The sequence below is a fragment of the Streptomyces sp. NPDC001890 genome, from assembly GCF_042891445.1.
GTDB lineage: Bacteria > Actinomycetota > Actinomycetes > Streptomycetales > Streptomycetaceae > Streptomyces.
On sequence record NZ_JBIATE010000018.1, the window covers coordinates 22530 to 78198 of the forward strand.

Sequence of the window (55669 nt, forward strand, 5' to 3'; positions counted from 1 at the left end):
GCCCCCCCTGCCTCATACAACCACCAATTGTTCTTGTGGCCCCCCCCCCCCCCCCCCGGGCGGGGGCCCGGCCCCCCCCCCCCCCCCCCCCCCCCCGCCCGGATGGTGCGCCGCCCCCGTCCCCACGGTGCGGCGCCGGCGGGTCGTCGTCATCCGCTCGGACAACGGCCCACGTCTGTCGGGACTAGTGCGCGGGCGCACCCAGTCCGAGTGAGGGAAGGATCGCGTTCTCCACGAAGCGGGTGAGATACGCCTCGTCCGCGTTCTTTCCCTCCAGCAGCGGCCGGGCGCGCATCACGCCCAGGAGCTGTGCGGAGACGAACTCCGCGGCCGGGTTGTCCGGCCGGATCTCGCCGCGCTCCGCGCCGCGCCGGACCATGGCGTCGATCGCCGCGAGTGCGGGCAGGATCAGCGCCTCGCGCAGCGCGCACAGCAGTTCGGGGCTCTGCAGCGCGGCATGGCTAAGTGCGTGCATCAGCGGGGTGTCGCGCCCCGAGCCCGCGCCGATCGACCGCGCAGCCTCGCGCAGATCGCTCGCGAGGCTGCCGGTGTCGATGTGCGGCAGCAGTCCCTGCCGGGTGCCGTGCAGTGCGGCCACGACCAGTTCCGGCTTGGAGCCCCACTGCCGGTAGAGCGTGGACTTGCCGCAGCGGGTCCGCGAGGCCACTCCCTCCATGGTGAGCGCCTCGTAACCGGACTCTCTCAGCAGGTCGAGCACGGCCGCGTAGAACTCCTGCGCCCGCTCCGGCGTGATCTTCGAGCGACGTGGCGTCTGTGCCGGTTCCTGTGCGGCTTCCTGCGGCGACATGTGCCTTTCCTCTCAGCGACTCTGCGACGAGGCCTTCGATACGCCAGTGTACCGATACGCGCGTGTACCGATACGTTCGCGTATCGGTACACTGGCGTATCGATACGGCATGGACTGGACCATGCCGCCGTAACACCGCTTCGTCAGCAAAGGGGCACCGGGTGAAGTACGCCGGTAGCGAGCCAGCAGATCGGGAGCCGGACAGTTCTGCCCGACCGCCCCTCGTCCGCGAACTGCTTCTGGTCGTGGGACTCTTCGTGATCTACAAGCTCGGCCGCCAGGCCGCGAACGGTCACGTCGACGAGGCGTACCGCAACGCCGGACACGTCTGGGACTTCGAGCGCTCCCTGCACCTGCCCGACGAGGGCGCGGTGCAGAGCCTGCTGCTGCACGACGAGACGCTGATCCACCTCGCGAACACCTACTACGCGACCGTTCACTTCCCGGCCACGCTGCTCTTCCTCGTCTGGCTCTACTGGCGTCGCCCCCGCCACTACATATGGTCGCGGCGCATCCTCGCCGCACTCACCGGCGCCGCACTCGTCCTCCACCTGCTCTTCCCGCTCGCCCCGCCTCGGCTGCTGGCCGCCACCGGGCTGGTCGACACCGGCCAGGTGTACGGACCGTCGGTGTACGGGGCGACGCCGGCGACCGACTCGATGGCCAACCAGTTCGCCGCCATGCCCTCGCTGCACTTCGGCTGGGCGGTGATGGTCGCCGTCGGGCTGATCGTCGCGACCCGGTCGCGGTGGCGCTGGCTGTGGCTGCTGCATCCGCTCGTCACCCTGCTGGTGATAGTCGGCACGGCCAACCACTACTGGCTCGACTCGATCGTCGTCTCCGCGCTGCTCGCGGTGGCCTTCGCGGCGCTGCGGCTGCCGCGCACGACTCCGGTACGGGCCCATCTCCCGTGGCCGGCCACGACGGGCGAACCCGCGCCGTCGGCCGTTCCGTACGCCACCGATCCCGCACACTCGGCCGCGTACGCCTCGACCGGGGCCCGGCGATGAACGCCACCGTGATCGCCGTCGCGCTGTCCCTGGTCTCGGCCGCCGCCTACGCCGCGGCCGCGGTGGCGCAGGCCCGGCTCGCCGGGCGGACCGACCGGGACGCCGGTGTGCTTCGGCTGCTCGGCCGGGGCGCCTGGTGGTCGGCGGTCGCGCTGAACGCGGGCGGCGCGCTGCTGCATGTCGCGGCGCTCAAGTACGGGCCGCTCACGCTCGTCCAGCCGCTCGGTGCCCTCACCCTGGTCGCCGCGGTTCCGCTGGGCGCCAGGGCCGCCGGACGCCGGGTCACCAGGACCGAATGGCGCGGCACGATCCTCACCCTGCTCGGCCTCGGCGCCCTGCTGATGACCGCGGGCGGCGCCGCCCCGCACGAGACGCTCAGCCTGCCCGAGGCGCTGGCCGTCGGAGCCGGGACGATGGCCGTCGTCGCCGGACTCAGCCGCCCGGGAGCGCGCCCCGGTCTGCGGCACGCCGCCGCGTCCGGCATCACGTCCGGGGTCGCCTCCGCGCTCACCCAGACCCTGACCGTCTCGGTCACCGACCACACCGGCCCGCTGCTCAGCTGGCGTCTGGTCGTCGTCGCGCTGCTGGTCTCCGCGTTCGCGATGAGCGGGCTGCTGCTCTCCCAGACCGCCTACCGGGGTGGTCTGGGAGCACCGCTGGCGGTAGTCACGCTCGCCAATCCGGTGGCAGCGGCGGCCATCGGCCTGGCCCTGCTCGGTGAACGCCTCCAGGGCGGGACGACCAGCCTGTTCCTGGCCCTGCTCGGGACGGTGGCGGCGGTACGGGGTGTGATCCTGCTCAGCCGCGCCCAGGCCCAGACCCCGGCCGCCGCCGGCCCGGCCGGGGACGGGCCGGAGCCCGGGGCCGGACCGCCGTCACGGGTCGTCATCGCGAGCCGGGGGCCGATGGACCTGCCGACGCTGCGACCGGAACCGGACCGGGCACCGGTGGGCGGTCCGTGACGCGCGGAAGCGCTGCCTGCCGACCGGTGGTGTGCCGCGGGAACGTGACGTCCGACCACTCCACTGTCACGTTCTGAAACGACCCGCCGAAGGGCTGTCCCGTAATCCCTGGTGGATCAGCGTGCGGCGTCGGACGCGGTGCATCGCAAGGCGGAGGGACGCCCGAATACTGGTTGTATTCGGGCGTTCCGACAACGCGGCGAGGTGCCGTGGCCGTCGTCGCACGCCCGCCAGGGATTACGGGACAGCCCTCAGGGAGCCGGCCTCTCTTCCTGGTCCAGTGCCCGTGTCAGCCAGCCGATCCAGAAGTTCTCCAGATCGATGCCGCCGCGCAGCACCAGATGCCGCAGCCGGTCCTCCTCGGAGTTCCGCCCTGGCGGGAAGTCCCGCTCCTCGATCTCCAGATACTCCGCCAGCTGCCGACGGTGCAGCCCCAGGTGGCGACGGAGTTCCGCGTCCAGCCCGGGGGCCCCGACGACCGCCGCCGCCCGCATGCGCAGCAGCAGCGGATCCCGGACCTGCTTGGGGTCCTCGGGGCGGGCCACCCAGGCGCGGAGCGCCTCCCGGCCGGCCGGCAGCACCTCGTACTCCTTCTTCTGCCCGCGCGCGGGCTGCTCCGAGGGCAGCGCCCGGATCTGTCCGGCCTGCTCCAGCTTCCCCAGCTCCCGGTAGATCTGCTGGTGCGTGGCGGACCAGAAGTAGCCGATCGACCGGTCGAACCTGCGGGTCAGCTCCAGCCCCGACGACGGCTTTTCGAGCAGGGCGGTGAGGATCGCGTGCGGGAGTGACATGGGGTGCATCCTATGGACGGCCGGGAGTGGCCCGGCGCGGCAGCGGCCTCGTGGACATCGCGGCCCGTGGATGCCGCGGCCCCGTGGGTGTCGGGGCCCTGCGGCGCGAGCACTGGACCACGAGGCCGCGGTGTCCGCGCGTCAGAGCGAGGCCGCGAGCTCCGTGCCCTGGCGGATCGCCCGCTTGGCGTCCAGCTCGGCGGCCACATCGGCGCCGCCGATCAGATGCGTCGGACGACCTGCGGCGAGCAGCTCCTCGTACAGGTCACGGCGCGGCTCCTGACCCGCGCAGAGCACGATCGTGTCGACCGGCAGGAGATGCTGCTCGCCGCCGACCGTGAGGTGCAGGCCCTCGTCGTCGATCCGGTCGTAGGCGGCGCCCGCGATCGTCGTGACGCCGCGGTGCCGCAGCTCGGTGCGGTGGATCCAGCCGGTCGTCTTCCCCAGCCCCGCGCCGACCTTGCCGGTCCTGCGCTGGATCAGATGGACGGTCCGGGGCGTCTTCGCACGCTCCGGGGCCCGGAGCCCGCCCCGCTCGCGGTATTCGGTGTCGACGCCCCACTGCCGGAAGAACACCTCGGGGTCACTGCTCGCGGCATCGCCCGAGTCGGTCAGGAACTCGGCGACGTCGAAGCCGATGCCGCCCGCCCCGATGATCGCGACCCGGTCGCCCACCGGCGCCCCGTCGCGCAGGACATCGAGGTAGCCGACCACGCTGGGGTGGTCCTGGCCAGGGATCCCGGGGGAACGCGGGGTGACACCGGTGGCGAGGACGACCTCGTCGAAGCCGCCGAGCGTGTCGGCCATGACCCGCGTACCGAGCCGGAGCTCGACCTTCTCCTCCCGGAGCCGGGTACGGAAGTAGCGCAGCGTCTCGTCGAACTCCTCCTTGCCCGGGACCCTGCGCGCCACGTTGAGCTGGCCGCCGATCTCCTCGGCCGCGTCGAACAGCGTGACCTCGTGACCGCGCTCGGACGCCGAGACGGCGCACGCGAGACCGGCCGGCCCGGCGCCCACGACCGCCACCCGCTTCACGGTGCGGGTCGGCGACAGGGTGAGTTCGGTCTCGTGACAGGCGCGCGGATTGACCAGGCAGGAGGTGACCTTGCCGCTGAAGATGTGGTCCAGGCAGGCCTGGTTGCAGCCGATGCAGGTGTTGATCGCGTCGGCGCGGCCCGCGGCCGCCTTGGCGACGAAATCGGGGTCGGCGAGGAACGGCCGGGCCATCGACACCATGTCGGCGCGCCCCGAGGCGAGGACCTCCTCGGCGACCTCGGGAGTGTTGATGCGGTTGCTCGTCACCAGCGGTACGGAGAGGGCTCCGCGGACCTTCTCCGTGACCCAGGTGTAGGCGCCGCGCGGCACCGAGGTGGCGATGGTGGGTATACGGGCCTCGTGCCAGCCGATCCCGGTGTTGATGATCGTCGCGCCCGCCGCCTCGATCTCGCGGCCGAGCCGCACGACCTCCTCCAGCGAGGAACCGCCCGGCACCAGGTCCAGCATCGACAGCCGGTAGATCAGGATGAAGTCGCTGCCGACCCGCTCGCGGACCCGGCGCACGATCTCGACGGGGAACCGGATGCGGTTCTCGTACGAGCCGCCCCAGCGGTCGGTGCGGTGATTGGTGGCGGAGGCGATGAACTCATTGATCAGGTAGCCCTCGGAGCCCATGATCTCGACCCCGTCGTACCCGGCGCGGCGGGCCAGCTCGGCCGCCCGGACGAAGTCCTCGATGGTCTCCTCGACCTCGTCGTCCGCGAGGGCGTGCGGGGTGAAGGCGCTGATCGGGGCCTGGATCGCGCTCGGGGCCACCAGGTCGGGGTGGTGCGCGTACCGGCCGAAATGCAGGATCTGCATGGCGATCCGGCCGCCCGCCGCATGGACGGCCGAGGTGACCAGCGCGTGCTGCTCGGCCTCCGCCTCGGTGGTCATCTTCGCCCCGCCGGGGAAGGAGCAGCCCCGGGCGTTGGGGGAGATGCCACCGGTGACCATCAGACCGACGCCGCCCCGGGCGCGCTCCGCGTAGAAGGCGGCCATCCGCTCGAAGCCGCGCTCGACCTCTTCGAGACCGATGTGCATCGAGCCCATCAGCACCCGGTTGGGGAGGGTGGTGAACCCCAGGTCGAGCGGGCTCAGCAGATTCGGGTACGGGCTCATGCGGTGGCTCCTCACGCAGTGTCGTCTGCGCCAGTTGTAGACCACCGGAACGCCATTGTGCAACAAGTTGCATAATGGCGTGGGTCTCATGGGTGCCAAGGCCGCCCGTCCCCCGGACGGCGTAACACAGGGACACGTCGACGCCCCGTTCCACGGAAAGTGGAACCGCGGCATCCGGCCGGCGTCGACACGGATGCCCTGCACCGCACGCCCCGCCTCCATCCCCGAACCCTGCGGAGACACCCATGGCCTGCCACGACCGGCATGACCTCGGCCTGCTCGTCCTGCGCGTCGGCACCGGCGCGGTACTGGCCGCGCACGGCGCCCAGAAGCTGGCCGGCTGGTTCGGCGGCGGAGGCATCGAAGGAACCACCGCCGCGATGGAGGCGATGGGCTTCCATCCGCCGAAGCACAGCGCGGTCGCCGCCGGGCTCGGCGAGGCGGGCGGCGGAGTGCTGCTGGCCCTCGGCCTCGCCACCCCGGCGGCCGGCGCGGCCGCGGCCGGGGCGATGGCGGGGGCCGTGGCCGTCCACGCTCCCGCCGGGTTCTTCGCGCAGGGCGGTGGCTACGAGTACCCGGCCTTCCTCGGCTTCACCGCCGCGGCGCTCGGCCTGACCGGGCCGGGACGCTACTCCGTCGACCACGCCACCCGGCATGTCTTCAACCAGCCGTGGATGGTCGCCCTGGCCTTCGCGGGCAGTGCCGTCGCGGCGGCGGCCGTGGTCGGCAGGCGTGCCAAGGGGCGGGTCGCGGTCGACCCCGACGCGACCTGACCCCCCGACAAGACAGGGACCGGGCGGCACCCCAGGGAGGGAGCCGTCCGGCCCCCTCCGCGACCACGGCGTTTCAGCTCGACAGTTTCCAGCGGCCGCCCTTCGCCGCCGCGATCAGCTCCGGCACCGTGCCGAACTTCACCCGCGGGCGCCCGCCGTCGCGGCCCCGCGCGATCTCGGCCCGGTCGATGGCGGCCAGCCCCTTGGCGTCGACGACATGGCGACTGCGGCTCCGGGCCAGCCGGAGGAACGCCTTGGACGCGGACGACGGTGCGGGCAGGGCGCCGGACACGGCATCGTCCAGGAGCGTGCCGACGGTCTCGGCGGCGCAGGCACGGTTGGCCCCGATGCCACCCGAGGGCCCGCGCTTGATCCAGCCGACGACGTACGTCCCGGGCATCCCCGTCACCCGGCCGCCCTCGTGCGGGACGGTGCCGGTCGCCTCGTCGAAGGGCAGCCCCGCGACGGGCGCGCCGCGGTAGCCGACCGCCCGCAGCAGTGTGCCGGCCGGAATGTCCAGCTCGCCCGGACCTCCCGTCACCCGCACGGCCCGTACGGTGTCGTCGCCGAGCACCTCGACGGGGGCGGAGTGGAACCGGAAGACGATGCGTCGTCCCGGCTCGGGCGAACGCGACCAGTCCACCGCCTCCCGGGGCACGTCCCGCAGCAGGCCGGCCTTCTCGTCCGGAGCCGCGCCGTCGATCGTCGCGCCGGTTCGCGGATCGTGGTCGTCGACCACCAGTTCCACGCCCGCCAGATGCTTCAGGGCGAGCAGCTCGGAGGCGCTGTACGCCGCGTGTTCCGGGCCCCGTCGGCCGAGCAGCACCACCTCGCGCACCTTCGAGGCGCGCAGCGCGGCGAGCGCGTGATCCGCGATGTCCGTCCCGGCCAGGGTCGACGGATCCGCGACGAGGATACGGGCGACGTCGAGGGCGACATTGCCGTTGCCGGCCACGACGACCCGTTCCGAGGGCAGGCCGACGGCGTCCGGCGCGACCTCGGGGTGGGCGTTGTACCAGGCCACGAACGAGGTCGCCGATATGCTGCCCGGCAGTTCCTCGCCCGGCACGCCGATGCGGCGGTCGGTGGAGGCGCCCACCGCGTAGACGACCGCGTGGTGGTGGGCGGCGAGTTCCTGGGCGGTGATGTCCTTGCCGATCTCGACCCCGAGGTGCATGCGTACCCTCGGGTGGTCGTGGAAGCGTGCGAAGGTGTCGCCCACCTTCTTGGTCGCGGGGTGGTCGGGCGCCACGCCGTACCGGACCAGCCCACCGGCCACGGGCAGCCGGTCGACCAGGGTCACCTCGGCGTTGGTGTGCAGGAGGAGATCCTCGGCGGCGTACATCCCGGCCGGGCCGGTGCCGACGACCGCCACGCGGATCGGCGCGAAGTCGGACGGCAGATCACGCTCGAACGACGGGGCGCTCCAGCGGTGGAAGTTCGGTCCCGCGGGGACCGGATCGGGCTCCTGCCCGGCGAAGTAGGCCGCGTTGATCGCGGCGTACTCCGCCTGCGCGGCCGGCAGGCTGTCCACCGGGAATACGGCGTCGACCGGACAGGCGTCCGCGCAGGCACCGCAGTCGATGCAGGACTTCGGGTCGACGTACAGCATCTCCGTGCTGCCGAAGGCCCGCTCCTGCGGCGTCGGATGGATGCAGTTGACCGGGCACACGGCGACGCATGTCGCATCGCTGCAGCAGGTCTGGGTGATGGCGTAGGTCATCTCGTCAGCTCGGGTCGCTCGGCTCGGATCAGATCAGGTTGGCGCGCTTGTACAGAGCCAGCGCGGGCTTGGTGAGGAGGCGGGCCGAGGCCAGGAACTCCATGAGTCCCGAACAGCTGGACCGCATCAGGGACTTGTGGTGCTCGTTCGCCCCGGCCTCGGCGACGGCGCGCCGGGTGTCGAGCCCGGCGTTCTCGTACACCTGCCGGTTCACCATGCTGGTGACGATGAAGTAGGACGCGACCGCGATCACGAACGCGTTGAGCTGCCGGCGCAGCGGGCCCGCGTCCCGGAGCCGCTTGCGCGTCTCGTCGCGGGCGAACTTCATGTGCCGTGATTCCTCCACGACATGGATGTTGTTGATGGTGCGCACGAACGGCGCGACCCGTTCGTCGCGCATCCAGTCCCGCTGCATGACGTCGAGCACTTCCTCGGCAACCAGGATTGCGGCGTACGCGGCCTCGCCGAACGCGAGCGTCTTGAACGCCCGGCCGAGCTCCACCACCGCACGGCGCGGCCGGTAGGCGGGGGCGCCCAGCTTCGCCGCCCCGCGGGCGAACATGATGGAGTGCCGGCACTCGTCGGCGATCTCGGTGAGTGCCCACTGGAACCGCGGGTCGGTCGCGTCCGTCGTGTAGATGTCGCGCAGCACCATCTGCTGGAGGATCATCTCGAACCAGATGCCGGTGCTGGCCACCGAAGCGGCCTCCTGCCGCGTCAGCTCCTTGCGCTGGGCATCGGTCAGCTCGTTCCAGTACGCCGTGCCGTAGAGCGTGCTCCACTCGGGGCTCGCACCGTGGAAGTCCTTGTCCAGCGGGGTGTCCCAGTCCACCTCGGTGACGGGGTCGTACGACAGCTTCGCCGACGAGTCGAGCAGCCGCCGGGCGACGTCCTGCTCGTCGAGCCGGTCCTGGTCCTCCGGCCGAAGGGTGCTGCTTGCCATGGTGCGGCTCCTCGATTCGACAGATCGACTCGACGCCGGCCGGCCGTGACCCCATCCCGTACCCGCTCGATGGGTGCGTGGCTGCCGAGCGCCTCCATCGCTTGTTAGACGTCGCGTCTAGCAAGCTGTTAGACGGAACGTATAGCAAGAGTGCCGTGCGGGCCTACCCCTCGTACCGAATCCGCTCGATCGATCACGGGCGGGCGGGCCGGCGGGCGGGCCGGGCCGCGGACGACGCGGCGGTTCGGGGGTTCAGCGCACGGTGGGACGCCGATGGGTGGCCCAGTATTCGTCGGCGGTGATACCGAGCAGCACGACGTCGTGGTGACTGCCCGCGAAGAACTCGTGCTGCCGCAGCCGTCCCTCCTCCGTGAAGCCGAGCTTGCGGTAGAGGGCGAGCGAGGCCTCGTTGAACGCATGGACCTCGACCTCGCACTTGTTGTGGCGCTGCTCGGCGAACATGTACGTGAGGAGCAGTTCGCTGGCCTCGGTGGCGTGGCCCCGGCCACGGTGATCACGGGCGATCACGATCCCGGTCCTGAACCGTCCGGCACGCGTGTCCGTCTCACCGACCGTCACGGACCCCGAGAACGTGCGGTCGGCCAGCGTCTCGACCACCAGCCGGAACGCCTCACCGCCAGGAGCCCGGGCAGCACGCTCGGCCGTCCAGGCCCGGAAGCTCTCCTCGGAGCGGGGCGGCTCGACCAGACCGGAGTTGCGGATGTCGACGGTGTCCCGGGCCAGGGAACGAAAGCCCTCCCAGTCCCCGGGCTCGACGCCACGCAGACGCACCTTCTCACCGGTCCACATGTCGCTCATGACTTCCATCCCCTCAGTCGACCGCAGGCACTGATGGCCATGCTCCTGGAACGAGCAAGACCAGGGGGCGGGAGAAACGGCGCACCGGGTCGCACCGGGGGCCCTGCTTCGTTCGAATCCGTTACGGAGAAAGCCTGTTGGCGCCCGTACGGGGAAACCGTTCACGCGTCCGGGACCCAGCTGCCGTGGAAGCCGAGCGGTACCCGTCCCGGCAGGTGGACACGGGCCAGGGGGCGGGCGGTGAAGTCCTGCGCGGAGAGGATCACCAGGTCGCTCGCGCCGCGGTCCGGGTCGTGCACGTAGGAGAGGAGGTAACCGTCGTCCTCGTCCCGTGCCCCGCGACGCGGCACGAACACCGGCTCGCCGGCCGCCGCGCCGTCCGGGAAGCGGTGCACCTGCCGGCTGTCGCGCAGCATGTCGTGCTTCACCAGGCAGTTGGTGAACCTGTCGTCCGGCGGCACCCCGTCGACCGTCTCATAGGCGCGCCACATCTCCGCCGCGCTCGCCGTGTACGCGAAGCGGTGCCGCCGCGACACCAGGGACTCGTTGACGCGCGGGAACTCCTGCGGCAGGTCGTCGACACGGGTGCTGCGGACACGGCCCGCACGCAGATCGATGGTCCAGCGGTCGAGCACGGGCGTGCCGGTCGTGGAGGGGCCGCCGTTGCCGCGGCCCGCGGCGTAGAACGGAGCGGGCATGGTGGTGAGTTCCATGACGATGGTGTCGCCCTGGTCGTAGGCGTTGAGCGTGTGCGAGTAGTACACCGGATCGATCTCGAACCAGCGGGTGGTGCCACCGCTCCGCGGCATCACCCCCAACCGCATCGGGTGCTTCGCGTTCCACACGTAGGGCACGGGTGCGCCCGCCTCGGCGGCTGCCATGTCGAACGTGATCGGCACGTCGACGATCACCACGTACTTCCCGGTCAGGGCGAAGTCGTGCATCATCGGCGCGTCAGCGACCGGGATCCGGTGGGTCCTTGCCACCCGGCCGGTCCGGTCGATCACGATGTGCCGTACGTGGTCCCAGGTCGGGTAGTACGCCACCGCGTGCAGCTCGTCCGCCACCGCGTCGTACTTGGTGTGCGCGGTGAACGCGCCCTCCAGCGTGGAGCGGAAGTCGTACGGGCGCAGTGTGTTCAGCTCGCCGTCCAGTTCGTACGGCAGCGGCCCGCTCTCCTGGAGGGCCAGGATGCGCCCCTTGTACGGGATGACGTGCGTGTTGCAGGCGAAGTCGTCCGGCGGCACCTCACCCGGGTACGGCTCGCCCAGCTTCCGTGTCACCAGGGACGAGCGCACCCACCGGTTGCGGTACCACTCGGCGCGCCCGCCGCGCAGCCGCACCCCGTGGACCATGCCGTCGCCGAGCATCCAGTGGTGGGCCCGCGGGTCCTCGATGCCCAGCGCGTTGGGTCCGGTACGCAGGTAGCGGCCGTCCAGGTCGTGCGGGATCCGGCCGGTCACTTCGAGGCCGAACGCGGTGAGTTCCTCGGTGACCGGCGCGAAGGCGCCCTCCAGGAACGGGGTCGACCCGGGGCCCTGGGAAGCCGAGCCGCGGGTGGCGGCCTGCGCCGGGGCGGCGTAGTGGCCGAGGCCGTAGCCTCCGACGACGCTGCCTGCCGCCGCGAGTGCCGCGCCCCGGAGAATCCTTCGGCGTGTGTGACTGCTCATCCTTCGTCCCCGTCCGTGATCCGTGCCCGGCGGATCCTCGCCGGTGCCGGTGACGAGTCTGCTGCGCGACCGGCGTCCGGTCAGTCGGCCTGGGCCCCGGTCGGGGGTGTCGCCGGCAACACCCCCCCCCGGGGCCCCAGGACCATCCGGGGCCGTCACCTCGGCGACGGCCCCGGATGGTCCTGGTGAACGAAGGCGTCACGGAGTTCGTCGACTGTGGAGGACGTGTGTGTGGTCGATGGCAGGCGATCTCTCGTATGCGCAGAGCGTGTTAGCCTGCCCGGCGGTCGTGATCGAATGCGTACGGGGGAGATGTGGTGGGCGTCGACGGCTACCGGATAAAAGCGGGTATGACCGGCCAGGCCCGGCAACTCGACGATGCCGGCACGGATATGGACGGCGTCAGCTCGGCCGTCAAGTCCCGCAAGACCTACTCGTACGACGATGCCGGCGGCCATGACGCCGCGTCGGCGCTCAACGCGTTCGTCAAGGCATGGGAGGCCGAGGCGAAGACGCTGGCGTCGGCGTTGCACGAGCTCGGGGGCAAGGTGCAGTTGGCCAAGAAGACCTACCACGGCACCGACGGCCAGGTGAGGACGGGCGTGGACAGCGTCCACGTCGGCGGTTCGAGTGCGCTCACCGACACATCGACGCAGGGCGGGCGCAGCTCGGTCCTGTCGGATTACTGAGGGACGGGCCGATGTCGTTCTTCTCCTCCCCCTTCTCCTCCCCTCTCGATTCCCCTTCCTTCCGCCTCGCGTGGCTTGCCGGGCTGTCCAAGAAGATGCTCGGTGCCGGGAGCAAGAATGAGCTCCTCGACCTGATCGACGACGCCCTCTCGGTGCCCGCACCGGGTGGCGACCAAGGCCTCCTGGAGGGCCTGGCCGACCTCTACCGCGGCCAGGTCGGCCGCGTCGCAGACATCTTCGACCAGGTCGACCGGGTGGGCCGCAAGGGTCTTCCGGAAGTGTGGGTCGGCGACACGGGTGTCCTCGCCTCCGACGTGGTGAACGCCGCCGGGCGGGCCGTGACGCAGATGAGTGACGCGTTCCAGGGATGTGCGTCGGTGCTGCTGACGCTGTCCGACGCGATCGGCGCCGCCCAGCGCAACGACGAGCGGGGCCGTGGACAGCTGCTGGAGCAGAAGAAGATGCTCGGCGGCAAGGACGGATTCTTCGACAACCTGCACGAGAACGACGAGGAGGAGTGGGACCGCCAGAACGCCGCCCACTTCGGCTCCTACGCGGTCGACATGATGCACGACGCCGTCTCCGAGGCGCAGGAGGCCACCCGCATCGCGGCCCGTGACCTGAACAAGTGGGCCGCCGAGGCACGGGCCGGGAAGATGGAGACCAGCGAACTCACCGCCGTCGACAAGCTGATGCTCGCCGACACCGGCGTCGCGGGCGCGGACACCGAGCTGAACGAGATCCTCACCGCCAACGACCTGACACGGGCGTCGACGCGAATGGACCAGCTGAGTCTCGACGACGAGACGGCCATGGAGCGGATGCTGGCGAAGTCGCAGACCCCACAGGAGCGGGCCTACCTGATGAAGGCCCTGGCCGCAGGCCACAGCGTCACAGAGATCAGTGCGTTCCAGGACAAGATCCACGACAAGGATCCCGACTGGATGCGCCGGCATCTCACTCCAGTGGTCACCGCCTCGGACAGCATGAACGACGAAGGCCTGGCGTCGGACGGCTCGAACAACAACATGGACTTCGTCACGTTCAACGGCCAGCGGTGGATCCAGGGCGGCGACGGCTCCGAGGGCACCTGCGTGGCCTCGTCCACCGTCACGTCCCGCGCCATGGTCGACCCCCTGTACGCGCTCGACCTCACCGGCGGCCCCGACGGACAGCAGGACGACCCCGAGGCCTTCAAGCAGCGGCTGGTGGCCGAACAGCACCGGCTGCACACCGAAGGTGACGGCGGCGAGAACTGGGGCGGAATGGGCTCCGAGGGGCAGGAACGGATCAATGACACCGCCGTCGGCAGTGCCACCGGCAGTGACTACGAGCGCCAGGACCTGGACAACGCCGCCGACCGCAGGGCGGTCCTGACCGAAGTCGAGAAGTCGGTGGCGCAGGGGCATCCGGTGCCGGTCGACGTCTCGGGCGAGGAGGGCGCGCACGCGATGACCATCATCGCCCAGGAGGGTGACATGCTTCAGGTGTACAACCCCTGGGGCCAGACCACCTGGGTCAGCGAGGACGACTTCATCAACGGCCACATGGGCAAGGCTTCCAACAGTGATCTCCCCAACGCGTACAGCGTCTATCTTCCGCGGTAGCAGGGGCGGTGCCGCGATCGCGGCGGCCGCGCTCCTCGCTCTCGCCACGGGCTGCGACTCGGGCTCCGACGAACCGGCCGGCGGCTCCACGAGCGGCGCGAGCCGCCCGGTGGACGACACCAGCATCACCGCCGAGCCGGGCGAGCGCTTCACGCTCACCGTCGACCAGAACGCCTCCACCCGCGAGTACTGGTACCTGGTCGACCCCGAGCCCGACAGCTCGGTGCTGGTCAGCCGCGGCCAGGACTACGCGTCGGACTCCGGCGACGAGCCGGGGGCCGGTGCCGGCGGCCGGCTCACCTTCACCTTCGAGGCCAAGGGCAAGGGGACCACCCGGTTCACGCTGCTGCACTGCACCTTCAGCACGTGCCGGGGCAACACCTCCACACTGCCTCCCGAGGCGACCGGCCCCACCGCCACACCGACCACGGCGACGGGGTCCCCTTCCCCCTCCCCGGCCCAGGCTCCCGAGCGCATCACCTACACCGTCACCGTCGACTGAGCCCCAGCGGACCAGTCGGACGGGACGAGACACCAGAGGTCCCGCCATGAACCACGAAGCCCCGAACCCGTACCCGCCGGACCGCACGGACGACGAGCTGGCCCGGCTCGACATCACCGTCCTGCTGCGTTACGGCCTCACCGCCGAGCCCGGCAGCCGGCGTACCGCCCTGTTCGGCGACGGGGCCGTGGCCGCGGCCGTCATCCTCGACCGCCTGGGCACCGAGCCGCGTTCGGTCGCCTTCCTCGCCGACACCGTGCGCGCCGGCGGGCTCGCCCGCGCCGCGGAGCTGCCCGAGCCCCTGCCCCGCCGGGAGGCGGCCGAAGTGGTACGGGAGTGGCTGCGAGCCGGCACCGAACTCATGGGCGGGGTGGCCGCCGACGACACCGCGGCCACCTGGCTGCGTGCCGTCGCGACCATCGTCGAACTGAAGCAGCTGACCCGGGCGCGGGACCGGAGCAGGTGATCCGCGTCGCGTCATGAACCGTCGGGCCCGACGGCCCTGATGGTTCCCGCGGGCCCGTACGCGGTGACGGTCACCGGCCGCGCGTCGGGGTCGGTGGCCTGAGCAGCAACCTGCTGCTCAGGCCCCGCGGGGAGTTTCAGGCCGGCGGGCTCACCAACGGCCCAGACACTCGTAGCCGTCGAACGTGCCGTAGGCACCGCTCAGCTTGGTGATGGTCACGGTGTGCTCCCCGTCGCGCAGCCGAGGGGTCTCGTGGACGACGGTGTTGCTCCGACGCGAGGGCGACCAGGTGTCGACGGTCACCGGATTGCCGCCGTCGACGGTGATGGCCAGCTCGCCCTGGTCGGCGTTGGTCTCCCCGTAGACGCGAACCCGGGATCCGGTGAACCGGAAGGAAACGGTGGATCCGTTGTCCTCGGCATAGAGGAGATCGTCGTGGAAGTCCCCGAGCTCACGGCCGGAGGAGAGCGACCAACCGGAACCGGTCGTGCTCGGGTCTGTCTCGTTCACCCGGGTCCACTGCTGCGGATCGGCCGGCCGGCCGACGGAGATCGGATGCGAGGCGACCGCGTCCGGGACGGCCACCTCCACGAAGGTGCTGTTGATGCGTCGCTGCTCCAGCAGGGTACGACCGGCGTAGATCCGGGTGTGGTCGGTCAGTCCGCTCACGGCCAGCAGCCGTGTGCCGTCGGCCGAGCGCGGGGACTCGTAGCGCAGCTGCAGCGGTCCGGACCGGGAGAGGGCCCGGTGGGCCGGTTCCAGCCCGGCCTCGGCGAACTTGGCCTCGGGGACGTCGGCGAGCGTGGGCGAACTCGGGATCTCGGTGTTGTTACCCGTGACGACGGCCAGCGGGTCCGGTGGGCAGGGGTACCGACCGATGCGGCCCGACAGGTAGTTGTTCTCCGTCCACAGGTAGCCGGCCGGTGAGCAGCCGCCTTGCGAGGCCCCGGAGGTCTTGAACGCCACGTTGCCGTCCCAGGTGATGAACTGCGAGCCGGCATCGTCGTAGTAGGTGAAGTTCGTGTCCGGACGGTCGTTGAACGCCACGTTCCCCGACGCACGGAACCCGTTGGCCCGTGTGGCGGCGATGTCCAGGGTGCCATCGGCCTTCTCGATGTACTGCGCCTGGTGGCCCTCGACGTATATCGCCCCGCCGTCACGCAGTTCCTGCATGTAGTTGTAGATCAGGTTGTCGCTGATCACGTTCCGCGCGTTGACGTTCGGGTTGTTCCCCGGGTTGTCCGCATCGGTGGCGTGTCCTTGCACGATGCCCGCGGTGATACCCGTGTACGGCGTGTCGAAGACCTCGTTGTGATCCATCCGTAGGTCCTGCCCGAACAGGATCGTGACGCCTGGGGCGGCCTTGTAGTCCCGTCCGACCGCGTGGATCACGTTGTTGGCGACACGGGTGCCCTTGACCACCTCGTCGGTGCCGATCGTGTCCCCGGCCACCGCCGCCGCGTCCGGCGTGCAGTGCTGTTTGATGCCCGGATGCGTGCCGGCGTCCCACGGCTGGGGATCGTAGGTGCAGCCCAGGTAGATGCCGGTCGAGGAGGTGTCGGTGATGTCATTGCCCTCGATCACGGTGCCGGTGGCGCCATAGCGCACGCTCAGCCCGGCGCCACCGAGTGCGCGGAAGGAGTTGCCGGTGAACCGGACGTTGCGACTCGCGGTCACGTCCACATTGCCCAGTGGCTGGCTCAGCGCGCCGTAGGGGCAACTGCCCGCCGGTGTGGTCACCGTGCACTTGCCCTGGTTGGGCGCGCCGGTGATGTGCAGATTGGACTGCACCTCGGCGAAACCGGTCCGCGAGGGACTGAGCCAGGTCGCGTAGGAGAACTGCAATCCCTCGAAGACCAGGTCGTGTACGGGCTCGTCGAGGGTGCCGCCGACGGTCACCAGCCGCTCAAGGCGGGGAAGCGTGACATCGAGGGTCTTCATGTCGACCCCGGCCCTGGGAGCGTAGTAGAGCCTTCCCGCGCCGGAGTCGAGGTACCACTCACCGGCCGACAGAAGCGAGTAGTCGTTCTCGACACGGGTCGGCACGGTCGAGGTACTCATGTTGGGCAGGCCGCCGCTCTCGACCGGGGCACGAGGCGGTCTCCTGGTCATCCCGTTCCAGCAGGTGTCGAGCATGGTGACCGTGGTGCTGCCTTCTTCGGGGGCGACCGAGTCGACCAGACACCGTGACTGAGTCCACGGTCCGGTCTTGCCGGTATAGACGAACTCGACCTTGCCGGCGTCCTCGGGCGAGAGCGCGTCGAGCCACTTGCGCGACGCGTCGTCGGTGACCGCGTACCCGGTGGACGTGCCCTTCCATGAGGACGGGAAGCCGAGTTCGCCGGCCTCGGCCTGCGCGACCGGGGCCCAGGCGCCGTCCACGTAGAGCTGGCGCGACCGACTCCCGGTCGGGACGTCGGCGACCCAGATTCCGCGCTCGTCGTCGTGTTCGGTCCACCCGGTCACCCGGGTGCCGCCCGAGATGACGACTCCGCCGGGGTCCGCCGCCCGCCACACCACCGGGTGCTCGGCCGTGCCGGAGTCCTCAGCGGTGTAGCGCAGCGTCTCGGACAGCTCGTAGCGGCCGTCCAGCAGCTCCACCGTGACCGGTGCTCCCGTGCTCACGAGGTGCCGAGCCTTCGCCTGGGCGCCGTCGAGATCGCAGGGCGCAGTGGCGGTGCAGTCCACACCCTTTCCATCGGGTGCCGCGATGACGTGGATGGTTGCTGCCTGAGCGGGCGCAACAGCGGCTAAGACCGTCGTCATGGAGACCGCAGCGGCGGTGAGGCCAATCGCAGCATTGCGCAGAAGGATTGAAATAAACATCGGGTTATTCATCACGTCCTCGTTCATGGATGTCAGGGCACTCAGTGGTGCACTCTCTGGAATCCTGCCGAGGGACCCAGTAATACATCCGATGAATCAGGTCGTCTAGACCTCAGGCGCGTCTCCTTTTCTGTGGTCCTCAGCAGAGGTGATCGTCACCGGCGCCTGCCGCACCGCAGCCGGCCCCGCTACCCCGCAAGCAACTTGCTCCCCGCGGCCGGGAAGGATGAGCCCACCATCCAGCTGTGGCCCGGGGCTTTCTCCCTCCGGGCCCGGGACTCGGAGGACCGACCCTTGATTCACCTCCGGACGGCGACCCTGATCCTGGCGGTCTCGGCACTGATGCTCTCGGCATGCGCCTCGGGTCCGCCCGCGCGACCGAAAACCGACCGGCAGGTGGTCCGCGACCGGCTGGCCGCAGCCGACGACGCCCCCTGCTCGGCCGCACTCGGAGCCGTCACGCGGTCCGGGCCCGAACGACTGCAGGTCGTGGTGGGACGGATCAACCTCAACGCGCCTTTGACGGGGCGTACGACGGACAAGACCGAGCAGTACACCGAAGACGTCGTGATCACCCGGCAGAAGGTGTACCGGCGTGCAAGCGGAACCCACGGGGTGTGGCAGGAATTCCCTGCGTCGACCGCCAAGGGCGGCATACCCGTGGACCGGCTTCCGCAGTACGTGCGCCTCATGCTCGGTCGCAGCGCCTCCGTGGACCGGGGGAGCGAACCCCTGCGTGTGTCGGCCCGCCTCACCCCGGAAGACATCGAATCGGTCGACCGGACCGCCGGGCGCAATCTGGGCCCCGCCACCGCGATCGACGCCGAGGCATGGATCGACGAGGAGGGCCGCATCGTGCGCGTACGCCAGGAGATCCACTTCGCGTCCCACCCAGACATTCAAGCCACGCTCACACTCAGCGACTTCGAGAGCGCCATCTCGGTGAGCACACCCGTCGCGCGGTGAACGTCATCCAGGTCGCGGCGGGTTTCACGGCAACACCGTGGGCGTCGATGGGGCCACGAAGCCGAGCACCTGCTCGGCCGTCCGGCGGGCTGCCCGGGGCCGGCCCGGAACCGCCGGGCGGCTCATCCCTGGTTGCCGAATTCCTGGTAGATGGACGCCAGGAAGGTGGAAAGGTGGGTCAATTCGGTCTGGTCGTGCAAGAGCATCTCGTAGGCGAAACCGAGCGCCTCGGCGCGTTCCTCGTCGGTGCTGCAGGTCTTGCCGCGGTCGAAGATGTACCGGCTGCGCAGTTCGAAACCGTCGGCCGTGGTACGGACGAGGTGGAGCATGACGCCGTTGTTGATGCTGAGCTTGCCGCACGCGTGGGCGCTGATCCCGGACTGGGCGAAGCGGCTGGTGTCGAAGCCCGGTTCGGAGAGGTGGCGGAACTGGATGGTGAGTTCCGAGCGCATGGGGCCGATGTACTCGATGATGTCGTGGGTGTTGCCGATGTAGCGATCGACGTCGGCGAGACCGGGCCGGGTGAGGATGTCCTGGTCACGGGGGACGGCCTGCTGGTGGTTGTAGGGGTACCAGAGCGAGTAGCGCTCGGGCTCGACGGAATGCCACCAGAACCACCAGGTGAACATCTCCGGGGTGCAGCCGGGAAAGCGGATGAGGCTGGTGACGTACGGGTGGCCGTCGTCGGTGACGCAGAAGCCGGTCTCGACCTTGTGGTAGCCGGCGTCGAGCAGGGTGTTGAGGTCCTCGGGCGAGCTGGTGATGGCGGCGTCGGAGGGCATGGCGCTCTGGATGGTGGGCATCACGTCGTCGTGGAGCCACAGGTCGCCGTTGAAGTACTTGGCGTACGGCTTGTTCCTGATCCGTTCACTGTTGTGCCGGAACAGAGCCTGGGTGGCGACCGGGTAGTAGGTCACGGGAAGCATGACAACGCCCTTTATTTCTTTCAGTCGCTGACGTGACGAGCGGACTCGCCACCGTCCTGCGCGGGGGCACCGGCCGATGTGGCGGGGCGGCGGCGCAGCCGGGTGTGCAGCAGACTTCCTCCGGATTCGCCGATGACGATGCCGAACAGTCCGACCAGCGCAATCCGCGGCGGGGCCGGGGTGGGTACGCCCATGAGCCAGTACAGGAATCCGGCGAGGACGCCGGCACCGAGGGAGAGCGCATAGCGGACGATGGTGCGGCTCATGCGACTGCTTCGAGCACGCCGTAGCCGATCAGCATTCCCGCCAGTCCGGTCAGAGCGATCAGTGGAGGAGCGGGTGAGCGCACGCGCAGCAGCGCGTACATCGCGCCGACGACAAGACCGGCTCCGGCGATAGCGGCATGGGTGGGCACCGTCTACCAGCGCTTTGCCAACAAGGAGGACCTGCTCGTCTCGACCCAGCAACGCTGGCTCGACGCGGTCGCCCGTACCCAGCGGGAGCAGTTCCTGCCGGCCGCGGCTCAGCAGCCGGACTTCGTCCGGGCCGTCTCCTCGTACGCGGAACAACTGGTTGCCCTGTTCCGGGAACATGCCTGCCTCGTCCGCGAGTTCGTCGTCCACGCGGCCGCCATCCTCGCGCTGCGGGAAGCCGCTCAGCAGCGCCTCGACCAGCTGGCGCAGGAACGGTGCGACGTCTTCATGGCGCTTCCCGACCGGCCCCCGCGCGTCACACGGCCACATCCTGCTCGCCCTGCGCGCCGTGCAGTCCCTCCTGGAGTGGCGCGTCTCCACCTCGCCCGACATGGCGGAGGCGGTCGCCATGCCGTGGGACACGCTGGCCGACGACATTCCGAAACTGGTCACCGCCTACCTCGGCCACGACGCCTGATCACGGGCCGAGGCCCCGGCTGGTGGCCGACGGATGCATGCCACTCGGAGCTCCTGCCGGGGCCGTGTCCGGGACAGTGTCCGGGACAAGGCGCTGACCAGGACGAATGAGTAATGGCTGTCCGAGACGGTTACGAACTGTTGCTCCAGTTCGGTCGAAGTCGGCAAGCTCGATGCCGCAAGGAATCAGGCTGAACCAAGGCGAAGTCGCCCTGCTTCCGGCTGAGCACACCGGTGAGCCGCATCCGTATCCGCATGCCCATGCCCATGCTCATGCGCGTGGGCCGGACGGTGAGCGTGGTGAACAGCTTCTGGAGCAGTGCGGATGTCGTTCTGCGCCCGTATGGCAAGAGCGGCAAGGCAAGCCACGAACTCTGTGTTCCTACCGAGGGAGAGAACCATGCGTATTCGTCGTGCTGTCGCGACCACTGCCGTCGGCACCGTCCTCGCGCTGGGTGTCTCGGCCTGGCCGGCCATGGCCGCGCCGTCCGACACGATCACCGCCGCCACGGTCGGGTCCAACCGTGTGGTGCAGGAGGGGGCCGGCCTCGCGGCCGGGGTCGCGCACTATTGGGCCACCTACAACACACTCACCGATTGCACCGTGGCCGGCATCAGGGTCCTGCAGTCCAACCCCTCCCGCTACTATCGCGCTGAGTGCACACCTTCGGGCACCCAGTTCAAGCTGTGGATCTGGTTCTGACAGCTCGCAGCGCCGCGAGGCGAGAGGCTGTCTCATCGAGGGCACCGGCCTGTGAGGGCAGCCGCTGAACGTCGTTCGGCCGCCGACTGCCGGCCGCCGAGCATCGGCCCGTGCAACTGGACTGAGAATCACACCAGTTTGTCACGATTCTGTGTCAGACGAGTGACGCTATCCGAGTCGTGCGAGTGGCACGGATAGCGTCCCGCTCCATGAGCACCGTGCATCTGCCTCCCGCCGAGTACTACGCCACCCTCCCCAAGATCATTGGTGGGGCAGGAGCGGCCATCCGTGACAAGGCCGGACGGTTCCTCCTGGTGAAACCGTCCTACCGCGACCACTGGGAAGTCCCCGGCGGCGGACTGGACCGGGGAGAGGACCCGAGGCGCACGTTCCAGCGCGAAATCAAGGAGGAGTTGGGCCTTGACCTCACCCCGGGCCGGCTGCTGGTCGTCGACTGGGTGCCCGAGCAGCCCGACGGCCGCCCCCCGCTCGTCAACTTCGTCTTCGACGGCGGACTGACCAGCAAGGAACAGGCCCAGCGGCAGGCGCGCCTCGACAACGACGAACTGACCGAATGGACGCTGGCGGCACCCGAGGAATGGAACACCCTCCTCCCACCGCACCTGGCTCGCCGCCTCCACGCCTGCGTTCGCGCCCTGACCCACGACACCACCCTCTACCTGCACCACGGTTTCGACCCCGCCCGACACCAGATCTGACGCCCCACCACCCCTTCCGGCAGCGACGCTCGGCATCCGCCGGAAGGGGCTCTGCTGCAGCGACGCAGGCAGGGAGCCTGTGTTCAGGAGCACCTCGATGCTGCGCACGAGGTTCAAGTCAAAGATCTAACGCTTGGTCATCTGCGCAGGTCGGAGGCGTAATATGGCCGTCCGGGCCGGTAAATGGTCAGCATCGGGCGCGGAGGCGTTCCGGCTTGCTGACGGAGTGACCGCCGTTGTGGGACCTGGGCGTATGGGCCTGGCTCCCGCTCGGAGGCCTACTTCCTGGCCCGACAGCTTGCGACGCCGCCAACTCCCTGCGGGGCACGGGTTGGAACATAGGCATGGCCGGCGGATCGCTGCTCGGCGGCGCGGCCCTCACCCCTGCCGGAACCGGTGCACTGCTCCGGACGGCGCCGCCCTGCTTGCCGCGGCCGTCCTGACATGCCTCTTGAGCTGGGTTTGTTGCAAGCCGACGTCGTCTTCTGGAACCGAAGTCGCTGAGACATAACCCGGACATGCGCAGGATCATTTCAGGATCGACTCGGGCCTAGTGTCGTTGGTGTCAGCAGGACACACCGCAATCGACAGCCGCTGGAGATCACGATGCGTTCGCATCTCGCCGCCCGTTCCGCCCGCCTCGTCCTGGCCGCCGCGGCCGTGGCGGCCCTCGCCGCCACCGCCACTGCCTGTGGACCCGAAGACGTCGCGGACGCCGGCAGTTCCGCGGCCCCCTCCGCCGTCGCCTCCGCCGGCAGCGACAGCCCCTCCACCGGTGGCTCCAACGCCGACGGCTCCACCGACAAGAAGGCCGACTCCGGCGCCAAGACCGGCTCCGACTCCGGCTCCGGTGACGGCGAGAAAAGCGGATACGGGCAGTCCTGCGGAACCAACGACCTGGAATTCACCGTGACTTCGGAGTCGCAGGCCGGCGGCTACTACCTCGTGACCGCCAAGGCCAAGTCCGGCATCACCTGCTACCTGGACACCAACACCCCCACCGTGTCCTTCGGCTCCGGTGCCGACGGTGTCGCCTCGCCCGTCGGACAGGGCGGCGAGGACCCCATCAAGCTCACCGGTTCCGCAGTCGCATACACCGGTATCAGCCCCAAGACCACCAACACCGATGACGGCAAGCAATTCGAGAACGTCATCATCGCCACCACCGAGGACGATCCTGACCCCGCCGAACTCAAGCTTCCCGAGCCTGCCGACGTCGACAAGCCCATCGTCACCAACTGGGCCACCAACCGGGCCGAGACCATCCCCGTCATCGTCTGAGTGGGCGGCAGTCGTTTTCAGACCTGCGCGTTACCTTGAGGGCAGGACCTACGTAGAAGGCAGGACCGAACGCGTCAGGCCGCAGCAGTTCCACGAGGCCGCCTGTGTGGAGGACTGGCGCGTCGTGGGCGAGGGCGCGTGTGCGCACTTCCGCACCGGGTCGTTCGAGGCCGGCGCCCGGTTCGTGCGGGTAATCAGTGAGATGCCGGGAGTTGGGGACCAATCCCCGGACGTCGACCTGAGGCAGAAGGGCGTGACCGTACGGCTGATCACGGTCACGGACGACTACTACGGCCTGATCGAACGGCACAACCGAGGTCGAACACCGGGTGGGACGGTCACCGCGTGAGCGCCTGGACCGTTCATGGGAGGCGGGGAGCATCTACCGCGTACAGGTTCAGGTTCTCGCCGGACCCGGCCTGGTCGACGTCGCCGCAGGTTGCGTACAGGGTCCCGTCGAACCAGGCAGCCGAGGACAGGTTCTGGGGAAAGGTGCCGATGCTGCTCCGCCTTCCGGTGTCCGGCTCGATCCTGACCATGTGGGTGGGGTCACTCGTCAGGCGGAAGAGCCAGGGCTGCTTGGTGCTCTCCTCCAGGCCCCCCAGGAAGACGAGGTCGTCCGCCTCCCACAGGACCTCTCCGGTGCGCAGGTTGGCTGCGACCACGGCCTCGGCAGGGGTGTCTTTCCCCATCAGGACGGTCGTCCCGACTGTGGCGAGGTCCGTGGTGGTGCCGGGCAGACTCCACAGTTGTCGGCTGTCCGTGAGCGACCAAGCGGTCATCGCTGACGCCGAGTTCGAGCCGAGAGCGATTCCGTGCTCGGCGAGGATCCGTCCGTTCGCCTTCAGGGGCGGGAGGGAGCTTCCGTCGGCGGCATTGACGACGCGGAGATTCTTGCCGTCATTGAAGTAGATCTTGCCGTCGGCCGCGCCGGCGAAGTCCACGGGGATGTTGGTGCCAGGGTCCCCGGACCGGTCCGTCCAGCGAGGTGTACCAGTGGCCGGGTCGATGGCTGTCCACCATTCCTTCCAGTCCTGGGCGAAAAGCAGTCCGCCATGATGCTCCAGGCCGCGGACCGTAGGAAGATCGCTGTTCATCCGGCGGGACCAGATCTCCGTTCCTGTCCGGGGATCCAGCCTGTACACCCAGGCTCCGAAGGCGGTGAACAGGGCGCCGTCCGCGAAGACCGCGTACCCGCCGGACGTCACCTCGTCGACGTCCGGCTCTCGGCGATGGGTCCACCGGACCTTGCCGGTCCGCGCGTCGAGACACTGCACCGTGTCGAAGGAGCGGTTGACGAGAAGGGAGTCCGCTGAGAAGGAGAGGGATCTATGGACGAACTGCATCTTCTCGGGCAGTTGCCACAACTCCTTCCCGGTGTGTGCGTCCTTGGCCCGGAACACAGGTTCTTCCGGCGTCTTCGTCAGCAGCACGGATCCGACCTGCCTGAACACGTGGAATTCTCCAGGCACCTTCCACTTCGTCTTGACGGCGCCCTGCCTCGTCCCACCTTCACGGTGGTCCAGCATCCTGGGAACGACCACCGCGGTCGTCCCGCCCGTCACGACCACCCCTATGCCGATCAGGACGGTACGGCGACTGACCGGCCGCCCGGTGGAATGCTCGGACGGAGTGCGAGGGCGGGCGCGGCCGGCGGTCGCCGCATTCCCCAGCAGTTCGGCGACCGCGCCGAGGCGGGCCGCGGTCTCGGCCGCTGACGTGGGGCGGCGATCGGGGGCCTTGGCCAGAAGGTCCGCGGCCAGGGCGTCGAGTTCCGCGGGCAGCCCAGGGCACGTACGGGAAGGCGGTTCAGGGACCTCGGTCGTGTGCGCGACGATCTGGGAGAGGGCGTCCCGGCCGGAGAACGGGGGTTGTCCAGTGAGGAGGTGATGTAACAGGCAGCCCAAGGAGTAGAGGTCGGACGCGGGCCCGACCTGGGTGCCCCGCGCCTGTTCCGGCGACATCCACGGCACGCTTCCCAGGACGCCCCCGGCCTGGCTCAACTGGTCGAGACCCAGGGCCGGGTGGAACCAGGCGATGCCGAAGTCGAGAACCTTGACCGTTCCGTCGGGCGTCAGGATGACGTTCGCGGGCTTGATGTCGCGGTGGACGATCCCGCGCTCGTGCGCGGCCTCCAGCGCCGCACACACCTGACGGACCCAGTCGACGGCCCGGGCCGGTGCCGGCGGGCCGTCGGCCGCGAGGACGCGGTCCAGAGTGCGGCCGGGTGCCAGCTCCATCACGATGAACAGCGTCTCACCGTCCCGCCCGAAGTCGTGGACCGTGACGACGTGCGGGCTGGTGGACAGACCGGCCGCGGCCCGTGCCTCACGTTCCAGCCGGGCTGCTGCCTCCGGCGTCACATCGGGCCCCGAAACCGTCTTGACGGCGACCTCACGGTGCAGCACGAGATCCTGGGCACGCCACACCACGCCCATCCCGCCTGCTCCCAGACGGTCCCCCAGCAGATAGCGCCCGGACAGCACAGGCCCTGGCACAGGTGCCCCCTCCCACATCCATCACGGTCGATCGACTGTACGAGGCGGGCGGCGGTGGCGCACGGTCTTCCGTGATCCCGGCGCATCGCTGCGAAGCGGGGGTGCGCCGAACCGGCCTTCAGCCGGGCTCGTGCGATGGCAGGCCCATGGCAGATGTAGAAGGTCTGGGCTGGTTCATACTGCACACATATTGCAAGTACAAACTAAGTGCAAAAGGAGTGGCGCAGTGGGTGGACCGATCGTCCTGGGAATCGAGTCGTCGTGCGACGAGACCGGCGCTGGGATCGTGCGTGACGGGAAGCTGCTCGCGCACGTCGTGGCGTCGAGCATGGACGAGCACGCGCTCTTCGGCGGTGTCGTGCCCGAGATCGCGGCCCGGGCGCACCTCCAGGCGTTCAACCCGGTCATCCGGGAGGCGCTCGACCAGGCGGGGCTGCGGCTGGGACAGATCGACGCCGTCGCCGTTACCACCGGCCCGGGCCTCTCCGGGGCGCTCCAGACCGGCCTGGCCGGAGCGAAGTCCCTCGCCTACGCGGCCGGGGTGCCGCTGTATGGGGTGCACCACCTTGCCGGACACGTCGCCGCCGACACCCTGGAGCACGGTCCGCTGCCCACTCCGTGCGTCGTCCTGATCGTCTCCGGCGGTCACACGTCCCTGCTGCTGGTCCGGGACCTGGTGCGCGAGCCGATCCTGCACCTGGGTGACACCCTCGACGACGCGGCGGGGGAGTGCTTCGACAAGGTCGCCCGCCTCATGGGCCTGTCTTACCCCGGCGGGCCGGCCATCGACCGGGCCGCCCGGGAGGGGAACCCGCGCGCCGTGGACTTCCCCCGGCCCCTCACGCGGCCGGGCGACGACCCGTACGCCTTCTCCTTCTCCGGCCTCAAGACGGCCGCCGCCCGCTGGGTCGAGAAGCATCGGGCGCAGGGGATCGAGCTGCCCGTCGCGGACGGGGCCGCCGCCCTCCAGGAAGCCGTTGCCGACGTGCTGACCCGCAAGGCGCTCGCGGCCTGCGCGGCGTACGGCGTGAAGACGCTGATCGTGGTCGGCGGCGTCGCCGCGAACTCACGGGTCCGCGGGCTGGCCGAGCAGCGGTGCGCCGCCGCCGGGGTCGAGCTGCGCGTGCCGCCGATGACGCTGTGCACGGACAACGGCGCCATGATCGCGGCCGTCGGCGACCTCCTCGTACGGTCCGGCGCCGAACCCGCCCCGCTGGACGTGGCGATCGACCCGTCCGCGCCGCTGGAGTACGCATCCCTGACCCCGTTGCCGGCGCCCCCGGCGAGAGCCGCCTGATGACCGCCCTCGTTCAGCCGGCCCCCGGGCGGCGCGATCCACGTGCACGGCGTCCAGGTCGTCACCGCCACCGCCGAGGGCGGCGCGGACGACGCACGTGCCCTGGCCGCCGCCGTCCGCGACCCCCGTCCGCGACCGCCTTCCCGCCGCCGCTCCTGGCGCCGTCGGCATCGGCACGGCAGCAGGCGTGGTCGTCGTCGCGTTGAACAAGGCCGCCCACAAGGCCGCCCACGAGCCGGACCTGAACGCTTTCTCGCTGGTCAAGCAGCTCCTCGGCGGACGCGGCGGAGGCTCTCCGGAGCTGGCGCAGGGCGGTGGACCGGCTGCCGAACGCCTCGTCGACACCCTGGCGGAGCCGCCCCGCGCGATCGCCGGCCGCTGATCCGTACCGTGGGGAGGGCGTGGCTGCATGCCTCGCCCTTCCCACGGTGCGTCAGATCATTCCGCCGGCAGACGCGGCGTGCGCGGCGGTGTCGTGCGCCGGTCGCCGGTCTTCTCGAAGGCCGCCGCGAGGGACAGAAGGGCGTTGTCGTCGTAGGCGCGGCCCGCGAAGGTCAGCCCGACGGGCATGCCGGTGTCAGCCATGGTGCCCATGGGCACGGTCACGGTCGGGATGCCGAGGTGGCGGGGGACCAGGTTGCCGTTGGCGACCCAGACGCCGTTGCGCCAGCCGAGATCGGCGGAGACCACGTCGACGTCCATGTCCGCGGGGCCCACGTCGGCCACCGCGGGGAAGACCACCGCGTCCAGGCCCAGCCCGTCCATCCACAGCTCCAGGTCGACGCGGCGCGTCTCCTCCAGCCCACGCAGCCCCTGCTCCAGGAGCGGCATGTCGGCGAGGGAGGCGTACGGGCGCTCGCGCACGAAGCGGGGGTAGTCGCCGATCGTGTCGTCGAAACCCTCGTACCGGTCGGGCAGTTCGCCCTCCTGCTTGGGCCAGATGCGGTCGCCGTCGACGTCGGCCAGGGTGGAGAGCGCCGGGTCGCCGTTGGCGCGCAGGAAGTCGTCCCAGGCCCAGGCGGACAGGTCCTCGATCTCGAAGGCGAGGTACTCGCGGCCGACCAGTCCGCGGGTGAGCAGCGAGGACGCTCCGGGGCGGTCGGACTCGTAGTTCGACACCACGGGGAAGTCGACCTCGACCACCTCGGCGCCGGCGGCTTGCAGGTCGCGGCGGGCGGCCTCCCAAAGGGTGATCACCGAGGGGCGCGTGTCGATGCGCTGCCCGGTCTGGCCGCCGATGCCTCCGTCCGGGTTGGTTCCGGCGTCGGGGTCGGCGTTGATGTACATCCGGGGCACGCCGACGCGCTTGCCGGCGAGTACGCCGGAGGCGGCCTCGGCGTCGGCGGGTGCGAGAGCCGGGTAGGAGGCGGGGCGCACCTGCGAAGGCGGGGGCAGCTCCAGCCACGGCTGTGCCCGCCACAGGTCCCCGCGCGGGTTCGGGTCGTCGGCGACGATGACGTCGAGCAGTTCGAGCAGGTCGGCCATGGTGCGGGTGTGAGGGACCACGACGTCCATGGTCGGGACGAGCGGCCAGTTGCCACGCACCGAGATCACGCCGCGGCTGGGGGTGTAGGCGCACAGCGCGTTGTTCGAGGCGGGGGCGCGGCCCGAGGACCAGGTCTCCTCGCCGAGACCGAACGCGCCGAAGGAGGCGGCCGTCGCCGTGCCGGAGCCGTTGGAGGAGCCGGAGCCGTAGGCGCTGGTGAGCCAGTCGGCGCTGTACGGGCTCTCCGCGCGGCCGTACACGCCGCGCTGCATGCCGCCGTTCGCCATCGGTGGCATGTTGGTCAGGCCGATGAGGACCGCTCCGCCCGCGCGCAGCCGCTCGATGGCGAAGGCGTCGCACTGGGCGACGAGGTGCTCGAAGGCGGGGGAGCCGGACGCGGCGGTGAGCCCCTCGGCGAGGTAGCTGTCCTTGGCGGTGTACGGGATGCCGTCCAGCGGGCCCAGCGTCTCGCCCCGGGCGCGGCGGGCGTCGGAGGCCTCCGCCTCCGCCAGGGCGCGCGGGTTCATCACGACCATCGCGTTCAGGGCGGTGGCCGTTCCGGGCCGGTCGTACGCCTCGATCCGCGCGAGGTAGGCGTCGAGCAGCCCGACAGCGGTCGTCTCGCCCTTCGCCAGCGCTGCACGCAGGTCGGCGATACAGGTCTCCACGACATCGAATCCGCGCGTCATGGGGGTGTCTCCTCGGTGGTGAGCAGGGCAGGTCGGCCGCCGGCCATCGGGGCGACCGCGCACGGCGGGCCGTCACACTCCCCAAGTACCTGACTAGATTTTCAGTCTAGACTAAGAGTCTAGAGAAGTGGAACCTAGACTAGGGACCTGGACTGCCGGAACCGAAAGCGAGCTCATGCCGACGTCAGAGAGCGGGCCCGTCGAGACCGGCGCGGCCTCATGGCCTGCGGCCCGGGTCCCGATCGACAGGAAACGTCAGCCCAGCGGTGACGAGGCGCGGGAGCGGGCCATGCGGGCCGCCATCAGCGTCATCGCAGAGAAGGGCACGGCGGCCCTGCGGATGTCGGACATCGCCGAGCGGGCCGGCATGAGCACCGGCCACATCCTCTACCACTTCGGGAAGAAGGACCGGCTCCTGCTCGAAGTCCTCGCATGGAGCCAGGCGGACCTCTGGGTCCGGTTCCAGCAGGCCGCCGACGAGGCGGCGTCCCCCACCGCGAAGCTGGACCTGTTCGTCCGCTTCTACCTGCCCACCCATCAGGGCGACGAACGCTACGCGCTGTGGACGCAGGTCCTGGCCCAGCACCACGACGAGGCGGGCCGACGCATCCTCACCGAGCTGCTGGACGGTTGGGACGAGCGCCTGGAAGCCATCGTCCGCGAGGGCCGTGACCTGGGGCATTTCGCGGACGTGGACCTCCCCGAGTTCACCATCCGGGCCGTGGCCATGCTGAGCGGCCTCTCCGAGGACGTGATGTTCGGGCGGTCCCGCTGGGAGAACACCTCTCCCCATGCGTTCGCCCTGTCCGCCCTCGAACGTGAGCTTCGTCCTGCCGGTCAGGGCTGACGGCGGGGGAGCAGCTGATCCCGAAGGTCGTGGGGGTCGCCCATGAGGGCGGGTGTCAGCCCAGCCGTGTGCCGTCCCGATCCATCAGACGCTTGCGGGCCCGATGGGCGGCGACGTGGGTGCGTGTGTCAGTCCGGCCGGCCCTCATCATCGAGTCCGGGGGCGCCGAGTCCGCCGGAGCCGAGACCGATGAGGGCGTCACGAGTGGCCCCGTGAAGGGGATGTCCCGCCGCTGGGCTGGGGCCCTTCCAGTCGGTGTCACCACCGGAGCGATCCGAATCACTGATCATCCCGAGCCGAGGGCCTTGCATCGTCCGAGGGCACGCGGCCGGTCTCTCACACCCGCCGTGCCCGCTGTACCTCCTGTGTCCCGTCCGGTGCCGGCCTCCCGGCGTGACGGTTGAGGGTGAACGGCTGACCGAACGCAATCCGTTGGTCGACGGGCGGGCCGGCCGGGGCGCGGTGGTGGGCCATCCGGGTGCACCACCCCCGCGCCTGCCGAGCGAAGTCAGCCTGATCATGTGCGCGGCCTCGCCCGAGGACCCAGGGGACTCTGTGCCTACCGGCTGGCGTAAGGCAGGAGTGCCATCTCGCGGGCGTTCTTGATGGCTGCTGCGAGCTGTCGCTGCTGCTGGGCCGTCACCCTGGTGACGCGCCGGCTGCGGATCTTGCCACGGTCGGAGATGAACTTTCGGAGAAGGTCGGTGTCCTTGTAGTCGATGTAGGTGATCCCGGCCGCGTCGAGGGGGTTGGGGCGGGACGTCAGTGGCTTGCGGGGATTCTGACGGCGTGTCATGGGGTTTCTTGTCCGTTCGTCGGGGCTGGGGGCTAGGCGACGGGGTCGAGGAGGGCGTCGAAGGCTGCCGGGAGGTCCTTCCAGGCCTCGCGGCCGGCTGCGAATTCGGCGTCGGTGAGCAGGCAGGACTCAAGCAACGCCACCAGACCGTCGCGGTCGAGGCCGGGTGAGGTGAAGACGAGGTGCTGGCAGCAGTCGCCGTGCTCGGGATGCCAGTCGAGTGAGGCTGCCGCCCGGCGAAGGGGCGGCTCCATCTCCCAGGCGGCATCAGGAAGGGAGGCCAGCCAGGGGCCGGCGTTCTCCACGCACAGGGCTCCGCCCGCGGCGTCCCAGGCCAGCAGGGTGTCGGGGCGGTCGGCGAGCCAGAAACGGCCGCGGCTGCGGGCAGCGGCGCAACACAGGTCTTCCAGCGCCTGGTAGAGGCGTTCCGGGTGGAAGGGGCGGTGGCGGTGCCAGACGAGGGTGGTGACGCCTGCTTCGTTCGCCTCCTGGGGGAGCAGGGCGCAGGCAGGATGCTGGGCGGCCGCGGCCGCTTCCACGTCGAAGCCGGCGAAGGTCAGATCGGCGAGCTCCTGGGATCCGGCGTGCGCCTGGTGGGCGGTCGGGTGGAGCTGGGTCAGGAGTGCTCGGTCCTCCTCGTCGGCTTCTTCGTTTTCGACGAGGGCGAGGACCGGTGCGTACTCCAGCTGTCTCGCCCAGGTGTCGCCGACGGTGCGCTGGTCGGTGGCGGCCGCGGCGAGCCCTGCCTCGGCGAGGTCGTCGCCATTGGCGAGGTAGGGGAGAACGAGGGCGGGATCCACCGCGGTGATGACGTTGGTGAGTTCGAGGTCCGAGCCGCCGTGCATCGCCAGGACCTCGGCCATCGCCTTCGGCTCGACCGACTCCCACAGCTCGACGACGGCCAGCCGGGTGAGACGGCTCGCGGCGAGCCGCTCCAGCTCCGGGACCAGGTCCTCGCGCAGTGCGCAGCAGGCGCAGTCGTTGACGAGCGGGGCCTGGCCGGACGAGAGCTCACCCGAGGCATCCCGTATCTGACGCACCACGGTGCCCTCGGCGACGGTTGCCAGATCGTGGTGCAGAGCGACACTGCCGGGGACGGTCCTCAGCAGTCCCTCCACCACCTCCTTGCGGGCATCGGCGTGGATCCCGGCCACGATCACGACCGGCAGCTTGGCGTCGTCCCGCATCACCGGGCCTCGTAGCGGGCGTAGCGGCGCTCGAAGCGTTCGACACGTCCGGCGGTGTCGAGCACGCGCGCGGTACCGGTGTAGAAGGGGTGGCTCGCGGAGGAGATCTCGACGTCGACGACGGGATAGGTGTTGCCGTCCTCCCACTCGACGGTCTTGTCACCGGTGAGGGTGGAGCGGGTGAGGAATGCGTAGTCGGCGGCCTTGTCGCGGAAGACGACGGGGCCGTAGGGCGGGTGGATCTCGGGCTTCATGGCGGTGTCCTGGTTCTGGGTGAGGGTCAGCGTTCTTCGCGGAAGTCGACGTGGCGTCGGGCGACCGGGTCGTACTTGCGCAGGGTGAGCCGGTCGGGGTCATTCCTGCGGTTCTTGCGGGTGACGTAGGTGTAGCCGGTGCCCGCGGTGGAGCGGAGCTTGATGATCGGGCGGATCTCGTTGCGTGCCATGACGCTACTATATGGGAACGGTTTTCATTATCGATACGGGACTGTCCGTCCCGAGAGAGGGTGGTGGCACCTTTGTCCGCCCACTGCCAACTGACCGGCGCCAAGCCGGGATTCGGCAACAAGATCTCCCATTCGCATCGGCGCACCGCGCGCCGCTTCGACCCGAACATCCAGCGCAAGCGCTACTGGCTGCCCAGCGAGGGGCGGCACGTCCGTCTCACGCTGAGCACCAAGGCGATCAAGACGGTGGACGCGATCGGCATCGAGGTGGCCGTGGCCCGGATCCGGGCGCGGGGAGGGAAGGTCTGATGGCGAAGAAGAGCAAGATCGCGCGGAACGAGAAGCGCAAGGAAGTCGTCGAGCGGTACGCGGCCCGGCGCGCCGAGCTGAAGGAGATCATCCGGCGTCCGTCCTCCGCAGAGGCCGATCGTCGCGCCGCTGTTGTCGAGCTCCGCAGGCAGCCGCGCGACGCCAGTGCGACGCGAGTCCGCAACCGCGACAGTGTGGACGGTCGTCCGCGCGGTCATCTGCGGAAGTTCGGGCTCTCCCGAGTGCGTCTCCGGGAGCAGGCGCACGCCGGTCTCCTGCCGGGAGTGACCAAGTCGTCCTGGTGACGAGCGATCGGACGCGGGAATGACGACGGCCTGTGCGACCCAGTCGGGGATGGGTCGCACAGGCCGGTGCCGTCCTGAGGATCAGCTCAGGTCGTCACCGGGACGCAGCTGTGGCCGCACTGCCGTACGCATCCCGGGTCCGACCTTGCCCAAGTGGAGGGCGCGAGGCGGCCGGCCGCAGGTACTGGCACGATCCTGCGGACGACCACGCGGAAGCGCACGACGGCACGGACACGGGCACGGCCACGGCGGTGCCCGCGCGTTGCTCGGCTCCTCGCCGTACCGGCCCTCGCCCTGCTGTTCGTCGCGCCGCCGGCGCTCGGCTCGTCCGCGTAGCCGACGTGGTTGTAGCCCTCGTACGCGGCGTCGCTCCCGCTCAACGCCCGCCACTGGCCGCGCAGGTCCTCCCAGGACAGCGGCCGGTCGTTGTTCCGGACCGGGCCTTCGGCGATCGTGTATGTGATGGTCTGGGGGGAAGTCGAGGCCAGCTTCGCCGACTCGAAGAAGGCCCGGTTCAGGACGGGTTCGCCGTCCGCGCCGTCACTGGGGGTCCGGGGCAGGATCGCCCCGGACAGCTGCCAGTTGACCACGCGTGTGTCGTTGACCTGGACCGGGTTGTAGTTGGCCGGCAACGCGTCGACGGGCAGCCGCAGTTCGCCGCCGTCCCGCAGCGTGGTGCGTGGCCTGGTATTGATGTCCTGGGCGCCGCGCGCGGCGGTCCGGTGCGGCGCATTGTCCGCGCCACCTGGCGAGCTGCAGGCGCTGGACAGGAGCAGAAGGCGGGCCGTCGCTGTGGCGACGGCCCCGCCTCGTATCCGCGTTCTGGGCATGACTGGGCGTCCCTTCCCGCCCGGCACGCCCGACCGGGACACCACCCCTATCGATAGTGGTACTCGTTTTCAGTTGTTCGCGGGGATCGATTTCCTGAACTCCTGTGCCCCGTCAGTCGTGCCTCGCCCGCCCCCGCTACCCGGGCCTGCGCCGCCAGGGCTTCCTTGCCGCCGTCGGCGGAATGGCCGCCGGCCTCGGCGCCCTCGCGCGCTCACCGGCTGCGCCGGCTCCGGTATCGCCGACGCAGATGACCCGGCCAAGGGGGACGGAAAGCCTTGGCGCGGCGGTCGACTCCGCGCGGCCTTCGCCGCCGAGTTCCCCAACGTGCACGCCGACTTCGGCGCGTACATAGTCCCCGAGGGGGGCGCAGGACTTCGACAGGAACCCGATCGGCAGCGGACCGTTCCGCTTCGTTTCCTTCGCCCCGGAAAGTTCGCCGTCTTCGAGCGCGACGACGCCTACTGGGACGGCGCGCCGCACCTCGACGAGGAGTCGCGTGTCAACGCCCTCGTCGGCGGCCGGATCGAGTACGCGCACGAGCTCTGCACCCGCCTGCGACCACAGCCCGGTCACCCGGGGCCTGCTGGGCCCGTTCGACGTCGAACAGGCCCGTACCCAGGACCTGTTAGAGGGCCACCCGGCCGCGTACGGCGGGGACGGTCCGGGCCTCGGGGTTGAGTCGGGACAGGGCCGCGCGCAGCCGGGCGGCCTCGTCGGGTCCGACCAGGTCGAGCTTGTTGAGGACGATGACGTCCGCGAACTCGACCTGGTCCATGAGGAGATCGCTGACGGTGTGCTCGTCGTCCTCGTACTGGTCGAGACCGCGCGCGACGAACTCGTCGCCGCCGTCGAGCTCGGCCAGGAAGTTCGCGGCGTCCACCACGGTCACCATCGTGTCCAGGCGGGCCAGATCGCCGAGGGTGGCGCCGTCGTCGCGAGGGAAGGAGAAGGTGGCGGCGACGGGCATGGGCTCCGAGATGCCGCTGGACTCGATCAGGAGATGGTCGAAGCGACCCTCGCGGGCCAGTCGGTCGACCTCTTCGAGCAGGTCGTCGCGGAGGGTGCAGCAGATGCACCCGTTGGTCATCTCGACCAGCCGCTCCTAGGTCCGGGACAGGGCCGCCTCGCCGCCGCGCACGAGGGCGGCGGCGATGTCGACCTCGCTCATGTCGTTGACGATGACCGCGACCCGCAGCCCTTCGCGGTTGCCGAGGACATGGTTGAGCAGGGTGGTCTTTCCGGCGCCGAGGAACCCGGACAGGGCGGTCACGGGCAGCCGGCCGTGCATGGGCGTGTGCGTCACGGGATCAGCCCTCGGGGCGGATCAGACCGCGCTCGTACGCCTTCACCAGCCGCTGCGGCACGAGGTGCACCGAGCCGTCGACGGTGAGGGGCACCAGCTGCGCGGTGGTGGCCTTCCACCGGGCGCGGCGGTGGCGGGTGTTGCTGCGGGACATCTTGCGCTTGGGCACGGCCATGGGGACCTCCGGGGTGTCGGGGCGAAGAGTGTGCCGCCAACCTAGATGAAAATGGATTTCGATTCCAATTGTCCCGTTCGGGAGTGACGGCGACCCCGGGTCCGCGGTGGCCGGCCTCCATGCCTCGGTTGCGCGAACTAATTGAAAATGATTATCGTCGTCTTGCTTGTTCGTGCACACTCAACCAATGCCCAAGGGGGGCTTCTTTTGCGTGCCTTCACGCGCACTCTCACCGTCACCGGTTGCATAGCCGCGACCATCGCGGCCGGCGGAATGACCGCTGCCCACGCAGCCGGTACCACTCTCACCAAGGGACACGTCGACGTTCTCGACGTCGAGTACGACGGAGTCGGCCTCGACCTCCACGTCCATGACGAGTCGGTCACGCCGGACGTCGAGTACGCCCCGGCGGACGTCGTCCTCCAGGCCCTGCCGGCGTCCGCCTACACCGTGCCGAGCGGCAGCTGCTACAGCCACCTGGGCTCGGCCGGAGCCACCGTGTACCGCCTGCCGCAGGTCGAGAACGCCAACCTGCTCTGGCCCGGCGTCTCCGGCGAGCACCTCTCCGCCGGCGTCTTCCAGAACGACAAGGTGCAGGTCGAGCTCACCTCCGTCAGCGGCCCGGGCAAGCTCACCGTCTACAAGGACGGCCTCTGCCCGAAGAGCAACCGCTACTACGACAGCGGCGACGCGACGCTCACCAACAGCAAGAACGTCACGGCCGGCGAGCACGACCACGCCAACTGGGTCTTCACCCGGGCCGGTTCGTACACCGCCACCTTCCAGGTGAGCGGCACGCTGGCGAACGGAACCCCGGTCGGCCCGACCTCCGCCACGTACACCTTCCAGGTCGGCTGACCCCGACCCGCGTCACAAGCCCCGCGCCGGGGGCGGGCCGTGCCCGCCGTTCGAGCCGCCCCCCGGCGCGGCCGTGGCCCCTCGCTCCTACGCCCGACCTCGCCTCACGTCCGAAGGAGAAGCCCCGTCATGCGGGCCCCCATCGCACCCCGTCCCGTACGAGCCGCGACGCTCGCGGTCGCCCTGTCGCTGCTCTTCGCCGCCCCACTCGCGCACGCGGCCGACACGCCTCCGAGGGAGGCACCCGCCGGGGAGCGCACCGTCCTGAACGGCGGCCACCTCGACCTGGCGGCCCGGTTGAGGAACGGGCGGCTGGACTTCCAGATCAAGGACGGGACGACGCCCGGCTCGCTCGTCTGGCGCGAACCCTCCGACGTGCTGCTGCACTTCGACCCGCGCCACGAGATCGTGATCCCGCCACGCGAGGAGGTCCCGCAGTTCGAGGGGTTCGGTGAACCGGGCAGCAGCCTCTGGGTCGACAAGGACTTCGAGGTGAAGGAAGGGCTGATCTGGCCCGGTTGGAGCACCCTGGAGATCCTTCCGGCCGACGTGCCCGGCGGCGTGAAGGTCACCTTCCCCGAGATCGAGGGACCGGGCCGGTTCGTGCTCGGGCAGTGGGCCGACGACCCCGACCTGGGGGTGAGGATCGGTGTCACGATCGACAGTGCCAAGGCGGACCCGGGTGCGGTCGACCTGCCCGCGTTCACGCATGCGCACCCGCTGTGGATCTTCAACTCCGAGGGCGTCTACCGCATCACGATGCAGATGACCGCCACCCTGCCGTCCGGCGCCACGGTCTCCGACCGGGAGACCCTCGCCGTCGTGGTCGGTGACGACGTGGACCCCGGCACCGTCGTACCGGGGGACGGCACGCCACCCACCCCGACGTCGACTCCTACGCCGACCCGGACCCCGACCTCGACGCCCGGTACGGGGTCGCCCTCGGCCACGGCGACGCAGTCCGCCACACCCACCGTCACCACGAGCCCGTCCGCCACGCGCACCGAGCCGCTGAGCCCCACCGCGAGTCCGTCGGCGCCCACGACCACCCCCTCCGCCACGCCGGCGCCCCTCCCTCCGGGAGACGGCGGGGCCACCGGGACGAGCAGGGGCGGGGGACGCCTGGCGTCGACCGGTGCCGGCGTCGCGCTGCCGGGCGGGATCGCGGTTGCCGCCCTTGCCGCAGGCGTCTCGGTAGTGGTCCTCGTCCGCCGGAAGAAGGCAGCCCGTTGAACCGCGTACGCAGCGTGGGCACGGCCACCGCAGCACTCGTCGCGACCACCCTGCTGGTCTCCGGCTGCCGGGCCGGCTCCGGCGGGCAGGCCGAGCACGCCGCGCTCACCGTCTCCACGACCACCGCGATCATCGCCGACCTCGTGCGCAAGGTCGGCGGCGACCGGGTCGACGTGGCCTCCGTCGTCCCCCAACACGGCGACCCCCACTCGTACGAACCGAGTCCCGGGGACGCCACCCGAATCGCCAAGTCGGATCTCGTCTTCAGTAACGGGCTGCTCCTGGAAGAGCCCGGGATCATGAAGATGATCCACACCAACGCGCCCAAGAGCACGCCGAAGGTGCCGATCAGCGAGAAGCTGGAGCAGTACGGGGGCTCCGTCATCAAGCTGAAGGAAGACCTCGGCCTCAACGTGCTGTGGCTCGGCTGGGCCGTGGAAGGCGAGGTCGCCGGTGACGGCTCCCAGGTCCGTACGACGGCCACGAAGCTCGAAGGACCGGGCGACCTGCACGTCTATCTGACCGACACGCTCGGCACACCGCAGAGCTACGTCGACTCCACCGACGGCTTCGACAGGAAGGACTCCTTCGCGCTGCCGCCCGAGGCCCACACCCACGTCAACTGGGTCTTCAGCCGGCCCGGTACGTACCGCCTCACCGTCCAGGCACAGACCGAGACCCTCGACGGGAGGAGGGCACCCGCCGGCAGCGGGACCATCACCTTCGTCGTCGGCGGCGCCCCGGCCCCGCAGGGCAGGACGGTCCTCGACGGCGGACATGCCGACGTCGCCGTCCATGCGCAGACCCGCACCGTCCAGGTGCGCTCCGACGACCCGACCACCGGCCGTCGCACGCACCATCCGACCGACTCGGTCGTGCTCTCCGTCCCCGGCCGGGCCAAGGCGTCCGTGCCCAAGGAGGAGACGTATCGCTTCCTCGGCCCTCCGGGCGCGGACATCTGGGTGCTGCCGCAGGCGGTCATCGGCAAGCACGTCCACGGCGAGATGGACCCGCACGCCTGGGAGGACGTCGCCAACGCCGAGGCGTACGTCCGCCGCATCGAGGCCGAGCTGATCAAGGCCGACCCCGAGGGCAGGCGCGCGTACGAGCGGAACGCCGCCCGCTATCTGAAGCAACTGGCCGCGCTGGACGACGAGGTGGCCCGGAAGCTCGCCCGTGTGCCGGAGGCGAACAGGAAGCTGATCACGACCCACGACGCCTTCGGCTATCTGGCCCACGCCTATGGCATGGAGGTCGCCGGCTTCGTCGTCCCGGTGCCCAGCCGCGAGCCGAGCGCTGCGGAGATCGCCGAACTCCGGGCCACGATCCGGGACAAGAACGTTCCGGCGGTCTTCCTGGAGCCGAACCTCGCCGCACGCGCGGACGTCCTGCGCCGGGTCGCAGAGGACGAGGGCGTCGGAATCTGCACCATCTACGGCGACTCCTTCGACGACAAGATCCACGACTACGTCGCGATGATGCGCCACAACGCGAACGAACTGGCCCGCTGCCTGGGCCGAGAGGGGAGTTGAGCCCGATGAGGCTCGTACGGAACAGCAGGGTCGCCCTCGCGGCGGCGGGGGCGCTCGCGCTCGGTGGCACGGCCATGACGGGCCCGCTCCCACCCCCGCTCGTCGTCGCGCCCGTCACCCTCACCGACGGCATGCTCGGCCTGGGCGAGGGCGGGGTGATCGACATCGACGACACCCACAAGGCGACCGGGCCGGACGGTGGGGACCGCTGGGAGCTGAACCCGGAATGGGACACGACCCGGCTGCCCCACGGCTCTGTGCACTGGTCTCTGACCGGCGTCGAGGGCCCGGGCACCCTTCGGGTCACCGACCCGGACGACTCCCGAGCCGGAAGCGACGGCGAGGGCGCGACCGATGGGGAGCCCCGCGTACGGTTCGACAGCTCGGACGGGCTGCCCGACGGATTCGACCTGCCGGCCGCAGCGCGCGGGGCGACCCGTTGGTCGTTCGACGCGCCCGCAACGTACACCCTGACCTTCGCAGCAAAGACACAAGAAGAGGCAGGGGGCCGGCCCCTGGCCGCCGAGACCTCGTACACGGTACGGGTCGGAGACGCGGCCATCGCCCAGCCGCAGCCGCAGCCGCAGTCCCAGACCGAGACGGAGCCTGTCGTTCAGCCCGGTACGGAGCCGGTGGAACCGGCGGCGACCGCCCCGGTGCCGTCCGTCGGCCGGCAGTTCGCCGCCCGGGCCCCGGACCTGCTCCCGGCCGCCGAGCGGGTCGAGACCGCGAAGACGGTACTCGGCGAAGGGCACATCGACATCGCCGCGCGTGTCGTCGACGGCCGGCTGCAGATCCACGTGAAGGACGGCACGGTTCCCGGGAAGACCGTGTGGCGCGAGCCGTCGTCGGTGGTCCTGCACGTCAAGCCGGGGGCAAAGAAGACGATCCCGGCGAACCAGGACTTCGCCTTCCTGGGGAAGGCGGGCGACCCGATCTGGCTCCTCGACCAGGTGCAGCAGCCGGGGCTGCTGTGGCCCGGCTGGTCCACCGACAACATGGCGGCCGGAGCGACGAAAGGCGAGGTCGAGTTCAAGCTGGTGAAGGCCGACGGGCCGGGGAACTTCGCCCTGTACAACTACGACGGCCTTTCGGGCGCCGCCGTCCGCTTCAACAGCGGCGACGGCGTGCCGGACGCGTTCGGCGTACCGCAGAGCACCCACGCGCACGGCGGCTGGGCCTTCGGCAAGGAGGGCGTGTACCGCCTGACGCTCACGATGTCGGCCACGCTCGCCGACGGGACGAAGTCGAGCGACACCGAGACGCTCGCCTTCAGCGTGGGCGCGGGCGACCCGAACCAGGTGCCGCCCGGCGGAACCGTCGGAGGCTCGACGGGCGGGGCCACGGGCGGCTCCACCGGTGGTACGACGGGCGGCTCGACCGGGAGCACGACAGGCGGGGCCACCGGCGGTTCGACCGGCGGCGGGTCGGCGACCGGCGGCGCCACGGGCGGCTCCGACTCCGCCACCGGCGGCTCCATGGCAAGCACCGGATCGGAGGGCACCCTCCTGCTCGGCGGCACGGCTGCCGCACTCGCCGTGGCCGGCGCGGCCACCGTCGGCCTCACCCGCAGGCGCGCCTCGTGAGCGCCCCCGAGCGGCTGCTCGACGTCGACGCCGTCTCCGTCGTCCTCGGAGGCCGCAGGGTGGTACGGGACGCCTCGCTGACCGTCGAGGCCGGTGAACTTGTCGGCCTCCTCGGCCCGAACGGCGCGGGCAAGACCACCCTGCTGCGTGCGATCCTCGGTCTCGCCTCGCCCGCTGCCGGCAGCGTCGATGCGGTCGGCCTGGTCGGCTACGTGCCCCAACGCCACGAGTTCGCTTGGGACTTCCCCATCGATGTGGCCGGCGCGGTGCTGAGTGGACGCACCCGCACGATCGGCTGGCTGCGCAGGCCACGCGCGCACGACCGCGCCGCCGCCGACGAAGCGCTGGAACGGGCCGGCCTGACCGACCTGCGCCGCCGCCCCATCGGGGAACTGTCCGGGGGACAGCGCCAACGCGTCCTGGTGGCGCGAGCGCTCGCCGCCCAGCCGCGGCTGCTGCTCCTGGACGAACCCTTCACCGGAGTGGACGTCCCCACGCAGGAGCTGCTCAACGAGCTCTTCGGCCGCCTCGCGGCCGAGGGCAGAGGACTGCTGATGACCACACACGATCTGGCCGCCGCCGCCCGTACCTGCACCCGCGTGGTCCTCCTCAACCGCACGGTCGTCGCCGAGGGCGGACCGGAACTCCTCTCCGACACGGACCAGATGCTGCGGGCCTTCGGTCTCGGCCGCGTCGTGTCCGAGAGCGGCGCGGAGGCGGCGGCATGACCGACCTGCTCGCCCTCTTCGCCGATCCTTGGCAACTGCCCTTCATGCGCAGGGCGTTCACCGTCGCCGCCATCGTCGGCCCGGTCTGCGGAGTCGTCGGCGTCTACGTCGTCCTGCGCGGCATGGCCTTCATCGGCGACGCGGTGGCCCACTCGGCCTTCCCGGGGGTGGCGCTCGCGTACGCCTTCGAGGGCAACCTGCTCGTCGGCGGCGCGGCCGCGGGCGTCACGACCGCCGCGCTCATCGCCTTCGTCTCCCAGAACCGGCGACTCAAGGAGGACACCGTCATCGGCGTCTTCTTCGCCTTCGCGTTCGGCCTCGGCATCGTGCTCGTCTCCACGAGGGACAGCTGGACGACCGACCTGTCGTCCTTCCTCTTCGGCCAGGTCCTCGCCGTCGACGACGCCGACATCTGGCGGGTCGCCGCCGTGGGCGCCGTGCTCGTCACGGTCGTCCTCGTGCTCCGCAAGGAACTCGTGGCGGTCAGTCTCGACCGCGAGACGGCACGCGCGGCCGGCCTTCCGGTGCTTTCCCTCGACCTGACGCTGTACGTGGTCGTGACGGCCACGATCGTCATGTCCCTGGAAGCCGTGGGCAACATCCTGGTCCTGGCCCTCCTCATCACCCCGGCGGCCACGGCCCGGCTGCTCACCGAACGGCTGTGGGCGATGACGCTGCTGGCCTCCCTCTTCGGCTGCGCGGGCAGCCTCGCCGGCCTGTACGTCAGCTATGCCTACGACCTCGCGGCCGGCGGCTCGGTCGTCGTCGTCCTCACCGCCCTGTTCGCGCTCGTCTGGCTGCTGGCACCCCGCCACGGCCTTGCCGCGAAGCTCCGCACGAGGGGCCGAGCCGTCGAGGAGAAGCAGACGACGGGCGGCCTCGTGCCGCGGCGGGCGCCCGCCGAAGCGAAGGTCGGACGCTGAGCCTTCCTCGCTGCCGCCCCGGCCCGCGAGGCCTGGTCGGCAGGGGGTGGGTACGCGACCGCACCGCGGTCCCCGGCGCGGCGAGGGTCGGGGCGACTGCCGTCCGGCAGGCATTGGCTGTGCGTCAGACACATCAGCAGTCGGTCGGTGTGAGTCCTGAAACACCTGGGGGGCAGCTGACCGCACATGCGAACGGCTGTAGGCTCCGGACATCGCCCTTGACCTGCATGAAGCAGGCAGGGAGCAGCTAATTCGGGAGTTTGTTCATGTTTCGTGCAATGCTCAAGTCAAAGATCCACCGGGCCACTGTGACCCAGGCAGATCTGCATTACGTGGGTTCCGTCACCATCGACGCCGAGCTGATGGAGGCGGCGGATCTGCTGCCCGGGGAGCTGGTGCACATCGTCGACATCGACAACGGCGCCCGTCTGGAGACGTACGTCATCGAGGGCGAGCGCGGCTCCGGTGTCATCGGCATCAACGGCGCCGCCGCCCACCTCGTCCACCCGGGTGACCTGGTCATCCTGATCAGTTACGCCCAGGTCGACGATGCCGTGGCCCGTGGCCTGGAGCCGCGCATCGTGCACGTCGACGCCGACAACAGGATCATCGGACTCGGCTCCGACGCGTCGGCACCCGTGCCCGGCACCGCCACCGAACGGAGCCCGCACGCCGTTCCCGCGGCGCGCTGACCCGGTCCGGACACCCCGGGGAGCACCGTCATGGCAGAACCGACCGAACGCGTCGAGCTCGACATCCGCGACGACCGCGCGAGCGACGCCGCGAAGTGGGCGGTGCGACGCCATCCCGACCAGGCTCCCGAGGCCCCGGCCGAGCTGGTGGAGCGGGCGAAGGCGCAGCTCGGGTCCCACCCCGAGCTGTACTGACCGACGTGGGCCGGGGTTGTACCGTTCGGCGGATGACGCTCGCGCTGCTGCACACCTCCCCGGTCCACGTGCCTGTCTTCGACGCGCTCCGGGATGCCGGTCATCCCGGACTCGCGCTGCGCCATCTCGTGCACGAGGACCTGCTCACCAGGGCCAGGGAATCGGGGCCCGAAGCGGTGACGGGCGAGATCAGGGCCCTGCTCGCGGGTGCCGTCGCGGACGGTGCCCGCGCCGTGCTCTGCACCTGTTCGACGATCGGCGCCGTCGCCGAGGCGGAGTCGGCGACGCTCGGAGTTCCGGTGCTGCGCGTAGACCGGCCGATGGCGGCCGCCGCCGCGGCCCAGGACCGCGTGGTGGTGCTCGCGGCGATCGCCGACACCCTGGCGCCGACCCTCGCGCTGCTCACCGAGGAGGCGGGGGACCGGCCCGTCGACGTACGCGCCGTCGTGGTGGACGGGGCCTGGGCACGCTTCGAGGCCGGTGAGCGCGACGGCTATCTGGATCTCGTCGCGGCCGCGGCCGATGCGGTCACGGACTGTGATGTGATCGTGCTGGCGCAGGCGTCCATGGCCGCCGCGGTCACCCGTACGGTCACCCGCATTCCGGTGCTCTCCAGCCCAGGCCCGGGTCTCGACGCGGCGGCCGCCGCGGTCCGCTGACCTCCGTGGGCCCTTCGGCCCCGGCCGGTCATCCCGAACCCGCGGGCCCGGACTCACCAGGCGCGGGCCGCCGCTCCGGGAGACGGTGGACACAGATCCACCCGAACCGTTCGGAGGCTCCCCGATGACGAACCCGTACCCCGACCCCGTGCCGCCGGCGCCCACCCCCGGACCGATGCCCGGGCCGCCGTCGCCGCTGCCGGAGCCGCCGCCTCCGCCACCCGGCCCCGTCCCGCCCGGCCCGGCGCCGGACCCGATCCCGCAGCCGCCCGAACCACGCCCCGAGCCGGTACCGGAGCCCGCACCCCAGCGGGGCTGGTGACGGCGGGGAGCAAGGCGGCGTTCACCCGGGCGCGGACCGGTGCCGACGGGTCGGGCGGCCCGGCCACCCGACCGGGCTCAGGCCGTGGGTGGGCGGACCGGTGCCGGGCCCAGCGTGGTGCTGCCGGGTGAGGCCCGATGGCCGAGCCCGGTCCGGTAGGCGTCCATCGCCGCCTCGGTCCGGCCCATCCGCCGCAGCAGATCGCCCAGCAGTCGGCAGATGTCCGCGAGATCCCCGGCGGCACCCGCCCGTTCCAGCAGGGCCAGTGCGGTGACGTAGTGCTCTTCGGCCGAATCGAGCTCGCCCCGTTCCTCGTGGATCAGGCCCAGCAGCCGATGCGCTCCGCCCGCGTGGACCGACCCCCGTTCCGGGTGCAGTTCGCCGAGGAGTCTGTGCAGGAGCTCCCGGGCCTCGGCGGTCCTGCCGCCCCGGCGCAGCACATCGGCCAGCTCCACCTCGACCTGGGCCGTGTACAGGGCGGCGCGCTTGGACGCCAGCATGTCGCGGGCGGCGCGCAGTTCGGCCTCCGCGCCGGACAGGTCGCCGTCCTGCGCGTGTACGTAGCCGCGCATCCAGTGGCAGTGCGCGAGCTCCGTACGGATCTGTAGCTGCTGGTAGATCTCGGCCGCCCGGGCCAGCGAGGCGTCCGCCTCCGCGGTGCGGCCCGCCGCTATGAGCGTACGGGCGACGCTCCGGTGCAGTCCGGCGACCAGCTCCGGATCGGACACCTGTGGCGCGAGGGCCAGCGCCAGCTCACCCGCCTGGGCGGCGCGGGCGTGCGCGCCCATGTCCATGTACGGGGCGATCGCGGCCGTGTACAGCAGCAGGAGCGCACCCGGGTCCTGGAGGCCGGAGGTGTTGAGCTCGTCGATCGCGCTCTCCAACAGGTAGCAGGCGTACCGGAGTTCGCCGGCCAGGAGGTGTGCGACCGCCCTGCCCCGGACGGCCGGGGCACGCCGGGGGAGCGGGGCGTCGGCGAGCTGCCTCTCCGCCGCCTCGAAGTGCTCGCGGGCCGCGGGCAGATCGCCCGTCTCCAGTGCGCAGTGGCCCAGCCCGAGCGTTGCCGCGGCGCGTTCGTCGTCGAGCCCGTGCCGGACGGCCTCGGCGAGCAGAGCGGCATAGGCGCCCGCGGCGTCCTCGGCGGCTCCGGTGGCCAGGGTCCGCTGGGCCTCGACAAGTCTGAGCCGCAGACCGGTCGCGAGATGGGCGGGGCGCCCCGTCGCCAGCTCGTCGTACGTGACGCCGAGCCGGTCCGCGAGGTGGCGTACGGCAGCTTCCGAGGGGCGTACCCGGCCGGCTTCCAGCGTGGAGATGTAGGCGGGGGTGTAGGCGGGCTCCGCCAGCTGCCGCTGCGTCAGGCCGCGTTCGGTGCGCAGCCGTTGGACCCGGCGGCCGACGGCGCCGGGGTCGTCGGCCGGCCCTGCGCCCCTTCTCGCTGCGCGCCCCTCGTCCATCGCACCGCCCCTTCCGCCTCGCCCCGCTCCGAAATGCGGTCCATGCATCGTAAATGCCCGGTTGTGAACCTCAACCACCGGGCGCCTGGGCCTTGTTCGAGGACCCGTCCAGCTCTAGGTTAAGCATCGCGTTAAGTCGAATTAACTCATGGGTTATGTGGTGGTCGTGCCCTGTGAGTCCCCGACGAGTCCCTGCGAGACCCGTGAGCGCTCGCACGTACCCGCGAGGGCTCGCGCGTACCCGTGATTCGTTTCAAGTTCCCACGGACCAGAAGGAGTTGTTCATGCGCAGACGCCCCCACGCGCGCCGCACGGCAGGAGCTGTGGCGGGGCTCGCCCTCGCCGGCCTCCTGGCGGCGACCGCCGCCACCGCACCGGCCTCGGCCGCCGTCACGGATGCCGGCGGTGACCGCCGCGTGGCCGTCGAGTACTTCCCCGATCCGGGCGGCTCGGGCCGCACGGTCGAGGTCCCCGTCGGTGCCCCCGCCCGGAAGGGCGCAACCGCGTCGCCGCTGAGCGCGGCGGAGACCGCGGCCGACGGCACGGTGGGCGAGCAGGCGGTGACCGGTCCGTCCGACGACCGGCTGGACATCGTGATCATCGGTGACGGCTACACGGCGGACCAGCAGGACGACTTCCACGCCGACGCCACCGCCAAGTGGGCAGACATCACCGCGCTGGAGCCGTACAGGAGCTACCAGGGCCTGTTCAACGTGTGGACCGTCGACGCGGTCTCCAACGAGTCCGGCATCAGCGGCGATCCCGGTCCGGACACCGTCAGGGACACCGCGCTCGGCAGTTACTTCTGGTGCTCCGACATCGAGCGGCTGATCTGTACCGACATCGACAAGGTGGCCGCGTACGCGGCGCAGGCCCCCGCCGCCGACCTCGTGGTCGTCATCGCCAACTCCACCAAGTACGGAGGCGCGGGCTACTCCGGGCTCCAGGCAGAGGGCCATCCGTTCAACGGGGTCTCCACCCTCTCCTCCGACCACGCCTCGTCCAGCCTGATCGCCGCCCACGAGATAGGGCACTCGGTCGGCCTGCTGGACGACGAGTACACCTATCCCGAGTACGGGACGTGGACCGGCGGCGAGCCGGGCGGCATCAACTCCACCACCTACTCGGCCGCGCAGCTCACCGAGAAGCAGGCCAAGTGGTACCGCTGGCTGGGCCGTTCCGATCCCGCGGGCGGCACGGTCGGTACGTTCGAGGGCAGCGCCTACTACCCGCTCGGGCTCAACCGCCCCACCGATTCGTCGATCATGCGGGAGCTGAGCAACACCGAGTTCAACCTGCCGGGGCGCGAGGCGATGATCGCCGGGTTCTACCGCGCGGGCAACACACTGAGCAGCACGGTCGACACCGGCGTCGCCGTCGGGCCGGGCCGGCGGATCGCCGTGAACCTGGCGGACCTCGGCAGCGCTGTCGCCGGCACGCACCCGAACCGCCCCGGTGTCGCCACCGGTCTCGCCAGGACCGAGCTGCGCTGGTACGTGGACGGCGTCGAGACGGTGTCCGCCCGAGGGAGGACCGCTGTCACCCCGGCAGCGCTCGGCGTCCGCGCGGACGGTCGCGGCCACCGGGTGACCGCCGAGGCCGTGGACCGTACGGACGCCATCCGCGACCCCGCCGTCCGCGCCCTGGCCACCGACACCCTGACCTGGAACGTCAGGGCGACCGGACACGGGCGGTAGCCACTCAGGCGATGATCGGGACCACGGCCTCCGGCGTCAGCATCCGGAAGGTGAACGCCTGATGGAAGTAGAGCCGGATGCTCGTCGCGTCGTGGTCCTGATAGCCGATCGACAGGTCCTGGCCCAGGCGCAGTTCGAAGTCGCCGCCCCGGGTGGACAGCAGCACCCCGCCCGTGACCGCGGGCGCCCACAGGATCTGGTCGTCGAGCAGCCGGGCCAGATGGGTGGCGACCGGATACCCGTGGTCGGAGGTCTCGGTGGCCTCGGTGTACGCGTCGGCGCCCAGCAGCAGCCGGTACGGACCGTCGACACCTGACAGCCGCAGCTGCGTCAGCGCCTGGCTGACGGTGGCCGGATAGTCCCGGGCATCGGCGGGCAGAGCCAACGGCGAGTGCGAGGAGCCGTCCCTGAGCCCGGTGATCCCGGCCGACGCGTACCCGTCGATGATCGCCATGTCCTCCGCGAACGCACAGGTGAGGGCGGCATCCTTGACGGGCTGCCAGTCGCTGTCGTCCGAACCGCGCTCGACATCGTCCACGGCCGACCGGGTGACCGTGAAGGGCACGCGCCACTCGATGACCGGCACCGAGGTGCGGGCCCGTGCGACGACGTCGGGAGCGGGCGGATCGATGTCGCGCAGATGACCGTCGCCGATGGCCGCCAGTTCGGGCCCGTCCGGGCCGGTGACGTCGACGACCCGGCGGCCCGCCACATGGCGACTGAAGGTGCGCCGGGCCTCTTCTTCGATCTGATCCCAGGCGGCTTCCGTGACCGGGGCGAGTTCGCGGTGCAGATTGTTCATCACTGGGCGCTTTCTTGCAGGCTGCCGATGTGCAGCGAAGCGTCGGCAGGGGCGGCCGGGACCGAGGCGTTCGCCGGTACCGGCGCGGACGCGGGCTCCAGCACGGTGTCGGTCCCGGCGGAGGAGGGCGGAGGCGGCGGGGCGCCGAGGAAGTCGGCGCTGGGGGCGTGGAAGAGGGTGCCGGTGACCGCGGTCGAGAAGTCGAGAATGCGGTCGTGGGTGGCGGGCGGACTGCCGAGGAACATGTTGCGGAGCATCTGCTCGGTGACGCCGGGATCGGCCGCGTAGCCGATGAAGTACGTGCCGAACTCGCCCTGTCCGAAGCTGCCGAACGGCATGTTGGCCCGAAGGATGTCGCGCTCCGTGCCGTCCGGGTCGGTGATCGTGTTGAGGGCGATGTGCGAGTCGGCGGGCTTGACGTCGTCGGCGAACTCGATGTCGTCGAACTTCGTACGGCCGATGACCCGCTCCTGTTCCTCGGTGCTCAGCGCGTTCCACGAGGTGAGGTCGTGCAGGTACTTCTGCACGATGACGTAACTGCCGCCCGCGAACGCGGGATCCTCGGCGCCCACCAGGGCCGCCGAGACGGCGTCCGTGCCCACCGGGTTCTCCGTGCCGTCGACGAATCCGAGCAGGTCCCGGTGGTCGAAGTAGCGGAACCCTTGCGTCTCGTCGACGACGGTCACCGCCCCGCCGAGCCGATCGAGCAGCTGCGTCGCCCACTCGTAGCACACGTCCATCCGCTCGGCCCGGATGTGGAACAGCAGGTCCCCCGGGGTGGCGGGCGCGTGGTGGCGGGCACCGTGGAGTTCCTGGAACGGGTGGAGCTGCTTCGGCCTCGGCCCGTCGAACAGCCGGTCCCAGGCGCCGGACCCGATGCCGGTCACACAGGCCAGGCCGGCGTCGGGGAACCGGAACCCGATGGAACGGGCGAAGGCCGCGAGATCGGGCAGCACCTCGCGCACGGCGGGCTCGCCACCGGGCTCGATCGTGGCGACCAGGATGAGCGCGGCGCTGGTCAGCGGGGCGACCACGGGCTGGGCCGCGGCCGGATCCGGATCCGGCTCCGTGGTGGCGTCGGGCATGGGAGTGCTCCAGGGGCGGCGACGTCGGGAAGGGACGGTGGCTTTGAGACGCGGATGGGGGTGGGGGTCCGTTGCCACTTATCCACGGCCACGGCGGGGCCGCAACCGGGGCCACCCGGCCGGGCGACCGCGAGGGCGGGCCGGCGGACCGCCCCCGCCGTCCGCGCGTCAGCCCGCGACGACCTCCGACCGGTCGCCGCCCCACAGCGTGTGGAAGGAACCCTCGCGGTCGGTGCGGCGGTAGGTGTGCGCGCCGAAGAAGTCGCGCTGCCCTTGGGTGAGGGCCGCGGGCAGCCGGTCGGCGCGCAGCCCGTCGTAGTACGCGAGCGCGGCGGCGAAACCCGGTGTCGGCACCCCCTGTCGGACGGCTTCGGCGACCACTGCGCGCCAGTCGTCCTGGGCCGCGCCGATCTCCTCGGCGAACTGCCGGTCGGACAGCAGGCTCAGCAGGTCCGGACGGGCGTCGTAGGCCGCCCGGATCCGGTCCAGGAACGCGGCCCGGATGATGCAGCCGGCCCGCCAGATCGCCGCCACCGCACCGAGGTCGATCTTCCAGTCGTACGCCTCGCTGCCCGCCCGGATCTGGTGGAAGCCCTGTGTGTACGAGACGATCTTGGACGCGTACAGGGCCTGCTCCACCCGGGTGGCGAAGGCGGCGGCCGCTTCCTCGCCGAGCGGCGCCGGTGACGGACCCGGCAGCTCCCGCGCCGCCTCCCGCAGATCGGCGTGGCCGGAGAGCGAACGGGCGAAGACGGCTTCCGCGATGCCCGAGACGGGCACCCCCAGGTCCAGGGCGACCTGCACCGTCCAGCGGCCCGTGCCCTTCTGCTCGGCCCGGTCCTGCACGATGTCCACGAAGGGTTTCCCGGTGGCCGCGTCGGTGTGGGCGAGAACCTCGGCGGTGATCTCGATCAGATACGAGTCCAGCCGGCCGGTGTTCCAGCCGCGGAAGGTCTCGGCGATCTTCGCGGGGGAGTAGCCGGCCACGGAGCGCAGCAGGTCGTACGCCTCCGCGATCAGCTGCATGTCCGCGTACTCGATGCCGTTGTGGACCATCTTCACGAAGTGGCCGGCCCCGTCGGGTCCGATGTGGGTGGTGCACGGGGTCCCGTCCTTCGCCTTGGCGGCGATCCGCTCCAGCAGCGGCCCCAGCGACTCGTACGACTCGGCCGAACCGCCCGGCATGATGCTCGGACCGTTCAGCGCGCCCTCCTCGCCGCCCGAGATGCCGACGCCGACGAAGTGGATCCCGCGCCCGCGCAGGTCCTTCTCCCGCCTGCGGGTGTCCTCGAAGTGGGCGTTGCCGCCGTCGATGATGACGTCGCCCTCTTCGAGGAGCGGGGCGAACTCCTGGATCACGGCATCGGTGGGATCGCCCGCCTTCACCATGATGACGAGCCTGCGCGGACGTTCCAGCGCCGCGACGAACTCCTGCGGGGTGTGCGCGGGAACGAAGGACCCCTCGTCGCCGAACTCCTCGACCAGCGCGTCCGTCTTCGCGGTCGTCCGGTTGTGCAACGCGACCGTGAATCCGTTGCGGGCGAAGTTGCGGGCGAGGTTGCGGCCCATGACCGCGAGCCCTGTGACGCCGATCTGTGCGGTGCCGCTCATCTGTGTGCTCAGCAATCTGTCTCGGGGATGCCGGGATCTTCAGGAATGCCGGGATCTTCAGTATGGATACGGGGTGCGGGAACGGCCTGCCCGGCATCGTCCGGATGGTCGAACCTGTGTATATTAGCGAGCTGCCTAGTATGTCTAGGCAGGTGATGGTGGAGGTGGCGGATGGTTCGCGCGGGACTCACGACCGAACGCGTGGTGGAGGCGGCGGCCGATCTGGCCGACTCCATCGGCTTCGACAAGGTCACGATCTCCGCGCTGGCCCGCGGCTTCGGGGTCAAGGACGCCAGCCTGTACTCGCACGTCAGGAATCTGCACGACCTGCGCACGCGGGTCGCGCTGCTGGCCGCAGAGGAGTTCATCGACCGCATCTCCGACGCCGTGGCGGGCCGGGCCGGGAAGGACGCCCTGGTCGGGTTCGCCGACGCCTACCGGGCCTTCGCGCTGGAGCGGCCCGGGAGGTACGAGGCCACCCAGATGCGGGTCGACCCCGAGATCGTCGCGCGGTCCACCGCGTACCACCGCACCATCGAGACCACGGGTGCGATGCTGCGCGCCTACGGCCTTGCCGAGCCCGATCTCACGGACGCGGTACGGCTGTTGCGCAGTACCTTCCACGGCTACTGCGCCCTGGAGGCGAGCGGCGGCTTCGGCGCGCCCCGCGACGTGCAGGCGTCCTGGGAGCGGTCCGTCGAGGCCCTGCACTTCCTGCTGGAGCACTGGCCGTCCGCGACGGACGAGAAGGCGGACGAAGAGGCGGGCGAGAAGGCGCCCTGTCCGCGAACCTCGCCTCCTGCACCTTTGAATTGACTTCTATTGCTTGCGACTTGGCAATAATTCACGTAGCCCTTGTGTCAAAGGTCTGGTGCCGGACCACGCGGGGCGCCACTCTGTCCTCGGCGTCACCGGCCGGATCCGGCCACCCCGGCATCCACATGTACCGGTCGGACTGCGTGTACCGGGCGTCAGCCCGCGAAGACGGTGTCGTACTGATCGGGAATCACACTGCCGTCACCGCGGAGCACGGGCCGGGAGGTCCCGTCCGACGCGGTGTAGCCGGTGGTGGCACACGGATAGACGCCGGTCATCCGTCCCTTCGGCCCGATGAACATGGGATTGACCAGCCAGGTGCCGTCCGCGTCGTCGTACGAACGGCACATCAGCTCGGCCTTGTTGCGGTTGAGGGCCAGCCGCAGACCGGTCGCGTCACGGAGCATCGACACATCCGTGTCGGAGTCCCCGGCGGCGAACACCGGCCGCATCGAGGGATCCTGCACCCGGGAGGCGTCCGCACCGCGCACGCCGAAGATCTCCTTGTTGATCCAGCAGCGCTTGCCGTCGATGTAGGTGATCTGCGAGTCGTCGCCGGGGCGCGCGGTGCCGCAGGCGCTCAGATGCGAGGTGTAGCGGCCCTGTTTGGTGGTGGACCGGATCCCGATCACGTTCCCGGGTGCGACATCGACACCCCGGGCCCAGACGTCGACCACGGGCTGCGGCGACGCGGAGACGATCCATACGTCGAATCCGGCGCGGCGCAGTGTGCGGATCAGGTCGCGCTGCTGCTCGTAGTAGCGGATGTAGCCGGTGGCGTCGGTGGTGCTGCCGACCTGCTGGGTGGCGCCCACGGGGGCGGCCAGGTTCTCGGCGCGCGCCGCGGCGGCGAAGGAGCGCACCTGTGCGGCCGTCCAGCCGTGGGTGAGCTGCGCCAGCCAGGCGTACGCGGGTTCCATCGTGCGCCGGTCGTATCCGGCGAAGGCGTCCTGCCCCGCGGTGGTGGTGGCCTCGCTGTAGACCGAGAGGATCTCGTCGGCGCAGGCCGTGTCGGTCGCGGTCGGCAGGGTGCGGTGGAGGCCGGTGCCGTCCGGGCAGGCGGCGCGCAGCGCATCGGCCGCCGAGTCCGTGAGGTAGCGGCTGGTGGTGCGCCAGTCGCCGTGCTCGGGCTGCCGGATCCGGGAGTTGCGCAGCAGCCAGAACATGGTGGCGTCGCCGACATCGTTCTTGATGACGGTGTTGTCCCAGTCGAAGACCGCCACCGGCGCGGCGTGGCCGTCGCGGTGGAGCGGCGAGCAGCTCCCGTGACGGTCGATGAGCCGCTGGATCCGGGCCTGGTTGGCCCCGTACCAGCCGGTCGACACGGTCAGTTGTGGGCAGGGACGGCCGGGTCCCGGGCGGTCGTGGGCTCCGGCGGGTGCGGTGAGGGCGGCCAGGGCAGCCGCCAGCGCGAGCGCGGTGGCGGCGAGCCGCGCGGCGGAGCGCCGGGCGGACCGGAGTGCGGGACGGGGTACGGGCACGCTGGGGACCCTCCTGTGGTGTGGGCGGTCGCCGAGGACGGGGGGACGGGGGGACGGAACGCCCCCGCCCCCCGTCCGCACCGGCCTAGAGAGGTGTGACGTAGGCGCCGGTGAGCCCGCCGTCGACCAGGAAGTCGGTGGCGTTGACGAACGAGGAGTCGTCGCTGGCCAGGAAGGCCACGGCGGCCGCCATCTCGGTGGGTTCGGCGAACCGGCCGACCGGGATGTGCACCAGCCTGCGAGCGGCCCGCTCCGGGTCCTTGGCGAACAGCTCCTGGAGCAGCGGGGTGTTGACCGGGCCGGGGCACAGTGCGTTGACCCGGATGCCCTCCCGGGCGAACTGCACACCGAGTTCGCGCGACATGGCCAGCACGCCGCCCTTGGAGGCCGTGTAGGAGATCTGGGAGGTGGCGGCGCCCATCCGGGCCACGAAGGAGGCCGTGTTGATGATGGAGCCCTTGCCCTGGCGCCGCATGTACGGGATGGCGGCCTTGCAGCACAGGTACACGGAGGTGAGGTTGACCTCCTGCACCCGCCGCCAGGCTTCGAGGCCGGTCTCCAGGATCGAGTCGTCCTCGGGCGGCGAGATCCCCGCGTTGTTGAACGCGACGTCGACCGAGCCGTAGGTGTCGAAGGCGGCCTTGAACAGGGCCTCGACCTGCTCGGCGTCCGTGACGTCGGTACGTACGAAGAGGCCGTCGACCTCCTCGGCGGCGGCCTTGCCGCTCGCCTCGTCCACATCGGCGCAGACCACGTGCGCGCCCTCGGCGGCCAGGCGCCGGACGGTGGCCAGTCCGATGCCGCTCCCGGCTCCGGTGACTACGGCGGTGCGGCCGACCAGGCGGCGGCAGACAGCGGTGGTGTCGGTCATGGTGCTCAGGCCTCCGTGCTGATGAAGATGTTCTTGGTTTCGGTGAAGGCGGCGAGTGCGTCGGGGCCGAGCTCGCGGCCCAGCCCGGACTGTTTGTAACCGCCGAAGGGGGTGGCGTAGCGGACGCTGGAGTGCGAGTTGACCGAGAGGTTCCCGGCCCGCAGCCCTTGGCCGACCCGCAGGGCACGGGCCACGTCTCGCGTCCAGACCGACCCGGCCAGACCGTACTCCGTGGCGTTCGCCAGCCGTACGGCGTCCGCCTCGTCGTCGAACGGCAGCACCACGGCGACCGGCCCGAAGACCTCGTCGACGGCGACCGGGGCATCCGGCGACACCCCGGCGAGGACGGTCGGCGGGTACCAGAACCCGGGGCCGTCGGGCGCCGAGCCCAGGATCGTCCGTACGCCGTCGGGCAGGGCATCCACGAACCCGCTCACACGCTCCCGCTGGACGGCCGAGATCAGCGGACCCATCTGGGTCTTCTCGTCCGAGGGGTCGCCGACCACCACGGCGGCGACGGCCGGTGCCAGCAGATCGAGGAAGCGGTCGTGGACCGAGCGCTCGACCAGGATGCGGGTCCGGGCGCAGCAGTCCTGGCCCGCGTTGTCCAGGAAGGACATCGGGGCGGCGGCCGCCGCGGCCTCCAGGTCGGCGTCGGCGAAGACGACGTTGGGGCTCTTGCCGCCGAGCTCCAGGGTGAGGCGCTTCACGCGTTCGGCGCAGCGGGTCATGATGTGCTTGCCGGTCCGCGTGGAGCCGGTGAAGACGATCTTGGCCACGCCGGGGTGGTCCACCAGGGCGCCGCCGGCCACCGGCCCCTCGCCCGGCAGCACCTGGAACAGCCCGCCGGGCAGCCCCGCCTCCAGGGCGAGTTCGGCCAGGCGCAGCGCGGTCAGCGGGGTGGTCTCGGCGGGCTTGAGCAGTACGGCGTTGCCGGCGGCGAGCGCCGGGGCCGCGCCCCAGGCGGCGATCGGCATCGGGAAGTTCCAGGGGGCGATGACCCCGATGACGCCGAGCGGTTCCAGGACGGTGAAGTCGATGCCGCCGGCCACCGGGATCTGCCGGCCAAGCAGGCGTTCGACGCCGCCCGCGCAGTAGTCGAGGAGGTCGCGGACATTGCCCGCCTCCCAGCGGGCGTTGCCGATGGTGTGTCCGGCTTCCCGGACCTCCAGCAGGGCCAGTTCCTCGATGTGTTCGTCGACGGTGGCGGCGAACCGGCGCAGCAGCCGGGCGCGGTCGGCGGGGGCGGCCGCGGCCCAGGCGCGCTGGGCGGTGGCGGCGCGGGCGACGGCCGCGTCGACATCGGCGGCGGTGGCGGCCGGGACGGTGGCGATGATTTCGGCGGTGGCCGGGTTCAGGACGTCCAGGCTGTGCGGTGCTGACTGGTGGGACACGTACGGGCCTCGATCGGGGGTGAGGGACGTGAGGGCGTCAAGGGCGTGCGGGGCGACGTGCGGGACGTGACGGCGTCACGGGCGTGCGGGGCGACGTGCGGGACGGGACGGAGGTCACAGGCGCTCGAACGAGCGGCGCAGCTCCCAGTCGGTCACGGCGGCGTCGTACGCGGTGAGTTCGACACGCGCCATGTTGAGATAGTGCGCGACGACCTCCTCGCCGAACGCCTCCTTGGCGATGGGGCTGGCCTCCCACAGATCGGCGGCCTCGCGCAGGGTGGTCGGCACCTGCTCGTACTCGGCGGTGTAGGCGTTGCCCGTGCAGACCTCC

At 70.8% G+C, this 55669-nt stretch carries 55 protein-coding genes and 3 pseudogenes (1 of these 58 running past the window's edge); 30 read left to right on the forward strand and 28 right to left on the reverse strand.

Going from position 1 to position 55669, the window contains the following annotated elements; translation table 11 throughout:
• Positions 1-184: 184 nt before the first annotated feature.
• Positions 185-808: a TetR/AcrR family transcriptional regulator gene (locus ACFYY1_RS31395; protein ID WP_388591541.1), complete on the reverse strand. Its 624-nt coding sequence runs from the start codon at positions 806-808 to the stop codon at positions 185-187.
• A 161-nt stretch (positions 809-969) separates the two neighbouring features.
• Between ACFYY1_RS31395 and ACFYY1_RS31400 the strand changes: the two genes are divergently transcribed.
• Entirely contained in the window at positions 970-1818 is an 849-nt protein-coding gene (locus ACFYY1_RS31400) for a phosphatase PAP2 family protein (protein ID WP_388591543.1), read from the forward strand.
• Positions 1815-2780 (forward strand): DMT family transporter, encoded by a 966-nt coding sequence (locus tag ACFYY1_RS31405; protein WP_388591544.1) that lies wholly within the window; start codon positions 1815-1817, stop codon positions 2778-2780. Before ACFYY1_RS31400 ends, ACFYY1_RS31405 begins: the two co-directional genes overlap by 4 nt.
• Positions 2781-3031: 251 nt before the next feature.
• On the opposite strand, the gene ACFYY1_RS31410 is transcribed toward ACFYY1_RS31405, so the two are convergent.
• On the reverse strand, positions 3032-3571 hold the full coding sequence (locus tag ACFYY1_RS31410) for a PadR family transcriptional regulator (RefSeq protein ID WP_388591546.1): 540 nt from the start codon (positions 3569-3571) through the stop codon (positions 3032-3034).
• A gap of 141 nt (positions 3572-3712) precedes the next feature.
• Positions 3713-5728: an FAD-dependent oxidoreductase gene (locus ACFYY1_RS31415; RefSeq protein WP_388591547.1), complete on the reverse strand. Its 2016-nt coding sequence runs from the start codon at positions 5726-5728 to the stop codon at positions 3713-3715.
• Positions 5729-5973: 245 nt separating this feature from the next.
• On the opposite strand from ACFYY1_RS31415, the gene ACFYY1_RS31420 reads away from it, so the two are divergent.
• Positions 5974-6501 carry a DoxX family protein gene (locus tag ACFYY1_RS31420; protein ID WP_388591548.1) on the forward strand — a complete coding sequence of 176 codons (528 nt, stop codon included), beginning with the start codon at positions 5974-5976 and terminating at the stop codon, positions 6499-6501.
• A 73-nt stretch (positions 6502-6574) separates the two neighbouring features.
• Here ACFYY1_RS31420 and ACFYY1_RS31425 read toward each other — a convergent pair whose 3' ends face one another.
• From ACFYY1_RS31425 to ACFYY1_RS31440, 4 genes are all read right to left on the reverse strand, one after another.
• Positions 6575-8224 carry an FAD-dependent oxidoreductase gene (locus ACFYY1_RS31425; RefSeq protein WP_388591550.1) on the reverse strand — a complete coding sequence of 550 codons (1650 nt, stop codon included), beginning with the start codon at positions 8222-8224 and terminating at the stop codon, positions 6575-6577.
• 28 nt (positions 8225-8252) lie between these two features.
• Positions 8253-9167 carry a diiron oxygenase gene (locus tag ACFYY1_RS31430; protein WP_388591552.1) on the reverse strand — a complete coding sequence of 305 codons (915 nt, stop codon included), beginning with the start codon at positions 9165-9167 and terminating at the stop codon, positions 8253-8255.
• 252 nt (positions 9168-9419) lie between these two features.
• Positions 9420-9986, reverse strand: coding sequence for a GNAT family N-acetyltransferase (locus ACFYY1_RS31435; protein ID WP_388591554.1), 567 nt, complete (start codon positions 9984-9986; stop codon positions 9420-9422).
• 161 nt (positions 9987-10147) lie between these two features.
• Entirely contained in the window at positions 10148-11656 is a 1509-nt protein-coding gene (locus ACFYY1_RS31440; protein ID WP_388591556.1) for a carotenoid oxygenase family protein, read from the reverse strand.
• A 317-nt stretch (positions 11657-11973) separates the two neighbouring features.
• Between ACFYY1_RS31440 and ACFYY1_RS31445 the strand changes: the two genes are divergently transcribed.
• The 4 genes from ACFYY1_RS31445 to ACFYY1_RS31460 are packed head-to-tail and all read left to right on the forward strand — an operon-like array spanning position 11974 to position 14920.
• Positions 11974-12345 carry a hypothetical protein gene (locus ACFYY1_RS31445; RefSeq protein WP_388591558.1) on the forward strand — a complete coding sequence of 124 codons (372 nt, stop codon included), beginning with the start codon at positions 11974-11976 and terminating at the stop codon, positions 12343-12345.
• An 11-nt stretch (positions 12346-12356) separates the two neighbouring features.
• The gene (locus ACFYY1_RS31450) at positions 12357-13952 is read left to right on the forward strand and encodes a peptidoglycan-binding protein (RefSeq protein WP_388591560.1); all 1596 of its coding nucleotides are present in this window, start codon (positions 12357-12359) and stop codon (positions 13950-13952) included.
• Positions 13912-14454 (forward strand): protease inhibitor I42 family protein, encoded by a 543-nt coding sequence (locus ACFYY1_RS31455; RefSeq protein WP_388591562.1) that lies wholly within the window; start codon positions 13912-13914, stop codon positions 14452-14454. The genes ACFYY1_RS31450 and ACFYY1_RS31455 overlap by 41 nt, the downstream gene beginning before the upstream one ends.
• Before the next feature lie 46 nt (positions 14455-14500).
• A complete protein-coding gene (locus ACFYY1_RS31460; protein ID WP_388591564.1) occupies positions 14501-14920 on the forward strand; it encodes a hypothetical protein in 420 nt (139 codons plus the stop codon).
• Between the two features lie 150 nt (positions 14921-15070).
• Here ACFYY1_RS31460 and ACFYY1_RS31465 read toward each other — a convergent pair whose 3' ends face one another.
• A complete protein-coding gene (locus tag ACFYY1_RS31465; RefSeq protein WP_388591566.1) occupies positions 15071-17545 on the reverse strand; it encodes a hypothetical protein in 2475 nt (824 codons plus the stop codon).
• Between the two features lie 495 nt (positions 17546-18040).
• On the opposite strand from ACFYY1_RS31465, the gene ACFYY1_RS31470 reads away from it, so the two are divergent.
• Positions 18041-18712 carry a hypothetical protein gene (locus ACFYY1_RS31470; RefSeq protein WP_388591567.1) on the forward strand — a complete coding sequence of 224 codons (672 nt, stop codon included), beginning with the start codon at positions 18041-18043 and terminating at the stop codon, positions 18710-18712.
• 122 nt (positions 18713-18834) lie between these two features.
• Here the strand turns inward: ACFYY1_RS31470 and ACFYY1_RS31475 are convergent, their stop codons facing one another.
• The 3 genes from ACFYY1_RS31475 to ACFYY1_RS31485 are packed head-to-tail and all read right to left on the reverse strand — an operon-like array spanning position 18835 to position 20053.
• Entirely contained in the window at positions 18835-19638 is an 804-nt protein-coding gene (locus tag ACFYY1_RS31475; protein ID WP_388591569.1) for a DAPG hydrolase family protein, read from the reverse strand.
• Positions 19639-19658: 20 nt separating this feature from the next.
• Entirely contained in the window at positions 19659-19904 is a 246-nt protein-coding gene (locus tag ACFYY1_RS31480; protein ID WP_388591570.1) for a DUF1427 family protein, read from the reverse strand.
• Positions 19901-20053 carry a DUF1427 family protein gene (locus tag ACFYY1_RS31485; RefSeq protein WP_388591572.1) on the reverse strand — a complete coding sequence of 51 codons (153 nt, stop codon included), beginning with the start codon at positions 20051-20053 and terminating at the stop codon, positions 19901-19903. Before ACFYY1_RS31485 ends, ACFYY1_RS31480 begins: the two co-directional genes overlap by 4 nt.
• A 176-nt stretch (positions 20054-20229) precedes the next feature.
• Between ACFYY1_RS31485 and ACFYY1_RS31490 the strand changes: the two genes are divergently transcribed.
• The 5 genes from ACFYY1_RS31490 (at position 20230) to ACFYY1_RS31510 (ending at position 23580) form a co-directional block, all read left to right on the forward strand.
• On the forward strand, positions 20230-20529 hold the full coding sequence (locus ACFYY1_RS31490; RefSeq protein ID WP_388591574.1) for a hypothetical protein: 300 nt from the start codon (positions 20230-20232) through the stop codon (positions 20527-20529).
• Positions 20530-20928: 399 nt separating this feature from the next.
• Positions 20929-21231 carry a hypothetical protein gene (locus tag ACFYY1_RS31495; RefSeq protein WP_388591576.1) on the forward strand — a complete coding sequence of 101 codons (303 nt, stop codon included), beginning with the start codon at positions 20929-20931 and terminating at the stop codon, positions 21229-21231.
• Between the two features lie 209 nt (positions 21232-21440).
• Positions 21441-21950 (forward strand): NUDIX domain-containing protein, encoded by a 510-nt coding sequence (locus tag ACFYY1_RS31500; protein WP_388591578.1) that lies wholly within the window; start codon positions 21441-21443, stop codon positions 21948-21950.
• A gap of 606 nt (positions 21951-22556) precedes the next feature.
• Positions 22557-23231 (forward strand): DUF4232 domain-containing protein, encoded by a 675-nt coding sequence (locus ACFYY1_RS31505; protein ID WP_388591580.1) that lies wholly within the window; start codon positions 22557-22559, stop codon positions 23229-23231.
• A gap of 106 nt (positions 23232-23337) precedes the next feature.
• Positions 23338-23580, forward strand: a complete 243-nt coding sequence (locus ACFYY1_RS31510; RefSeq protein ID WP_388591582.1) for a hypothetical protein — start codon at positions 23338-23340, stop codon at positions 23578-23580.
• 13 nt (positions 23581-23593) lie between these two features.
• Here ACFYY1_RS31510 and ACFYY1_RS31515 read toward each other — a convergent pair whose 3' ends face one another.
• Entirely contained in the window at positions 23594-25729 is a 2136-nt protein-coding gene (locus ACFYY1_RS31515; RefSeq protein WP_388591584.1) for a protein kinase, read from the reverse strand.
• A gap of 226 nt (positions 25730-25955) precedes the next feature.
• Here ACFYY1_RS31515 and tsaD point away from each other — a divergent pair, with 226 nt between their 5' ends.
• Complete coding sequence (gene tsaD, locus ACFYY1_RS31520) at positions 25956-27026, forward strand: tRNA (adenosine(37)-N6)-threonylcarbamoyltransferase complex transferase subunit TsaD (protein ID WP_388591586.1); 1071 nt, start codon at positions 25956-25958, stop codon at positions 27024-27026.
• A 97-nt stretch (positions 27027-27123) separates the two neighbouring features.
• Positions 27124-27408 (forward strand): hypothetical protein, encoded by a 285-nt coding sequence (locus ACFYY1_RS31525; protein ID WP_388591588.1) that lies wholly within the window; start codon positions 27124-27126, stop codon positions 27406-27408.
• Positions 27409-27464: 56 nt separating this feature from the next.
• Here the strand turns inward: ACFYY1_RS31525 and ACFYY1_RS31530 are convergent, their stop codons facing one another.
• Positions 27465-29201 carry an amidase gene (locus ACFYY1_RS31530; RefSeq protein ID WP_388591590.1) on the reverse strand — a complete coding sequence of 579 codons (1737 nt, stop codon included), beginning with the start codon at positions 29199-29201 and terminating at the stop codon, positions 27465-27467.
• Between the two features lie 175 nt (positions 29202-29376).
• Between ACFYY1_RS31530 and ACFYY1_RS31535 the strand changes: the two genes are divergently transcribed.
• A complete protein-coding gene (locus ACFYY1_RS31535; protein WP_388591592.1) occupies positions 29377-30048 on the forward strand; it encodes a TetR/AcrR family transcriptional regulator in 672 nt (223 codons plus the stop codon).
• Between the two features lie 559 nt (positions 30049-30607).
• Here ACFYY1_RS31535 and rpsR read toward each other — a convergent pair.
• From rpsR to rpmG, 4 genes are read right to left on the reverse strand one after another with little or no spacing between them, the layout of a single operon-like run.
• Positions 30608-30844 (reverse strand): 30S ribosomal protein S18, encoded by a 237-nt coding sequence (gene rpsR, locus ACFYY1_RS31540; RefSeq protein WP_388591594.1) that lies wholly within the window; start codon positions 30842-30844, stop codon positions 30608-30610.
• A gap of 32 nt (positions 30845-30876) precedes the next feature.
• A complete protein-coding gene (locus ACFYY1_RS31545) occupies positions 30877-32031 on the reverse strand; it encodes a CobW family GTP-binding protein (protein ID WP_388591596.1) in 1155 nt (384 codons plus the stop codon).
• A complete protein-coding gene (locus tag ACFYY1_RS31550) occupies positions 32031-32285 on the reverse strand; it encodes a type B 50S ribosomal protein L31 (protein ID WP_388591598.1) in 255 nt (84 codons plus the stop codon). Before ACFYY1_RS31550 ends, ACFYY1_RS31545 begins: the two co-directional genes overlap by 1 nt.
• 26 nt (positions 32286-32311) lie before the next feature.
• The gene (gene rpmG / locus ACFYY1_RS31555; protein WP_388591600.1) at positions 32312-32476 is read right to left on the reverse strand and encodes a 50S ribosomal protein L33; all 165 of its coding nucleotides are present in this window, start codon (positions 32474-32476) and stop codon (positions 32312-32314) included.
• Between the two features lie 72 nt (positions 32477-32548).
• Here rpmG and rpmB point away from each other — a divergent pair, with 72 nt between their 5' ends.
• Both rpmB and rpsN read left to right on the forward strand, forming a co-directional pair.
• Entirely contained in the window at positions 32549-32785 is a 237-nt protein-coding gene (gene rpmB / locus ACFYY1_RS31560; RefSeq protein ID WP_388591821.1) for a 50S ribosomal protein L28, read from the forward strand.
• Positions 32785-33090 carry a 30S ribosomal protein S14 gene (gene rpsN / locus ACFYY1_RS31565; protein ID WP_388591602.1) on the forward strand — a complete coding sequence of 102 codons (306 nt, stop codon included), beginning with the start codon at positions 32785-32787 and terminating at the stop codon, positions 33088-33090. Before rpmB ends, rpsN begins: the two co-directional genes overlap by 1 nt.
• 86 nt (positions 33091-33176) lie before the next feature.
• Here the strand turns inward: rpsN and ACFYY1_RS31570 are convergent, their stop codons facing one another.
• Positions 33177-33920, reverse strand: coding sequence for a hypothetical protein (locus ACFYY1_RS31570; RefSeq protein ID WP_388591604.1), 744 nt, complete (start codon positions 33918-33920; stop codon positions 33177-33179).
• A gap of 182 nt (positions 33921-34102) precedes the next feature.
• Here ACFYY1_RS31570 and ACFYY1_RS31575 point away from each other — a divergent pair.
• Positions 34103-34464: pseudogene (locus ACFYY1_RS31575) on the forward strand (ABC transporter substrate-binding protein); the annotation flags it as partial.
• An 85-nt stretch (positions 34465-34549) separates the two neighbouring features.
• Here ACFYY1_RS31575 and ACFYY1_RS31580 read toward each other — a convergent pair.
• Together ACFYY1_RS31580 and rpmF are read right to left on the reverse strand one after the other, a co-directional pair.
• A pseudogene (locus tag ACFYY1_RS31580) lies at positions 34550-35209 on the reverse strand (GTP-binding protein); the annotation flags it as partial.
• Between the two features lie 19 nt (positions 35210-35228).
• Complete coding sequence (rpmF, locus tag ACFYY1_RS31585) at positions 35229-35399, reverse strand: 50S ribosomal protein L32 (RefSeq protein ID WP_388591606.1); 171 nt, start codon at positions 35397-35399, stop codon at positions 35229-35231.
• A 273-nt stretch (positions 35400-35672) separates the two neighbouring features.
• On the opposite strand from rpmF, the gene ACFYY1_RS31590 reads away from it, so the two are divergent.
• The 9 genes and pseudogenes from ACFYY1_RS31590 (at position 35673) to ACFYY1_RS31630 (ending at position 43805) form a co-directional block, all read left to right on the forward strand.
• Positions 35673-36257, forward strand: coding sequence for a choice-of-anchor M domain-containing protein (locus tag ACFYY1_RS31590; RefSeq protein WP_388591608.1), 585 nt, complete (start codon positions 35673-35675; stop codon positions 36255-36257).
• A gap of 129 nt (positions 36258-36386) precedes the next feature.
• Positions 36387-37490 (forward strand): choice-of-anchor M domain-containing protein, encoded by a 1104-nt coding sequence (locus ACFYY1_RS31595; RefSeq protein WP_388591610.1) that lies wholly within the window; start codon positions 36387-36389, stop codon positions 37488-37490.
• Positions 37487-39022, forward strand: a complete 1536-nt coding sequence (locus ACFYY1_RS31600; RefSeq protein WP_388591612.1) for an anchored repeat ABC transporter, substrate-binding protein — start codon at positions 37487-37489, stop codon at positions 39020-39022. The genes ACFYY1_RS31595 and ACFYY1_RS31600 overlap by 4 nt, the downstream gene beginning before the upstream one ends.
• Before the next feature lie 5 nt (positions 39023-39027).
• A complete protein-coding gene (locus tag ACFYY1_RS31605; protein WP_388591614.1) occupies positions 39028-40608 on the forward strand; it encodes a choice-of-anchor M domain-containing protein in 1581 nt (526 codons plus the stop codon).
• The gene (locus ACFYY1_RS31610) at positions 40605-41336 is read left to right on the forward strand and encodes an anchored repeat-type ABC transporter ATP-binding subunit (protein ID WP_388591616.1); all 732 of its coding nucleotides are present in this window, start codon (positions 40605-40607) and stop codon (positions 41334-41336) included. The genes ACFYY1_RS31605 and ACFYY1_RS31610 overlap by 4 nt, the downstream gene beginning before the upstream one ends.
• On the forward strand, positions 41333-42259 hold the full coding sequence (locus tag ACFYY1_RS31615; RefSeq protein WP_388591618.1) for an anchored repeat-type ABC transporter permease subunit: 927 nt from the start codon (positions 41333-41335) through the stop codon (positions 42257-42259). The genes ACFYY1_RS31610 and ACFYY1_RS31615 overlap by 4 nt, the downstream gene beginning before the upstream one ends.
• 266 nt (positions 42260-42525) lie before the next feature.
• A complete protein-coding gene (gene panD, locus ACFYY1_RS31620; RefSeq protein ID WP_388591620.1) occupies positions 42526-42951 on the forward strand; it encodes an aspartate 1-decarboxylase in 426 nt (141 codons plus the stop codon).
• Positions 42952-43038: 87 nt separating this feature from the next.
• Positions 43039-43146 (forward strand): annotated as a pseudogene (locus ACFYY1_RS31625) (N-acetyltransferase); the annotation flags it as partial.
• 32 nt (positions 43147-43178) lie between these two features.
• Positions 43179-43805 carry an arylsulfatase gene (locus ACFYY1_RS31630; RefSeq protein WP_388591622.1) on the forward strand — a complete coding sequence of 209 codons (627 nt, stop codon included), beginning with the start codon at positions 43179-43181 and terminating at the stop codon, positions 43803-43805.
• A gap of 399 nt (positions 43806-44204) precedes the next feature.
• Here ACFYY1_RS31630 and ACFYY1_RS31635 read toward each other — a convergent pair whose 3' ends face one another.
• On the reverse strand, positions 44205-45581 hold the full coding sequence (locus tag ACFYY1_RS31635; RefSeq protein ID WP_388591624.1) for a tetratricopeptide repeat protein: 1377 nt from the start codon (positions 45579-45581) through the stop codon (positions 44205-44207).
• Between the two features lie 284 nt (positions 45582-45865).
• Between ACFYY1_RS31635 and ACFYY1_RS31640 the strand changes: the two genes are divergently transcribed.
• Positions 45866-47278 (forward strand): M64 family metallopeptidase, encoded by a 1413-nt coding sequence (locus ACFYY1_RS31640; protein WP_388591626.1) that lies wholly within the window; start codon positions 45866-45868, stop codon positions 47276-47278.
• Between the two features lie 4 nt (positions 47279-47282).
• Here ACFYY1_RS31640 and ACFYY1_RS31645 read toward each other — a convergent pair whose 3' ends face one another.
• From ACFYY1_RS31645 to gndA, 3 genes are all read right to left on the reverse strand, one after another.
• Positions 47283-48080, reverse strand: coding sequence for a family 1 encapsulin nanocompartment shell protein (locus ACFYY1_RS31645; RefSeq protein ID WP_388591629.1), 798 nt, complete (start codon positions 48078-48080; stop codon positions 47283-47285).
• Positions 48080-49165, reverse strand: a complete 1086-nt coding sequence (locus ACFYY1_RS31650) for a Dyp-type peroxidase (RefSeq protein WP_388591631.1) — start codon at positions 49163-49165, stop codon at positions 48080-48082. The genes ACFYY1_RS31645 and ACFYY1_RS31650 overlap by 1 nt, the downstream gene beginning before the upstream one ends.
• 168 nt (positions 49166-49333) lie before the next feature.
• Positions 49334-50776: an NADP-dependent phosphogluconate dehydrogenase gene (gndA, locus tag ACFYY1_RS31655; protein ID WP_388591633.1), complete on the reverse strand. Its 1443-nt coding sequence runs from the start codon at positions 50774-50776 to the stop codon at positions 49334-49336.
• A gap of 171 nt (positions 50777-50947) precedes the next feature.
• Between gndA and ACFYY1_RS31660 the strand changes: the two genes are divergently transcribed.
• The gene (locus ACFYY1_RS31660; RefSeq protein ID WP_388591635.1) at positions 50948-51592 is read left to right on the forward strand and encodes a TetR/AcrR family transcriptional regulator; all 645 of its coding nucleotides are present in this window, start codon (positions 50948-50950) and stop codon (positions 51590-51592) included.
• 155 nt (positions 51593-51747) lie between these two features.
• On the opposite strand, the gene ACFYY1_RS31665 is transcribed toward ACFYY1_RS31660, so the two are convergent.
• The 4 genes from ACFYY1_RS31665 to ACFYY1_RS31680 all read right to left on the reverse strand — a co-directional run.
• Entirely contained in the window at positions 51748-53073 is a 1326-nt protein-coding gene (locus ACFYY1_RS31665) for an HAD family hydrolase (RefSeq protein ID WP_388591637.1), read from the reverse strand.
• Between the two features lie 85 nt (positions 53074-53158).
• Positions 53159-53944 (reverse strand): 3-oxoacyl-ACP reductase, encoded by a 786-nt coding sequence (locus tag ACFYY1_RS31670; protein WP_388591639.1) that lies wholly within the window; start codon positions 53942-53944, stop codon positions 53159-53161.
• Between the two features lie 5 nt (positions 53945-53949).
• On the reverse strand, positions 53950-55338 hold the full coding sequence (locus tag ACFYY1_RS31675) for an aldehyde dehydrogenase family protein (protein WP_388591641.1): 1389 nt from the start codon (positions 55336-55338) through the stop codon (positions 53950-53952).
• Between the two features lie 114 nt (positions 55339-55452).
• On the reverse strand, positions 55453-55669 hold the end of the coding sequence (locus tag ACFYY1_RS31680) for a glutamine synthetase family protein (protein WP_388591643.1). It continues 1148 nt past the right edge of the window; only the last 217 of its 1365 coding nucleotides appear in the window; its start codon lies off the right edge, out of view; the stop codon is at positions 55453-55455.

Coding starts and splice junctions, on each gene's coding strand:
- ACFYY1_RS31395 (WP_388591541.1), bottom strand. CDS start 808: ATGTCGCCGCAGGAAGCCGCACAGGAACCGGCACAGACGCCACGTCGC.
- ACFYY1_RS31405 (WP_388591544.1), top strand. CDS start 1,815: ATGAACGCCACCGTGATCGCCGTCGCGCTGTCCCTGGTCTCGGCCGCC.
- ACFYY1_RS31410 (WP_388591546.1), bottom strand. CDS start 3,571: ATGTCACTCCCGCACGCGATCCTCACCGCCCTGCTCGAAAAGCCGTCG.
- ACFYY1_RS31415 (WP_388591547.1), bottom strand. CDS start 5,728: ATGAGCCCGTACCCGAATCTGCTGAGCCCGCTCGACCTGGGGTTCACC.
- ACFYY1_RS31420 (WP_388591548.1), top strand. CDS start 5,974: ATGGCCTGCCACGACCGGCATGACCTCGGCCTGCTCGTCCTGCGCGTC.
- ACFYY1_RS31425 (WP_388591550.1), bottom strand. CDS start 8,224: ATGACCTACGCCATCACCCAGACCTGCTGCAGCGATGCGACATGCGTC.
- ACFYY1_RS31430 (WP_388591552.1), bottom strand. CDS start 9,167: ATGGCAAGCAGCACCCTTCGGCCGGAGGACCAGGACCGGCTCGACGAG.
- ACFYY1_RS31435 (WP_388591554.1), bottom strand. CDS start 9,986: ATGAGCGACATGTGGACCGGTGAGAAGGTGCGTCTGCGTGGCGTCGAG.
- ACFYY1_RS31440 (WP_388591556.1), bottom strand. CDS start 11,656: ATGAGCAGTCACACACGCCGAAGGATTCTCCGGGGCGCGGCACTCGCG.
- ACFYY1_RS31450 (WP_388591560.1), top strand. CDS start 12,357: ATGTCGTTCTTCTCCTCCCCCTTCTCCTCCCCTCTCGATTCCCCTTCC.
- ACFYY1_RS31460 (WP_388591564.1), top strand. CDS start 14,501: ATGAACCACGAAGCCCCGAACCCGTACCCGCCGGACCGCACGGACGAC.
- ACFYY1_RS31475 (WP_388591569.1), bottom strand. CDS start 19,638: ATGCTTCCCGTGACCTACTACCCGGTCGCCACCCAGGCTCTGTTCCGG.
- ACFYY1_RS31480 (WP_388591570.1), bottom strand. CDS start 19,904: ATGAGCCGCACCATCGTCCGCTATGCGCTCTCCCTCGGTGCCGGCGTC.
- ACFYY1_RS31490 (WP_388591574.1), top strand. CDS start 20,230: ATGCCTGCCTCGTCCGCGAGTTCGTCGTCCACGCGGCCGCCATCCTCG.
- ACFYY1_RS31495 (WP_388591576.1), top strand. CDS start 20,929: ATGCGTATTCGTCGTGCTGTCGCGACCACTGCCGTCGGCACCGTCCTC.
- ACFYY1_RS31500 (WP_388591578.1), top strand. CDS start 21,441: ATGAGCACCGTGCATCTGCCTCCCGCCGAGTACTACGCCACCCTCCCC.
- ACFYY1_RS31505 (WP_388591580.1), top strand. CDS start 22,557: ATGCGTTCGCATCTCGCCGCCCGTTCCGCCCGCCTCGTCCTGGCCGCC.
- ACFYY1_RS31530 (WP_388591590.1), bottom strand. CDS start 29,201: ATGACGCGCGGATTCGATGTCGTGGAGACCTGTATCGCCGACCTGCGT.
- ACFYY1_RS31535 (WP_388591592.1), top strand. CDS start 29,377: ATGCCGACGTCAGAGAGCGGGCCCGTCGAGACCGGCGCGGCCTCATGG.
- rpsR (WP_388591594.1), bottom strand. CDS start 30,844: ATGACACGCCGTCAGAATCCCCGCAAGCCACTGACGTCCCGCCCCAAC.
- ACFYY1_RS31545 (WP_388591596.1), bottom strand. CDS start 32,031: ATGCGGGACGACGCCAAGCTGCCGGTCGTGATCGTGGCCGGGATCCAC.
- ACFYY1_RS31550 (WP_388591598.1), bottom strand. CDS start 32,285: ATGAAGCCCGAGATCCACCCGCCCTACGGCCCCGTCGTCTTCCGCGAC.
- rpmG (WP_388591600.1), bottom strand. CDS start 32,476: ATGGCACGCAACGAGATCCGCCCGATCATCAAGCTCCGCTCCACCGCG.
- rpsN (WP_388591602.1), top strand. CDS start 32,785: ATGGCGAAGAAGAGCAAGATCGCGCGGAACGAGAAGCGCAAGGAAGTC.
- ACFYY1_RS31570 (WP_388591604.1), bottom strand. CDS start 33,920: ATGCCCAGAACGCGGATACGAGGCGGGGCCGTCGCCACAGCGACGGCC.
- rpmF (WP_388591606.1), bottom strand. CDS start 35,399: ATGGCCGTGCCCAAGCGCAAGATGTCCCGCAGCAACACCCGCCACCGC.
- ACFYY1_RS31590 (WP_388591608.1), top strand. CDS start 35,673: ATGACCGCTGCCCACGCAGCCGGTACCACTCTCACCAAGGGACACGTC.
- ACFYY1_RS31595 (WP_388591610.1), top strand. CDS start 36,387: ATGCGGGCCCCCATCGCACCCCGTCCCGTACGAGCCGCGACGCTCGCG.
- ACFYY1_RS31605 (WP_388591614.1), top strand. CDS start 39,028: ATGAGGCTCGTACGGAACAGCAGGGTCGCCCTCGCGGCGGCGGGGGCG.
- ACFYY1_RS31615 (WP_388591618.1), top strand. CDS start 41,333: ATGACCGACCTGCTCGCCCTCTTCGCCGATCCTTGGCAACTGCCCTTC.
- panD (WP_388591620.1), top strand. CDS start 42,526: ATGTTTCGTGCAATGCTCAAGTCAAAGATCCACCGGGCCACTGTGACC.
- ACFYY1_RS31630 (WP_388591622.1), top strand. CDS start 43,179: ATGACGCTCGCGCTGCTGCACACCTCCCCGGTCCACGTGCCTGTCTTC.
- ACFYY1_RS31635 (WP_388591624.1), bottom strand. CDS start 45,581: ATGGACGAGGGGCGCGCAGCGAGAAGGGGCGCAGGGCCGGCCGACGAC.
- ACFYY1_RS31640 (WP_388591626.1), top strand. CDS start 45,866: ATGCGCAGACGCCCCCACGCGCGCCGCACGGCAGGAGCTGTGGCGGGG.
- ACFYY1_RS31645 (WP_388591629.1), bottom strand. CDS start 48,080: ATGAACAATCTGCACCGCGAACTCGCCCCGGTCACGGAAGCCGCCTGG.
- ACFYY1_RS31650 (WP_388591631.1), bottom strand. CDS start 49,165: ATGCCCGACGCCACCACGGAGCCGGATCCGGATCCGGCCGCGGCCCAG.
- gndA (WP_388591633.1), bottom strand. CDS start 50,776: ATGAGCGGCACCGCACAGATCGGCGTCACAGGGCTCGCGGTCATGGGC.
- ACFYY1_RS31660 (WP_388591635.1), top strand. CDS start 50,948: ATGGTTCGCGCGGGACTCACGACCGAACGCGTGGTGGAGGCGGCGGCC.
- ACFYY1_RS31670 (WP_388591639.1), bottom strand. CDS start 53,944: ATGACCGACACCACCGCTGTCTGCCGCCGCCTGGTCGGCCGCACCGCC.